The sequence below is a fragment of the Campylobacter concisus genome, from assembly GCF_002913715.1.
GTDB lineage: Bacteria > Campylobacterota > Campylobacteria > Campylobacterales > Campylobacteraceae > Campylobacter_A > Campylobacter_A concisus_AG.
This window is the reverse complement of record NZ_PPCE01000006.1, coordinates 1-57,671: the sequence shown is the minus strand read 5'-3', so window position 1 is coordinate 57,671 and position 57,671 is coordinate 1. Positions and strand designations below refer to the sequence as shown.

51 protein-coding genes (1 of these 51 running past the window's edge) are annotated in these 57,671 nt (G+C 38.0%); 30 read left to right on the top strand and 21 right to left on the bottom strand.

The features are described 5' to 3' along the window. On the top strand, positions 1–393 hold the 3' portion of the coding sequence (locus tag CYO92_RS03285) for a DUF6882 domain-containing protein (protein WP_103588366.1). 297 nt of this gene lie to the left of the window's left edge; only the last 393 of its 690 coding nucleotides appear in the window; the start codon falls outside the window, past its left edge; it ends in the stop codon at positions 391–393. Here CYO92_RS03285 and CYO92_RS03280 read toward each other — a convergent pair. Genes CYO92_RS03280 through CYO92_RS03270 form a run of 3 tightly spaced genes read right to left on the bottom strand, consistent with a single transcriptional unit; the run spans position 390 to position 2,871 of the window. After that, positions 390–1,052, bottom strand: a complete 663-nt coding sequence (locus tag CYO92_RS03280) for a cysteine hydrolase family protein (RefSeq protein ID WP_103588365.1) — start codon at positions 1,050–1,052, stop codon at positions 390–392. The two genes, CYO92_RS03285 and CYO92_RS03280, sit on opposite strands and share 4 nt — an antisense overlap. Beyond that, complete coding sequence (locus CYO92_RS03275) at positions 1,049–2,038, bottom strand: sensor histidine kinase (RefSeq protein ID WP_103588364.1); 990 nt, start codon at positions 2,036–2,038, stop codon at positions 1,049–1,051. The genes CYO92_RS03280 and CYO92_RS03275 overlap by 4 nt, the downstream gene beginning before the upstream one ends. Beyond that, positions 2,035–2,871, bottom strand: a complete 837-nt coding sequence (locus tag CYO92_RS03270) for a DUF234 domain-containing protein (RefSeq protein WP_103588363.1) — start codon at positions 2,869–2,871, stop codon at positions 2,035–2,037. The genes CYO92_RS03275 and CYO92_RS03270 overlap by 4 nt, the downstream gene beginning before the upstream one ends. Positions 2,872–2,981: 110 nt before the next feature. Here CYO92_RS03270 and CYO92_RS03265 point away from each other — a divergent pair, with 110 nt between their 5' ends. The 4 genes from CYO92_RS03265 (at position 2,982) to CYO92_RS03250 (ending at position 7,002) form a co-directional block, all read left to right on the top strand. Then, a complete protein-coding gene (locus tag CYO92_RS03265; protein WP_103588362.1) occupies positions 2,982–4,313 on the top strand; it encodes an aminotransferase class V-fold PLP-dependent enzyme in 1,332 nt (443 codons plus the stop codon). Beyond that, entirely contained in the window at positions 4,310–5,056 is a 747-nt protein-coding gene (locus CYO92_RS03260) for a hydroxymethylpyrimidine/phosphomethylpyrimidine kinase (protein WP_103588361.1), read from the top strand. The genes CYO92_RS03265 and CYO92_RS03260 overlap by 4 nt, the downstream gene beginning before the upstream one ends. Beyond that, positions 5,049–5,654 carry a thiamine phosphate synthase gene (gene thiE / locus CYO92_RS03255; protein WP_103588360.1) on the top strand — a complete coding sequence of 202 codons (606 nt, stop codon included), beginning with the start codon at positions 5,049–5,051 and terminating at the stop codon, positions 5,652–5,654. The genes CYO92_RS03260 and thiE overlap by 8 nt, the downstream gene beginning before the upstream one ends. Positions 5,655–5,724: 70 nt before the next feature. Next, positions 5,725–7,002 carry an aminotransferase class V-fold PLP-dependent enzyme gene (locus CYO92_RS03250; RefSeq protein WP_103588359.1) on the top strand — a complete coding sequence of 426 codons (1,278 nt, stop codon included), beginning with the start codon at positions 5,725–5,727 and terminating at the stop codon, positions 7,000–7,002. 37 nt (positions 7,003–7,039) lie between these two features. Here the strand turns inward: CYO92_RS03250 and CYO92_RS03245 are convergent, their stop codons facing one another. Further along, positions 7,040–8,146 (bottom strand): FtsW/RodA/SpoVE family cell cycle protein, encoded by a 1,107-nt coding sequence (locus CYO92_RS03245; protein WP_103582246.1) that lies wholly within the window; start codon positions 8,144–8,146, stop codon positions 7,040–7,042. A 52-nt stretch (positions 8,147–8,198) separates the two neighbouring features. Here CYO92_RS03245 and CYO92_RS03240 point away from each other — a divergent pair, with 52 nt between their 5' ends. The 14 genes from CYO92_RS03240 (at position 8,199) to mnmC (ending at position 22,982) form a co-directional block, all read left to right on the top strand. Continuing rightward, positions 8,199–9,170 (top strand): RluA family pseudouridine synthase, encoded by a 972-nt coding sequence (locus CYO92_RS03240; protein WP_103588358.1) that lies wholly within the window; start codon positions 8,199–8,201, stop codon positions 9,168–9,170. Further along, positions 9,103–9,777 (top strand): fibronectin type III domain-containing protein, encoded by a 675-nt coding sequence (locus CYO92_RS03235; RefSeq protein WP_180997833.1) that lies wholly within the window; start codon positions 9,103–9,105, stop codon positions 9,775–9,777. Before CYO92_RS03240 ends, CYO92_RS03235 begins: the two co-directional genes overlap by 68 nt. Continuing rightward, on the top strand, positions 9,752–10,309 hold the full coding sequence (locus CYO92_RS03230; RefSeq protein ID WP_223315368.1) for a fibronectin type III domain-containing protein: 558 nt from the start codon (positions 9,752–9,754) through the stop codon (positions 10,307–10,309). Before CYO92_RS03235 ends, CYO92_RS03230 begins: the two co-directional genes overlap by 26 nt. Beyond that, entirely contained in the window at positions 10,309–11,496 is a 1,188-nt protein-coding gene (gene trmB, locus CYO92_RS03225; RefSeq protein ID WP_103588357.1) for a tRNA (guanosine(46)-N7)-methyltransferase TrmB, read from the top strand. Before CYO92_RS03230 ends, trmB begins: the two co-directional genes overlap by 1 nt. Then, positions 11,480–12,151 (top strand): cell division ATP-binding protein FtsE, encoded by a 672-nt coding sequence (locus tag CYO92_RS03220; RefSeq protein ID WP_084109431.1) that lies wholly within the window; start codon positions 11,480–11,482, stop codon positions 12,149–12,151. Before trmB ends, CYO92_RS03220 begins: the two co-directional genes overlap by 17 nt. Next, positions 12,138–12,953 (top strand): FtsX-like permease family protein, encoded by an 816-nt coding sequence (locus tag CYO92_RS03215; RefSeq protein WP_103588356.1) that lies wholly within the window; start codon positions 12,138–12,140, stop codon positions 12,951–12,953. The genes CYO92_RS03220 and CYO92_RS03215 overlap by 14 nt, the downstream gene beginning before the upstream one ends. Then, a complete protein-coding gene (locus tag CYO92_RS03210) occupies positions 12,950–14,170 on the top strand; it encodes a murein hydrolase activator EnvC family protein (protein WP_103588355.1) in 1,221 nt (406 codons plus the stop codon). Before CYO92_RS03215 ends, CYO92_RS03210 begins: the two co-directional genes overlap by 4 nt. 73 nt (positions 14,171–14,243) lie before the next feature. Next, positions 14,244–14,960 carry a UMP kinase gene (gene pyrH, locus CYO92_RS03205; RefSeq protein ID WP_054196984.1) on the top strand — a complete coding sequence of 239 codons (717 nt, stop codon included), beginning with the start codon at positions 14,244–14,246 and terminating at the stop codon, positions 14,958–14,960. Between the two features lie 18 nt (positions 14,961–14,978). Continuing rightward, a complete protein-coding gene (locus CYO92_RS03200; RefSeq protein ID WP_021091717.1) occupies positions 14,979–15,194 on the top strand; it encodes a DNA-directed RNA polymerase subunit omega in 216 nt (71 codons plus the stop codon). Continuing rightward, positions 15,181–17,370: a RelA/SpoT family protein gene (locus CYO92_RS03195; protein WP_103588354.1), complete on the top strand. Its 2,190-nt coding sequence runs from the start codon at positions 15,181–15,183 to the stop codon at positions 17,368–17,370. The genes CYO92_RS03200 and CYO92_RS03195 overlap by 14 nt, the downstream gene beginning before the upstream one ends. A 10-nt stretch (positions 17,371–17,380) precedes the next feature. Continuing rightward, on the top strand, positions 17,381–18,586 hold the full coding sequence (tyrS, locus tag CYO92_RS03190) for a tyrosine--tRNA ligase (RefSeq protein ID WP_103588353.1): 1,206 nt from the start codon (positions 17,381–17,383) through the stop codon (positions 18,584–18,586). After that, positions 18,587–19,678 carry a nitronate monooxygenase gene (locus tag CYO92_RS03185; protein WP_021091713.1) on the top strand — a complete coding sequence of 364 codons (1,092 nt, stop codon included), beginning with the start codon at positions 18,587–18,589 and terminating at the stop codon, positions 19,676–19,678. Beyond that, positions 19,675–21,117, top strand: a complete 1,443-nt coding sequence (locus CYO92_RS03180) for an N-acetylmuramoyl-L-alanine amidase family protein (RefSeq protein ID WP_103588352.1) — start codon at positions 19,675–19,677, stop codon at positions 21,115–21,117. The genes CYO92_RS03185 and CYO92_RS03180 overlap by 4 nt, the downstream gene beginning before the upstream one ends. Further along, the gene (mnmC, locus tag CYO92_RS03175) at positions 21,114–22,982 is read left to right on the top strand and encodes a bifunctional tRNA (5-methylaminomethyl-2-thiouridine)(34)-methyltransferase MnmD/FAD-dependent 5-carboxymethylaminomethyl-2-thiouridine(34) oxidoreductase MnmC (protein ID WP_103588351.1); all 1,869 of its coding nucleotides are present in this window, start codon (positions 21,114–21,116) and stop codon (positions 22,980–22,982) included. The genes CYO92_RS03180 and mnmC overlap by 4 nt, the downstream gene beginning before the upstream one ends. Before the next feature lie 58 nt (positions 22,983–23,040). Here mnmC and putP read toward each other — a convergent pair whose 3' ends face one another. Then, positions 23,041–24,528, bottom strand: coding sequence for a sodium/proline symporter PutP (gene putP, locus CYO92_RS03170; protein WP_103588350.1), 1,488 nt, complete (start codon positions 24,526–24,528; stop codon positions 23,041–23,043). Between the two features lie 150 nt (positions 24,529–24,678). Between putP and CYO92_RS03165 the strand changes: the two genes are divergently transcribed. From CYO92_RS03165 to CYO92_RS03135, 6 genes are all read left to right on the top strand, one after another. Further along, positions 24,679–25,389 carry an amino acid ABC transporter permease gene (locus CYO92_RS03165; RefSeq protein ID WP_021091602.1) on the top strand — a complete coding sequence of 237 codons (711 nt, stop codon included), beginning with the start codon at positions 24,679–24,681 and terminating at the stop codon, positions 25,387–25,389. After that, positions 25,382–26,110, top strand: coding sequence for an amino acid ABC transporter ATP-binding protein (locus CYO92_RS03160; RefSeq protein WP_103588349.1), 729 nt, complete (start codon positions 25,382–25,384; stop codon positions 26,108–26,110). The genes CYO92_RS03165 and CYO92_RS03160 overlap by 8 nt, the downstream gene beginning before the upstream one ends. 11 nt (positions 26,111–26,121) lie before the next feature. Beyond that, positions 26,122–26,895: a transporter substrate-binding domain-containing protein gene (locus CYO92_RS03155; RefSeq protein WP_087579059.1), complete on the top strand. Its 774-nt coding sequence runs from the start codon at positions 26,122–26,124 to the stop codon at positions 26,893–26,895. Positions 26,896–27,275: 380 nt separating this feature from the next. Continuing rightward, positions 27,276–29,228 carry a methyl-accepting chemotaxis protein gene (locus CYO92_RS03145; RefSeq protein WP_103588347.1) on the top strand — a complete coding sequence of 651 codons (1,953 nt, stop codon included), beginning with the start codon at positions 27,276–27,278 and terminating at the stop codon, positions 29,226–29,228. A gap of 194 nt (positions 29,229–29,422) precedes the next feature. Beyond that, the gene (locus CYO92_RS03140) at positions 29,423–30,139 is read left to right on the top strand and encodes a transporter substrate-binding domain-containing protein (RefSeq protein WP_103588346.1); all 717 of its coding nucleotides are present in this window, start codon (positions 29,423–29,425) and stop codon (positions 30,137–30,139) included. A gap of 74 nt (positions 30,140–30,213) precedes the next feature. Beyond that, positions 30,214–32,952, top strand: a complete 2,739-nt coding sequence (locus tag CYO92_RS03135; protein WP_103588345.1) for a M16 family metallopeptidase — start codon at positions 30,214–30,216, stop codon at positions 32,950–32,952. A gap of 96 nt (positions 32,953–33,048) precedes the next feature. On the opposite strand, the gene CYO92_RS03130 is transcribed toward CYO92_RS03135, so the two are convergent. Genes CYO92_RS03130 through CYO92_RS03120 form a run of 3 tightly spaced genes read right to left on the bottom strand, consistent with a single transcriptional unit; the run spans position 33,049 to position 34,535 of the window. Then, positions 33,049–33,936 carry a hypothetical protein gene (locus tag CYO92_RS03130; protein WP_103588344.1) on the bottom strand — a complete coding sequence of 296 codons (888 nt, stop codon included), beginning with the start codon at positions 33,934–33,936 and terminating at the stop codon, positions 33,049–33,051. 51 nt (positions 33,937–33,987) lie between these two features. Then, on the bottom strand, positions 33,988–34,209 hold the full coding sequence (locus CYO92_RS03125) for a hypothetical protein (protein WP_021091847.1): 222 nt from the start codon (positions 34,207–34,209) through the stop codon (positions 33,988–33,990). A gap of 32 nt (positions 34,210–34,241) precedes the next feature. Beyond that, complete coding sequence (locus CYO92_RS03120) at positions 34,242–34,535, bottom strand: putative quinol monooxygenase (protein ID WP_103588343.1); 294 nt, start codon at positions 34,533–34,535, stop codon at positions 34,242–34,244. 160 nt (positions 34,536–34,695) lie between these two features. On the opposite strand from CYO92_RS03120, the gene CYO92_RS03115 reads away from it, so the two are divergent. After that, positions 34,696–37,149, top strand: a complete 2,454-nt coding sequence (locus tag CYO92_RS03115; protein WP_103588342.1) for a molybdopterin-dependent oxidoreductase — start codon at positions 34,696–34,698, stop codon at positions 37,147–37,149. A gap of 48 nt (positions 37,150–37,197) precedes the next feature. On the opposite strand, the gene CYO92_RS03110 is transcribed toward CYO92_RS03115, so the two are convergent. From CYO92_RS03110 to CYO92_RS03045, 13 genes are all read right to left on the bottom strand, one after another. Next, positions 37,198–39,030, bottom strand: a complete 1,833-nt coding sequence (locus CYO92_RS03110; RefSeq protein WP_103588341.1) for a dynamin family protein — start codon at positions 39,028–39,030, stop codon at positions 37,198–37,200. Further along, positions 39,023–41,110 (bottom strand): dynamin family protein, encoded by a 2,088-nt coding sequence (locus CYO92_RS03105; protein WP_103588340.1) that lies wholly within the window; start codon positions 41,108–41,110, stop codon positions 39,023–39,025. The genes CYO92_RS03110 and CYO92_RS03105 overlap by 8 nt, the downstream gene beginning before the upstream one ends. Positions 41,111–41,205: 95 nt before the next feature. Continuing rightward, positions 41,206–42,213 carry a tRNA (adenosine(37)-N6)-threonylcarbamoyltransferase complex transferase subunit TsaD gene (gene tsaD / locus CYO92_RS03100; RefSeq protein ID WP_103588339.1) on the bottom strand — a complete coding sequence of 336 codons (1,008 nt, stop codon included), beginning with the start codon at positions 42,211–42,213 and terminating at the stop codon, positions 41,206–41,208. Next, positions 42,210–43,502 (bottom strand): M99 family carboxypeptidase catalytic domain-containing protein, encoded by a 1,293-nt coding sequence (locus tag CYO92_RS03095; RefSeq protein ID WP_103588338.1) that lies wholly within the window; start codon positions 43,500–43,502, stop codon positions 42,210–42,212. The genes tsaD and CYO92_RS03095 overlap by 4 nt, the downstream gene beginning before the upstream one ends. Next, the gene (locus tag CYO92_RS03090) at positions 43,502–44,737 is read right to left on the bottom strand and encodes a uracil-xanthine permease family protein (RefSeq protein WP_021091743.1); all 1,236 of its coding nucleotides are present in this window, start codon (positions 44,735–44,737) and stop codon (positions 43,502–43,504) included. The genes CYO92_RS03095 and CYO92_RS03090 overlap by 1 nt, the downstream gene beginning before the upstream one ends. After that, positions 44,724–45,833 (bottom strand): 1-deoxy-D-xylulose-5-phosphate reductoisomerase, encoded by a 1,110-nt coding sequence (gene dxr / locus CYO92_RS03085; protein ID WP_103588337.1) that lies wholly within the window; start codon positions 45,831–45,833, stop codon positions 44,724–44,726. The genes CYO92_RS03090 and dxr overlap by 14 nt, the downstream gene beginning before the upstream one ends. Then, the gene (locus CYO92_RS03080) at positions 45,815–46,546 is read right to left on the bottom strand and encodes a phosphatidate cytidylyltransferase (RefSeq protein WP_103588336.1); all 732 of its coding nucleotides are present in this window, start codon (positions 46,544–46,546) and stop codon (positions 45,815–45,817) included. The genes dxr and CYO92_RS03080 overlap by 19 nt, the downstream gene beginning before the upstream one ends. A gap of 209 nt (positions 46,547–46,755) precedes the next feature. After that, on the bottom strand, positions 46,756–47,655 hold the full coding sequence (locus CYO92_RS03075; RefSeq protein ID WP_103588335.1) for a restriction endonuclease: 900 nt from the start codon (positions 47,653–47,655) through the stop codon (positions 46,756–46,758). A 362-nt stretch (positions 47,656–48,017) separates the two neighbouring features. Then, positions 48,018–48,737 (bottom strand): fumarate reductase iron-sulfur subunit, encoded by a 720-nt coding sequence (locus CYO92_RS03065; protein WP_021091811.1) that lies wholly within the window; start codon positions 48,735–48,737, stop codon positions 48,018–48,020. Continuing rightward, positions 48,730–50,748 (bottom strand): fumarate reductase flavoprotein subunit, encoded by a 2,019-nt coding sequence (locus CYO92_RS03060; RefSeq protein WP_072595155.1) that lies wholly within the window; start codon positions 50,746–50,748, stop codon positions 48,730–48,732. Before CYO92_RS03060 ends, CYO92_RS03065 begins: the two co-directional genes overlap by 8 nt. Positions 50,749–50,762: 14 nt before the next feature. Next, complete coding sequence (locus tag CYO92_RS03055; protein ID WP_021091688.1) at positions 50,763–51,461, bottom strand: fumarate reductase cytochrome b subunit; 699 nt, start codon at positions 51,459–51,461, stop codon at positions 50,763–50,765. A gap of 119 nt (positions 51,462–51,580) precedes the next feature. After that, positions 51,581–52,396 (bottom strand): prolipoprotein diacylglyceryl transferase, encoded by an 816-nt coding sequence (gene lgt, locus CYO92_RS03050; protein ID WP_103588333.1) that lies wholly within the window; start codon positions 52,394–52,396, stop codon positions 51,581–51,583. 36 nt (positions 52,397–52,432) lie between these two features. After that, positions 52,433–53,068, bottom strand: coding sequence for an IMPACT family protein (locus CYO92_RS03045; RefSeq protein WP_103588332.1), 636 nt, complete (start codon positions 53,066–53,068; stop codon positions 52,433–52,435). 126 nt (positions 53,069–53,194) lie between these two features. Here CYO92_RS03045 and galU point away from each other — a divergent pair, with 126 nt between their 5' ends. The 4 genes from galU (at position 53,195) to abc-f (ending at position 57,434) form a co-directional block, all read left to right on the top strand. Beyond that, positions 53,195–54,016 (top strand): UTP--glucose-1-phosphate uridylyltransferase GalU, encoded by an 822-nt coding sequence (gene galU / locus CYO92_RS03040; protein WP_009294249.1) that lies wholly within the window; start codon positions 53,195–53,197, stop codon positions 54,014–54,016. Further along, positions 54,013–55,233 (top strand): glucose-6-phosphate isomerase, encoded by a 1,221-nt coding sequence (locus CYO92_RS03035; RefSeq protein ID WP_103588331.1) that lies wholly within the window; start codon positions 54,013–54,015, stop codon positions 55,231–55,233. The genes galU and CYO92_RS03035 overlap by 4 nt, the downstream gene beginning before the upstream one ends. 3 nt (positions 55,234–55,236) lie before the next feature. Beyond that, positions 55,237–55,782: a DUF1287 domain-containing protein gene (locus CYO92_RS03030; RefSeq protein WP_103588330.1), complete on the top strand. Its 546-nt coding sequence runs from the start codon at positions 55,237–55,239 to the stop codon at positions 55,780–55,782. 62 nt (positions 55,783–55,844) lie between these two features. Next, positions 55,845–57,434: a ribosomal protection-like ABC-F family protein gene (gene abc-f, locus CYO92_RS03025; protein WP_103588329.1), complete on the top strand. Its 1,590-nt coding sequence runs from the start codon at positions 55,845–55,847 to the stop codon at positions 57,432–57,434. Positions 57,435–57,671 lie beyond the last annotated feature (237 nt).

The following is a 57,671-nucleotide window of genomic DNA, read 5'->3' as shown; positions in this document are numbered from 1 at the left end:
GAGTTTGGCGAGAAATTTGGACTTAGTGCATTTAGCACGCCACGATTTGATCTAGATGAAAATTTTAATGGTCACACGATTAGTATGATACTTTGTACCGCTTTTGATGAGCAAAATTATTATAGGATAGAGTACGAGGGCGGAGCGGCGTATGTGGCTTTTAGATCAGATGTGGTCTTTGAGGAGCCAGTGCTAGCAAATGAGCTTTTGAGCATAGTAAATGAGTGTATAAGTAGCTACGAGCTAGATCACAAAATCTTTATAAAAGGACTTTTGCTAAGCTGTGATATAAAATTTAGCGAAAGTCCTAATGAAATCGTATCGGATAAATACGAGCTTAGCTTTAAATTTGACGAGCTAAATAGGCTCATAAATATTTCAAGTAAGCTTTAAAATTTAATACTCTTTACCACATCAGCGCCAAGTGCTAGCTTCATATGAAGAGAAAACATCTCGTGGTAAAAGTCGCCATTGTGTCCTGGTATATCGTACGTTTGCGTAAGATCAAACGGCACGATAACTCTTGATTTTTTATTGTATTCATTGGCTCGTAGTTTAAGATAGCTAACACACTGATAAACGCACATATCAGTACAATCCCCGGTGACTATAAAGGTGTCTAGCTCCGGATGCTCTTCTAAAAATTTCTCAAATTCTTTATTAAATGCGATGCTTAAAGAGTTTTTATAAAATGTCTTGAACTCTTTAAAAAAGCTTAGATTTTCTATCTCTTTTACGGTTTTTATCTCATTTGTATCAAGTATGGCATGTGGCAGAAAATTCTCAAATTCTTTTGAATCACTGGTGTGCCTATCTTCTATAAGGATAAAATTTCTAAAGCCAAAATCTTTCCACGCTCTATCAAAAAGTGTTGCGATCCCTTTTGATAAGGCTGCTACTCTTTGACTAGCGAGCGCACCACTTCCAGCAAAAGCCTCTATCATATCGATACAGATAAATGCAACGTTTTTTGCTCCATCGTTTGAAATTTCTCTTAAATCAAGCGTTTGAAGAGATTTTTTAAAAGCCTCAAGTTCGTTTTGTATGTTCATTCTTTCTCCTTTATTGGTAAATTTATGCAAAATGTTTTTGGATTTAGTGTGATCTCGATACTGCCTTTGTGAGCCTCTATGATCTGCAAGCAAAGGTGTAGTCCAAGGCCGTTTCCTTTTAGCTTGCTACTTTTAAATGGCTCAAAGACTATGGCTTTGTCTTTGATAGGCTCGCCACTATCGTAAATGATAAATTTATGCTCACTCGGTGTTTTTTCGTAGCTTAAAATGATCTCTCCTTCATCATCATCGCTCTCTTCGATGGCATCAATGGCGTTAAATAAAATATTTTGAAAGACGATGGCTAGTAGATCAAGGTCGCCCATATATTTGCCATCTGGAAATTCTAGGCTAAATTTAATATCCTTTGAATAGTCGTAAAAATTTATAGCCTCTTCGCACTCTTTTTTAAGCTGCGAAAAGTCAAAAATTTGCGCATTTATATTAAGCCCCTTTGTAAAAAGCAGTGTAGCTTTTATTATGCGTTCGACTCGCCATGTAGCTTTTTGTATTTGATTTACGATAGGCTGTATGCGCTCATCAGCTCTTTTAAGTAGTGTTGATGCTAAAAGCGAGATAGAGCCTACCGGATTTCTGATCTCGTGGGCTAGGTGAGCTGCTACTTGGCCCATAGAGGCAAGACGCTCGGTGCGTTTTTCTACTGTTATGTTTGTTGCAGAGATTATTAGTTTATTATCTTTAGAGCTTGTTTTAAAAAGATAAATTTGCCCATCTACATTTATCTCGCCCTCTTTTTTTGGTATCTCTTTAAAAATTTTACCAAGTCTTACTGCTTCTGAGTTTTGTAAAAAGATCTCATCATTTTCATCTAACACCCAGATAGCATTTGGCAGAATTTCCACAATATCTTTAATGAAATTTTGCAAGTTTGCGTAAGATGATGTTAAATTTTTATATTCGTTTTCTATTAGATAAGTCTGCTCTATCAGGCTTTTTAAACCAGCTTGGATATCGTGTTCGTTCATTTTAAAAGTTCCTCAAAATCGCTAATTTCATAAAGCCTTAGCCTTTCATCCTTTAGATTTCTTAGCTCGCTACTAAATCCACTCTTTGAAAAAAGAGCAATAATATCTGGCCTGATATTTAGTTTTTCGCATTTTTTTAATAGTAAATTTAGCACGTTTTTACAAACCTTTCTCTCTTTGTATTTTGCCTCGCCGACTATGATCTTGCCGCCTATATTTAATAGCATATCAAGCTCTATATTTCTGCTCCAAAAGCTACTTAAAAATATGCCATTAATCAGAAATTTTTTTGCCATTAGCTCACCGCATAAAATTTCAAATCCAAGGCTTGCATATTCGTCAAATTCCTTTTTTATAATGGCTAAAATTTCATCATTTTTACCAGCTTTTAGCAAGCTTAAATTTGGCTCTATAAATCTAAACCAAAACCTTGAGAAATGGCTATTAAAATGTATTTTATCCTCAACTTTATAGCCCCTTTCTTCTTTTTTTAGCATTTGGTTTTTTGATCTTTTTGGAAGTACTTCTCTACTTTTTTCTAGTAGTAAAAAATTCTTTTCAAAAAGCTTTGCATAGACTTTGCTAGCTAGGCTTTGAGGTAAAATTTTATTTACATTAAATTTTTTTCTATCACTTCGTGCGAGTTTTATGAGGGCAGATTTTATAGCATCGTTTGTATCTGATTCGAAGTAAAATTTTGGCATCAAGGCTAAGAAGTTGTTTAAAATTTCAGCCTCGATCGCTTCAAAAACATCATAATATGAGTGCTTTAAATCAAACTCATCAAAGACGAGATGAAATTTAATAAGTTCATTTATATCAAGGTGTTTCATTCGCTCAAATGTTGATTTTAAAGCTTTTATATTGGCTCCTTTATTTGGGTATTGTAGTATATTTTAGCTAAAGTAATCTATAATGCTACGCAAAAAACAAGGGTTATGATTTGGTAAATTTAGAGCACATTAGAGAAAATATAATTTTAAAAAATGGTATTTATTATTTTGATTTTACAGCTTCAGGACTAGCTTATAAACCTATCGAAGATGAGATGGCAAAAATACTCCAAACATACGCAAATACGCACTCTATCAGCTCATCAAATGCCTATAAAACCGCTCAAATTTATGAAGACTCAAGACGTGAATTAAAAAGCTTACTAGGACTTGATGAGAGCTTTTATCTTTTTACTTGTGGCAATGGAGCTACCGGTGCGATAAAGAAATTTCAAGAAATTTTAGGAATTTATGCACCACCAGCACTCAAAAAAAGATATGCATTAAAGCCAGATGAAAATTCTCCGCTCGTAGTACTTGGCCCTTATGAGCACCATTCAAATGAGATAAGCTTTAGACAGGCACTTTGTGAGGTTGAGCGTATCAGGCTTGATAAAAATGGAGGGATCGACTTTAATCATTTGGAGCAAATTTTAAGGATAAATGTCGGTCGTGAGATCATCGCAACTTTTAGTGTGGCTTCAAATGTGACTGGGGTTTTGAGCGATTACAGAAAAATTTACACTCTTATAAAATCTTATGGTGGCGTTGTAGCATTTGATGCTGCAAGTTTTAGCGCATATGGAAATATCGATTGTGACTATTTTGATGCTCTTTTTTTATCTCCTCATAAATTGCTTGGTGGAGTAGGAAGTTGTGGGCTTCTTGCTATAAAAAAGATACTCGCAAACTCAGATGAGCCGACATTTGCTGGTGGTGGAACAGTAAGTTATGTTAGCAAAAACTATGCTATATTTGTAAAAGATAGTGAACAGCTAGAAGAGGCTGGCACTCCTCCTATTTTAGGTCTTATAAGGGCAAATTTAGCTTATAGGCTAAGAAATGAGATAGGATTTGAGGCAATATATGAAAATGAGAGCGAGCTTGGAGAGTATTTTGAGAAAAGACTAGCAGAAATTCCTGAGCTTACGTGCTATCATCCAAATAATATAAAGCGTTTGCCGATATTTTCTTTTAATGTGACTGGTGTTTCACCTTATGAATTAGCCAAAGTTTTAAGCAAAGAATATGGCATTCAAACGCGTGCAGGATGTTCTTGTGCTGGGCCATATGGACATGATTTGCTTCATTTAAAAGAAGATGCACTATTTACCCATAAGCCAGGCTGGGTAAGGGCTGGACTCCACTATACGCATACGCTACAAGACGTGGATTATTTAGTAGATGCATTAAAAAATAGCATTAAGAAGTATTCAAGCATTTGGAAGGTCGATGATCCTTTTAGTGTTGATAAAATTTCAGGTTGTATGGGAGATAGATGAAAAATATATTAATCATTGCAGGAAGTGATAGTGTTGGTGGTGCTGGCGTGCAGACTGATATTAAGACATGCGAGGCGTTTTCTTGCTACGCAGCGACGGCTATTACGGCTCTTACGGCACAAAATACAAATGGTGTTAGCAATATCTTTGCTACAAATGTTACAAATCTAAATGAACAGATCAAAATGGTAGACGAAGAGCTGAACATAGATGCCATAAAGGTTGGTATGCTTTTTAATAAAGAGCTTATATCTTGCGTTGGTTCTTGGCTTGAAAAATTTCATAAGCAAGGCATTAAAATAGTAATAGACCCAGTTTGCGTAGCAAAATCAGGCTCAAAGCTTCTCGAGGATGACGCGATAGCAAGCTTAAAAGAGCTTTTTAAATTTGCAGACATTATCACGCCAAATATCGATGAAGCCAAAGTTTTGGAACTTGATAGCAAAAATTTACCTTGCGATATGATCTTAAAGCGAAGCGTGGTTGCAGAAATTTGTGAAGATACTCTTTTTAAAAAAAATGGTGACGTGCTTAAATTTAAAGAGCCACTAATAAAACCAGAAATCATGCATGGGGCTGGATGTAGCTTTGCGAGTGCGCTGGCTTGCTTGCTGGCAAATGGACACACCAAAGAAGAGGCCATAAAACTAGCCAAAAAATACATTTTAAATGCTATTAAAAATGCAATTACGACAAAATTTGGCAAACGTCTACTAAATCATAAAGTTGGCATAAGTGATTGAAATTTATGCGATTAGCGACGATGTGTTGATGCCTGAAAATTTAGCCTTGCAATACACTAAAGAAATTTTAGAGTGTGGGGTGAAATTTTTTCAATTTCGCTCTAAAAAAATACCCAAAGACAAGAGGCTGGCTAGTGAAATTTTCAATCTATGCGAAAAATTTGGAGCAAGATTTATCGTAAATGATGATATTTTATTCGCTGCTCATATAGGGGCAAAGTCCGTGCATTTGGGAAAAGATGATGCGAGTATAAAAGAAGCATTTGAAATTTTAGGAGATGATGCTTACGTGGGAGTTAGCTGCTATGATAGCTTAGAGCTTGCCCTTAGGGCAAAACAAAATGGTGCTAGCTATGTGGCTTTTGGAGCGATGTTTAAAAGCCCAACAAAACCAAATGCGCTACTTTGCAAGGCTCAAACCATATCACAAGCAAAAGAAATGGGAATGAATGTATGTGTCATAGGGGGCATAAATGCTAGCAACATTGCAAGTGTCGCTAGAGTAAAACCAGACATGGTCGCCTTAATATCCGCTATCTATAAAGATGGCACGATAAAGAAAAATATAGAAAATTTACAAAGAAATTTATTGCTTTAAAAGATGCTTACTTTGCAAGTTTTTTTTATGAAAATTTCATTATAATCCCTGCTTTAAAAAAAGGAAAACATTGCTAAATATCGATGAAGTAAGAAAAAATATCATTTTAAAAGAGGGCCTTTACTATTTTGACTACACAGCTTCAGGTCTTGCTTACAAGCCCATCGAAGATGAAATTTTAAAATTTTTAAAAACCTACGCAAACACTCACTCAGATAGTAGTTCAAGCGCTGTGCTAACGCAAAAATACTATGAAAACGCAAGAGCTGAGCTAAAAAGCTTATTAGGCCTTGATGATAGTTTTTATCTTATTGCGACTGGTCAAGGAGCAACGGCTGCGATAAAGAAATTTCAGGAGATAATGGGAATTTATATCTCACCAGCTACAAGAGCTTTGATAGGCGAAGCAAATTTAAGGAATTTAAACTTGCCACTAGCGATCATTGGCCCTTATGAGCATCACTCCGTTGAAGTTAGCTTAAGAGAAGGGCTTTGTGATATAAAACGCATAGAGCTTGATGAAAATAATGAGATAGACTATGCGATGCTTGAGAATACATTAAAGCAAAATGCAAAAAGAAAGATAATAGCTAGCTTTAGTGCCGCCTCAAACGTCACTGGCGTTAAAACTAATTATAAAAAAATTTACTCGCTGATTAAAAAATATGATGGCATTTTAGCACTTGACGTGGCTACTCTTAGTGCTTATGAAAATGTTGATTGCAGATATTTTGACGCACTGTTTCTCTCGCCTCACAAGCTACTTGGCGGAGTTGGGAGTTGTGGGCTTTTGGCTATCAAAAAAGAGCTTTGTAAAAATTTGCCTACATTTGCAGCAGGAGGCACAGTCAAGTACGTAAGCAGGACATCGCATATTTTTACTAATGAAGTTGAAAATTTAGAAGAGGGCGGCACGCCACCGATAATGCAGCTAATGCGTGCAAATTTAGCCTACAAACTAAGAAATGAGATCGGACTTAATAATATAAAAGAGGCTGAATGTGAGCTAGGCGAGATGTTTTGCAAAGAACTAGAAAAGATAGATGAGGCGATAAATTATTGTCCTGAAAATTTAGACAGATTGCCTATTTTTGCATTTAATGTAAAAGGCGTTTCACCTTATGATTTTGCTGCGAGCCTAAGTAGTGATTTTGGTATACAAACGCGTGCAGGCTGTGATTGCGCTGGGCCGTATGGACATGATCTGCTTAATTTAAAAGATAATACCATTTTTGAAGCAAAACCTGGCTGGGTACGTGTTAGCATTCACTATACGCATACAAAAGAGGATATAAAATATCTTATAAATGCTATAAAATCTTGCATCAAAAAGCACAAAGAAGGATAGAGCAAAAACTATATGCTTGATATTTGCGGAGAAAATTTTAGAAGTGAATTTTTATAAAGCTATAAGTTCTATCAAATCTAAAAGTTAGCAAATTTTGCAAAATCCCAAAAAGCACCATAAATGTAACAAAGCTGCTTCCGCCGTAACTAAAAAATGGCAGTGGTACGCCCACAACTGGTGCAAAACCTATCGTCATCGAGACATTTACACCCACATAAACGAAAATAAGTGCAGCAATCCCCGTGGTGGTAACTTGTGTAAAATAGTCGTTTTTTAGGCCGTAATTTAAGCTTAAAAGATGCGTTATAAGTGCTCCATAAAGCCCAAGCAAAAACAATCCACCATAAAAGCCAAAACGCTCGATATTGTAGGCAAAGATAAAGTCACTAGTGGCGATTGGCAAAAATTTAAAGTGCGTCTGCGTTGCTTCGTCCTTTGGCTTGCCTTTGAGTCCGCCGCTACCTATGGCGATGATACTTTGTTTGACGTGATAGCTTGGTTCTTCAGCGATGAAATCGTGAATCCTCTTTTTTTGATAGTCATGTAAATTTTCATACAAAACCGGCGCCAAAAAGCCTATCGCAAGGATGATGGTTATCCAAATTTTTTTATTTACGCCGATTACAAAAAGGATGGTGTAGCCAACTATTAAAAGTATTAGCGCAGTGCCAAGATCAGGCTCTTTCATGATGAGCACAAATGGCAAAAGTATATAAAAACTAAGTCTTAAAAAATCTTTTACTCCGTATCCATTAGCTTCTGGAGGACGCTGTTTAATGAGATAGGCTAGCATTAGCAAAAAGGCTGGCTTCATAAGCTCTGATGGCTGAAGTGTGAAGTGAACGAAGGGAATTTCTAGCCAGCGCCTAGCTCCTAGTTTGCTAACGCCAAAGAGATCAACGCTTAAAAGTAGCACGATGCAGACCCAGTAAAACATCGGAATGATCCAGTCGATACGCCTAATGGGCAGTAAAAATGCTACACAAAATGATGCAAAACCTATGCCAAAATATATAAGCTGTTTGTTTGCTAAAATGTCGTTTGCCTCGGAAACTAGGATGTATGAAATTATGATGATTGGGATTATTAAAAACGGCTGAATAAAATCAAAATGTGTTAAAATACGCCGATCTAGTTTTATCAAGAAGCAAACCTTAATTTTTGGGCTAGATTATATCACAAACAAGGCTTTGATTTTGGTTAAATTTAATGTTTTAAATAGCTCAAGACTCGACGTTGCAGTAGCACACGAGCTTCAAATTTCACGCAATCAAGCTTTAAATTTGATAAAAGACTCCCTTGTAAGAGTAAATTTAAAACCAGTCTCAAAACCAAGCTTTTTACTGAGCGAAAACGATGAAATTTGCGTAAATTTTGCCCCAAAAAAAGAGGTGCAAAACGAATACGAAGTAAATTTTGACATCCCGATCATCTACGAGGACGACGATCTCATAGTGCTAAACAAACCCCCTCAAATCGTCGTTCACCAAGCCCCAAGCGTCAAAGAGGCGACACTTGTTGAGTGGCTAAACAAAAAGGGCTTTATGCTCTCAAATTTAAACGGCGACGTAAGAGCTGGCATCGTCCACCGCCTAGATAAGGGCACGAGTGGCGCTATCGTCGTCGCTAAAAATAACTTCGCTCACGCAAAACTAAGCGAGCAGCTAAGCGATAAGAGCATGGGGCGAATTTATCTAGCGCTCACCGACTTGCCCCTAAAAGAGGATGTCATCATTGATAAGCCAATCGGCAGAAATCCAAACAACCGCCTAAAAAAAGCGATCGTTGCGGACGCTAAATTTGCAAAAAGTGCCTTCGTAAATTTGCTAAGCGAGGGCGGAGTAAATTTGATAGCGGCAAAGCTTTTTACAGGTAGGACGCATCAGATAAGAGTGCATCTTGCCAGCATAAATCGCCACATTTTAGGCGATGATTTATACGGATTTAAGAGCCAAGGCGATAAAATAAGCAGGGTTATGCTTCACGCTTATATGCTTTATTTTATCCATCCAAGAACTGGCAAAAAGGTGGAATTTATCGCAAAAACGTATGATGACTTTAACCAAATAATTTATAAAAAAATTCCCAAGGAGATTTTTGATGAAAAAATTTGCCCTACGCATATTGACACCATTTTTAGCAGCTTTCTTAGCGGGATGCGGCTCTAGCGTACCGACTCAGCAAAGTATGTCACTGCCTACGATTACAAGTTTAAAAACTATTTCAGATATGACAGAAGTTGGCTTCGAGTGGAATCCAGTAACCGATGAGAGCGTCGTTGGCTACTATCTTTACCGCTCAAATCCAAATGATGCAAACTCAAAAATGCAACTAGTTGCGAACATCAAAGACCGCTTTGCAACGCACTATGTGGACCGCAATCTAGCTCCAGAGACAACTTACTCATACCAAATGAGAACTTACTCAAGTAATGCCATCTCTCAACCGGGCACGATCGCAACAGCAACTACAAAGCCACTGCTTGACTCAGTACCGTTTTCGCAAGCTATTACAGGGCTTCCAGGACGTGTAAAAGTGATCTGGAGACCACATCCTGATAGCACCGTGGCAAGCTATATTATTCAAAGAAGTGATGCAAGAGCTAATAAATTTAGCCAAATCGCAGAGGTAAATGGCAGACTAAATGCCGAATATATCGATACTGAGGTAAAACCTGGTAAGTCTTATGAGTATAGAATTTTAGTTAAAACTTCTTCAGGCGTTGTTTCAAAACCAAGCCAAAATATCAGTGCAACGACAAAGGAGTTACCCTAAATCAGTAACGAATCTTCAGGCAACAAAAAATGCGCCAAAGAAGATAATTTTAACTTGGGATTACGCGCCGGCTGAGGATTTTGCTTATTTTAAGGTTTATAGGACAGTAAGTAAAATTTTGCCTTACACATATCTGGCAAAAACGACTAGCAACACCTATGAGGATCTCATAAACACAAATGCAGCGACGAGGTATTACAGAGTCACAGCAGTCGATAAAGACGGCCTTGAGAGCTTAAAACAAGAAGAGCCAATTGTGGGGATAACACTTGGTGTGCCAAAGACTCCAAATATTAGCGCTAGCTACGATGGTAGCGGCGTAAATGTAAACTGGAGTGCAGTTGATAGAGCCAGTTCGTACACTGTTTATAGAAGTGGCGCAAGTGAGAAAATTTTTAGTGGCATAGATGGTACTGGACTTAGAGATGATGGCGTGCAAAAAGGAGCTAGCTATTCTTACAGCGTCGTAGCTATCGATGAGTACGGCATCGCCTCTGATAAGTCATCAAAAGCAGAAGTTAGCATAAAATAATGCCAAATTTCATCGCTTCGTCTTTAAAAGAGCTCTCGTTTCCATTTGGTAATGACAAAGTCAAATTTCTTTGGCAGGCAAATGGACGAAACGAGAGGCTCATCTACACAAAAAATGAAGAAGAGAGCTTTTTTCTAGTCGTAAAACCCGGTAAAAGCGGCATCGTCGTAAAAGGTGAAAAGCTTACAAAGCCAGCCAAAGTTGGTCTTTTACAAGAGGCACTGGAGCTTTTTAAGGAGCAAAATTGCAATGATGTAATCAGTCAAGCATTTGCTGTAAAAAAGACAAATTTAACCAAAAAAGTTAGTGAAATTTTAAGCCTTGAAGAGTTTGTGCCAGCTTTTTGCGAGCTAAAAGATAAATTTAAAGAGATTTTTATCGAGATCGGCTTTGGCTCCGGCAGACACTTGCTTTATCAAGCTAAAAACAACCCAAATGCCCTAGTTATCGGCATAGAGGTCTATAAGCCAAGCATTGAGCAAGTAGCAAAGCTAGCTAGGGCAAATGCCCTAGAAAATGTGCGTCTAATAAATACCGACGCAAGGCTCTTACTCTCGCTAGTTGGATCAAATTTAGTTGATAGAGTATTTTTGCACTTTCCAGTGCCATGGGATAAGGCCGAGCATAGGCGCGTGGTCTCGTCGGCATTTGCGCTTGAATGCGAGAGGATATTAAAAGTAGGCGGCAAATTTGAGCTAAGGACTGATAGCAAGGAGTATTGCGATTTTAGCTTGAGTAAATTTTTAGAGCCTACAAACTCAAAAATAGAAGCTTTCAAAAATAGAAATTTAGAGGTAACTAGCAAGTACGAAGACCGCTGGAGACGCCAAGATAAGGATATTTACGATGTTGTTTATACTTGTGAGGTCAAAAGTAGCGAGAGTGTTTTAGCTGGGGATTTTAGCTTTAAAGAAAAGACAAACGTAAAAAATATCATTAAAAATTTTAAAAATTTTATTATCAAAAAAGAAGATTATTTTTTACATTTTGAAGAAATTTACAACATAAACGAGGGTGAAATTTTGCTAAAAGTTGCTTTTGGAGCATTTAATAAACCTGAGCAATGTTTTATCAAAATAAGCGATGAAAAAAGCGAATATTTTATAAGAAAACCGATCTTAATTCGTGAGAATTTAGCAGCGCACGAGCTTTTGAAGGAGTATTTGGCTGATGCAAGAGATAATTAGTGCAAGGAATTTGAGCCTAGCTTATGAACGCGATGAAATCGTAATTAATAGCGTCAATTTAGATATTTATGCAAATGATTTTGTCTTTATCACAGGCAAGAGTGGAAGTGGAAAAAGCACACTTTTAAAATCATTTTATGGAGAAATTTCACCTCTTGCTGGAGAGCTAAATGTCTGCATGACACAAATGGACGACATCGATGATAAAAGACTTTGTGAGCTTAGGCAGCGAGTTGGCATTATATTTCAAAATTATCGCTTGATAAATGAATGGAATGTGGAAAGAAACGTCATGTTGCCCCTTATCATCAAAGGCATCAATCAAAATGTGAGTAAAAAGCAAGTGGCTAAACTTTTAAAACATGTAAATATGCTTCATAAAGCTGACAAATATCCAATGGAGCTAAGCGGTGGTGAGCAGCAAAGAGTAGCGATGGCAAGGGCTCTAGCGCACAATCCAAATTTGCTCTTATGCGACGAGCCAACTGGAAATTTAGACGAATACTCAAGCGACGTCATCTGGTCGCTTTTAAAATCAGCTAGGGAATTTTTAGGCACAAGCGTCGTTGTGGTGACTCATCACATTCCCTCAACGCTTCGTATCCCGTACCGTCACTTCGTCATAGAAAATGGAGGCGTGCATGAGATCGCTTAAAAATCATCTTGGATTCATCCTGCCGCTAATCGCACTTTTGTTTTCCGTGCAGTTTAGTCTAACTGCCGATAAGATTGTGAGAGATTATGAAAGACTCATGGGAAATGACTACAACATCGTCATAGTTTCAAGTAAAGAGCTTAGCGATACCATTTTAAAGCCAGTGGTTAGCACTCTATCTAGCCTCGAGCCACTAAGCCCACAAAAGATCATCGACCGCCTATCAAATGACATCTCTGCTAAAAATTTATCCATACTGCAAAATGCGCTACCTAAATTTTACTCACTAAAACTTAGTGAATTTCCGACACCGCAGTACATGGATGAGCTAAAGCAAAAACTTTTAAAATTTGATGGCATCACAAAGGTCGAGACATTTTCAAAGACTCACGATAAGGTCTTTAAAATACTAAATTTAGCCAAAAGTATATCGTATGCTTTTATGGCGATACTTTGTGTGGTTGGACTTATGCTTATGCTAAAGCAGGCTAAAATTTGGCTGTTTGAGCATAGGGAGCGCATCGAGATTATGACGCTTTTTGGAGCACCATTTTGGCTAAAATCAGCCATGCTTTACAAATCGGCTATGGTTGATAGCCTAGTTGCTACCGTTGCAGTTGGTGCATTTTTCTTTTTCTTGCCTAGTATTGAAATTTTTAGAGAAAATGCTGTAAGCATCGATGTAGTTTTGCCTAGCCTTGATCCTTCAAGGGATATTTTTATTTTATTTGGCGTGGCTATGTTTTTAAGCATTTTTGCTGTTAGTTTGGTGATGAGCAAGGCTAGAAAAAGCACGATATGAGAAAAGGAATTTTTACATTTTTGCTAGCTTTTAGCTTAGCTTTTGCGTCAAATACCAAAGAGAAGATCAAAGACTCCAAAAACTCGCTAAGATCGAGTCAAGCGATGAGCGAGCAGCTTAGTAAAAAGTTAGATGATTTGGCTGGTGATATCGTAAATGGCGAGAAAAAACTTCGCGGTATAAGTGGCGATATCACAAATTTAAAGGGTCAAATTTCAGTCCTTGAAACAAATGCTTCAAAGGCACTTCTTGAGCTTGATGATCTAACTAAGCAAAACAAAGAGCTAGAGCGCACACAAAAAGAGCTTGAGCAAAATATGATAAGGATCATCGCAGAAGATTTGTCGTTTGATCTTTTGATGTCTGCAACTGAGGACAAGCAAAGCGAGGAGAGCATCATCTCATCTCAAATTTTAACTAAGCTAAATGCTATTGCAAAAGAGGATTTTAAAAGACTTAGCCAGAACTATGAAGATACGATCGAAAAGATAAAAAATAAATCAAACAAAATAAGCGAGATAAACTCAAGCATCAAAAACTATAGACGCAAGCAAAGTGACTTGCAAAATTTAGAAAGTACACAAAAAAATACTATAAACGGACTAAAACGAGATAAAGAAATTTACAGCAAAAAGCTAGCCAAGCTTCAAGCCCAGCAGGATGAGCTAAGAAAGACGCTAGAGCAGCTCGCTATCATGCAAAAACAAGAGGATGAAGCCGCACGTGCTGCTAGAGAAAAACAAGAAAAAGCAACTGTAAGCAAAGGCGGTAAAAAAGGTGAGAAGAGTCAGCCAATGGGTGGAGGCTATCAAACAAGCTCAGTCAAAAAATATTCAGGTGCAAAGACAATCGCTCCTCTTGATAGCTACACCGTAAAGCAAAAATTTGGAAATTACGTCGATCCAATATATAACATCAAAATTTTTAACGAGTCAGTCACGCTTCGCTCAACCACGCCAGATGCCAAGGTCAAAAGCGTACTAAATGGCAAAGTGGTCTTTGCAAAAGCAACTCCGATGCTTGAAAATGTAGTCATCATCGAAAACGAAAATGGCATCCATACGATCTACGCTCACCTAAGTCAGATCGCACCGACTGTAAAAGTCGGCTCAGTCGTGCAAAAAGGCTATGTTATAGGCCGAGTTAGAAACGATCTAACCTTTGAAGTGACGCAAAGAAACTACCATATTGATCCACTTGAGATGATCTCAAAATAGCCGCTTTGCAAGTGCTATTAACTAAATTTAAAGCCTTTTTGGCTAGAATGCGTGAATTTTAAGGAGCAAGACAATGAGTAAAAGAAAACGCGTATTGGTTAAATTTTCAGGCGAAGCTTTAGCGGGAGAAAATGGTTTTGGTATAGATACGGCGGTGCTTAAATTTATAGCAAATGAGATAAAAGAGCTTGTCGAAAATGGTATCGAGGTTGGTATCGTGATAGGTGGTGGTAATATTATACGTGGTGTGAGTGCTGCAAAAGATGGCATCATCAAACGAACGAGCGGCGATCATATGGGCATGCTAGCAACTGTTATAAATTCGATCGCAATGCGTGAAGCTTTAGAACGAAGTGGGCTAGAGGTAAGAGTGCAAAGCGCGATCAAAATGGAAGCGATCTGTGAGACTTTCATCGTGGGACGTGCACAGCGCCATTTGGAAAAAGGCAGAGTCGTTATATTTGCTGCAGGTACTGGCAATCCATTCTTTACAACTGATACAGCAGCCACATTAAGAGCTATTGAAATTGGCTCAGATATGATCATAAAAGCTACAAAGGTTGATGGCGTTTATGATAAAGACCCGAAAAAATTCAAAGATGCAAAACTTTTAAAATCACTAAACTACGAAAAGGCAATGAGCGATGATATCAAGGTTATGGACGATACTGCCATAGCTTTAGCAAAAGATAACTCACTGCCGATCTTAGTTTGTAATATGTTTAAGGCTGGAAATTTATTAAAAATAATAAATGAAGAAGAAGCAGCCCTATACTCAGTAGTAAAATAAATTTTAAAAAGGATAAATATGAGAACAGAACAAATAACAGCAAGAGCGTTAAAACAAGTTGGTGATGATAGATATAAACTTTCACTTATCGTAGCAAAGCGTGCAGAAGCACTAGCAAATGGAGCAGTAGTACTTGTAGAAGCCGATACTTCAAAGATGAAATTTGCTGACATTGCGCTACTTGAAGTAGCTGAGGGCAAAATAGGCTTAGAGGCAATAGTTGAAGGAAAATAGTCTTTTTTTAGAGCAGCTAATAGAACAAATTTTACCTTGTAAAAATGTTTCAGAAGCTATAACGCTGCTCTTTTCTCTTTGTGAACGAAGCGAGAAATTAGATAAAGCTATAGATAGCTGTGTCACATCTCATGCTGGTCAATATCGCAAAAGTGGCGAGCCATACGCAATCCATCCTATCTTAGTAGCATCAATAGTAGCAAATATGGGTGGAGATGAGAGCATGGTCATAGCTGCACTACTTCACGATGTAGTTGAAGATACTGAAGTTACGCTTAGTGAAGTCCAGGCTGAATTTGGCGATGAAGTGGCAAAGCTGGTTGAGGGGCTTACAAAGATAGTTGCTATAAGAGAAAACAAGCTTGCAAGCTCAAGTAGTAACGAAAAACTAGCAAGTTCGGCGCTAACTTTTAGAAAAATGCTTTTAATCTCCATTGAGGATGTTAGAGTTCTTGTGGTTAAGCTTTGTGACAGGCTTCATAATATGCTAACCCTTGATGCATTAAAAGTAGAAAAACAAAAACGAATTGCTGAAGAGACGCTTATGGTCTATGCTCCGATCGCTCATAGGCTTGGAATTTCATCGATTAAAAATATACTTGAAGATCTAAGCTTTAAATATGCGATGCCAGAAGAATACGCCAAGATCGATAGCTTTTTAAATAAAAATAAGCAGCAGCTTAGCCTTAAACTAAATGCTTTTTACGAAAAAGTAAATCAAATTTTACTTGAAAATGGCTTTATTGAGGGTACTTTTGAGATTCAAAAACGTATAAAGCATTACTATTCTATTTATTTAAAAATGCAAAGAAAAGGTATTTCGATTGATGAGGTGCTTGATTTGCTAGCTATTAGAATTCTTGTGCAAAAACCGCTTGATTGCTATCTTGCGCTTGGGAATTTGCATATAAATTTTAATCCTCTTATTTCGAGATTTAAGGATTATATTGCACTTCCAAAGCAAAATGGCTATCAAACGATACATACAACTATTTTTGATAATAAGAGTATTTTTGAGGCACAAGTTCGTACTTACGATATGCACAAAACCGCTGAATACGGTGTTGCAGCTCATTGGAAGTACAAAAATGGTGAGGGCAGTTTACTTAATCCAAAACTTGACTGGCTAAACGACATTGGTATGCAAAACAATGAAGCTGAAAGTAACGTCGAAGAGCTTTATGAATATGCAAAAGATAGTCTTTATATAGAAGATATTGCGGTCTATTCGCCAAAAGGTGAGGTTTTTACACTTCCGCGCGGGGCTACTGCACTTGATTATGCTTATGAGATTCACACAGAGATCGGACTTTACGCAAAAGAAGCTTATATAAATCGCGTCAGGATGCCACTTTTAACAGAGCTAAAAAATGGCGATATTGTAAGGATCGTAACTGGTGAAGAGGCAAAATTTCGCTGTTCGTGGATAAATAGCGTTCGAACTGGTAAAGCAAGGGCTACGATAAGGACATACTGCAAGCAAAAGATAAAAGATATAAATTATAAAATTGCAGTTGATATTTTAAAGTCGGTTTTTGGCGTTTCGAAAGATAGAATTTTAGACTGGATAGAGCATGAAAATTTAGGCAAAAAAGTTTTTCGTGCTGCAACTGAAAGCGAATTTTTGCAAGAGGTCGTAAATATGCTTAAAAAGTATATAAAAAAAGAGCGTCCTTTTATGATCTCTTTGGGCGATAAATATCAGGTTAAAAAGCAAAAATTTGAAAATATCGTAATCTATTCAAATCATAAAATTTCAAATGTCGAGTTTGACTATTGTTGTAACCCAAAAAGAGGCGATAGTATAGTTGGCTTTAAAAATGGGCACAATGTGACAGTGCATCACAAACTTTGTGAGCGTGCTGGAAAGCTTATGGATAAGGGCAATGAGATCATCTTTGTCAAATGGACCAGAAATGCTCCACATAGATATAAAATTTTATTAAATCTTGAGAACCGAAAAGGCGCGTTGGCTGAATTTTTAACATATCTTGCTAGACTGGATGTAAATTTGGCTACAATCTCGCTAAACGAAGCAAATGACCTTAGCGGTGATACATTTGAAATAAGTGTTGAGATAGCCGAAAATATCGATGCAAACGAGCTAAAAGAGAAGATTAAAGATAGATATAAGATTATAGATTTCGTTTCGCAAAGCGATCCATACCATAACTAGGAGAAAGATAATGCAAGATATAGCTGAAATTTTACAAGAGATAAAACGCGGTGTTGCCGAGATTATTGACTTTGAAAGAGTTGAGAATTTAATAAAAAACTATTATGAAAAAGGTGAAAATTTCTATGTAAAGGCTGGTTTTGATCCAACTGCTCCAGACCTTCACTTAGGTCACACAGTCGTTTTAAACAAGATGGCACTTCTTCAAAAGCATGGTGCGATCGTGCAGTTTTTGATAGGCGACTTCACTGCTCAAATAGGCGATCCAACCGGTAAATCAGTAACTAGAAAAAAGCTAGATCAAGAGACAGTTTTAAAAAATGCCAAAACTTATGAAGAGCAAGTTTTTAAAATTTTAGATCCAAAAAAAACCGTGATAATGTTTAACTCAAAATGGTCAAATGAGCTTGGAGCTGCCGGAATGATAGAGCTAACTAGCACATTTTCAGTCGCTAGAATGCTAGAGCGCGATGATTTTGAAAAAAGGATAAAATCTGGCAGTCCAATTTCAATTTGTGAATTTATGTATCCGCTTCTTCAAGGTTATGATAGCGTTGCTATGAAGTGCGATATCGAGATGGGCGGTACGGATCAGAAATTTAACCTTCTAATGGGCAGAACTTTGCAGAGAATTTATAACGTCGGCAAAGAGCAAGCTGTAATCATGATGCCACTTCTTGAGGGGCTTGATGGTGTAAATAAGATGAGCAAAAGTCTTGGAAACTATATCGGCGTAACCGAAAATGCAAATGATATGTTTGCAAAGACGCTTAGTATAAGCGATGAGCTAATGTGGCGTTGGTACGAGCTTTTAAGTACAAAAAGCCTTGGCGAGATAGAAAATTTAATGAACGATGTAAAAAACGGCAAGTATCATCCAAAAAAAGCAAAAGAGGACCTTGCGTATGAGATAACAGCAAGGTATCACGGAGAGGAAGCTGCAAAAACTGCGATGGCTGAGTTTAATAGCGTGCACTCTCAAAATCAGCTCCCAACTGATATCAAAGAATTTAGCTTAAAAGCACCAGTTTGGATCGTGGAAGCTCTATCGCAGTGTGAGCTAAGTGAGTCAAATTCTCAAGCAAGACGCGACATAAAGGCAAATGCGGTTAGCATTAATCAAGAAAAGATTAGCGATGAGCAGTTAAAATTAGAGGCAGGTGAATATATCTTGCAAGTAGGAAAGCGTAAATTTGCAAAAGTAAAGGTTGAATAGATGGAGTTAAAGCCATTAAAAATAGGAAAATATGAGATAAAATATCCGATATTTCAAGGCGGTATGGGACTTGGTATCAGCTGGGATAAACTAGCTGGCAATGTCAGCCTAGAAGGCGGTCTTGGAATAATCAGCTCAGTTGGTACAGGATATTATGAAAATCGTAAATTTATAAATAAAGAGCTAAATGCAAAGCCATTTGGAAGTGAGAATTTCTACTCAACAAGAGGTCTTAGAGCAATTATTGAGAATGCACGAAAAATTTGTGGCGACCTGCCACTTGGTGTAAATATAATGTACGCTGCAAATGACTACGCAAGAGTGGTAAAAGATGCTTGTGAAGCCGGCATAAACATCATCGTATCGGGCGCTGGACTACCTACAAATTTGCCAGAATTTACACAAAATTTTAAAGAGGTTGCACTAGTTCCTATTATCTCAAGCGCAAAAGCACTAAAGATCATCTGCAAACGTTGGCTACAAAGATATGATCGCTTGCCAGATGCTGTTGTGCTTGAAGGACCACTAAGCGGCGGACATCAGGGCTTTACTTACGAGCAGTGCCTTGATCCTGAGTTTTCGCTATTTAATCTAATTCCACAAGTAAAGGCCGAGATAAAAGAGTGGGGCGACTTTCCGCTCATCGCAGCCGGTGGAATTTGGGATAAAAATGATATTGAAAAAGCAATATCGCTAGGCGCAGACGGCGTTCAGATGGGTACACGCTTCATCGGCACTCATGAGTGTGACGCGGATATTGGCTTTAAAGAAGTGATACTAGCAGCCGAGGAAAAAGACATTGAGCTTATAAAAAGCCCAGTTGGCTATCCGGCTCGTGGGATTAGAACAAATTTGATAAATTTGGTAGAAAAAAGGATGGGACCAAAGATCCAGTGTATAAGCAACTGTGTGAGCCCTTGTCAAAGGGGCAAAGGAGCTAAAGAGGTTGGATATTGCATCGCTGATAGGCTGTTTGACTCATTTAGCGGCAAAAAAGAGACTGGGTTATTTTTCACGGGAGCAAATGGATATAAGCTAAAAGAGCTAATAAGCGTAAAAGAGCTAATGCACAAGCTGGTACATGGTGAATGAAACGAGCGATAATTCTCTTTTTTATTGTTTGTAATTTTCTTTTTGCTGCGACAAATTCAGAGATATTTGCAAAATTTGATAAAAATTTTGCCAGCTCAAGCAGAAGTGCAAAGATTAAATTTCACAACGATATAAAAGATATCTATGTCGACGCGATCATAAAAAATGACAAAAATATAAAAAAACAAGCACTCACAAGGCTTATAACCAGCTCAAAATCGCTTGGTTTTGATTCAGGTGGGTATATAAAAGATCTAAATGCACTAAATGGCGTAAAGAGCGCTAGTACGCCTAGTACTACTACTTTGACGCTGCTTAGTGCAACCAAGGTAAATGACACTTTAGTACTTAAGTTTAATACAAAAATCGATACTGCAAAACTAAAAACATCCTTTTTAAAGCAACAAAATACATATAAAAACATTATGGATATCGATGGTAGATTAAATGGTAATCCGCTAACTTATAAAAATTTTATATCTGATTACATTCACATCTCGCAGTATGATAAAAATACTGTTAGAGTTATTTTTTCTGATAAGGTCCAAAAGACTATAAAAGCAAATGCGACAGGCGATCTGCTTGTAATCAGCGCTCAAAATTTTATCTCAAACGAAAATGTAAAAGCACCACTTCATAAAACTAAAAATAAAAATGAAGAAGTGCCACACAAAGAGCCTGAGCCAAATTTAAAGCCGCAGCCTGCACAAAGTGAGCCAGTGACAGCACCTTTGCCACCAGTTGCGACTGGTAAATTTTCACGCAACAAAACGATCGTCATCGATCCGGGTCATGGCGGCACAGACCCTGGCGCGGTAAATGGCAAACTGCAAGAAAAAACAGCCGTTTTAGGTGTAGCCAAAAAGCTTGGCGACATACTAAAAGCGCGTGGCTACAAGGTCTTTTTTACCAGGTCAACCGATGTCTTTATAAATTTAAGAACAAGAACAAAATTTGCAAATGATAAGATGGCTGATCTATTTGTTTCCATTCACGCAAATGCCGCTCCAAATGCCACAAAGGCAAAGAGCATGCACGGCATTGAGACATTTTTCTTATCGCCTGCAAGAAGTGAACGTAGTAAAAACGCGGCCGCGCTTGAAAATAAATCAGACATCGAAGAGATGAATTACTTTTCACAGCAGACATTTTTAAATGTACTAAATCGCGAGAAGATCATCGCCTCAAACAAGCTTGGCATCGATATCCAAAAAGAAATTTTAGCAAGTGCCAGAAAAGTCTATGCTGCAAGTGATGGCAGTGTGAGAGAGGCGCCGTTTTGGGTACTTGTTGGTGCTCTTATGCCAGCAGTTCTTGTTGAGATCGGCTATATCACGCATCCAGTTGAGGGTGAAAAGCTCTTTAATGATGCATATCAAAACGCCCTTGCAAACGGCATAGCAAACGGCATAGATGGATATTTCGCAAAAAATAGATGAAAAATGCAAATTTAAGCTTTAAAGGGCAAATTCCATTTAACGAGGAGTTTGGTGACATCTACTTTAATACCGATAAACCTTGGCTTGAGAGTGAATTTGTCTTTGCAAGTGCACTTGATGAAATTTGGCAGAGCAAAGACAGTTTCATAGTTGCTGAGACTGGCTTTGGTGCTGGGCTAAATTTCTTTACGCTTTGTAAGAAATTTAAAGGTAGTAATAAAAAACTTCACTTTGTTAGCATCGAAAAAAGCCCTATTAAAAAAGAAGATATTTTAAAAATTTATGAAAATTTAGGCATTTTTAAAGCTTATGCTAGAAAGCTGGTTTCGCTCTATCCGCCGCTAATCTCAGGCATACACCGTATAAATTTTGCACCAAATATCACACTTAATCTTTGCTACGGCGAGGCTAAAGAAATTTTACCTGAGCTTGATTTTATTGCCGACATCTGGTTTCTAGACGGCTTTGCTCCAAGTAAAAATGGCTCAATCTGGAGCGAAGAAATTTTTAGGCAGATCGCAAGACTAAGCAAGGTTGGCACGATTGCTAGAACCTACTCGTGTGCAAAAATGGTAAAAGACGGGCTAAAGGGCGCTGGCTTTTTGCTAAGCCTAAAAGAGGGTTACGCTAGAAAACGCCAGATGAGTAGCGCCGTGCTAGAGAAAAAAGATGAAAATTTAAAGGATGCTTGGTTTGCAAGATGCGAGCCACTGGCTAAGCCAAAAAACAAAACAGCGCTTATCATAGGAGCTGGCGTGGCTGGACTTGCAACAGCTAGCGAGCTAGCTAAAAATGGCTTTAAGGTTGTGATCGCTGAGGCAAAGGATGAAGTGGCTACAAATGGCTCAGGCAATCACTGTGGTGCTTTGATGCCGCTAGTTACCAAGCCTGGTGTAAATTTAGGTCGCATGCATTTAAACGCATTTTTGCAAGCAGTGAGATTTTACAAGGCAACTTTGCCAAAAAGCCTTATCAAATTTAATGGCTGCATAGACTACGCATTTGATGATGAGCTCACTAAAAGATATGGCTCGTGGCAAACTCAAAGCGTAGAGGATATTTTTAAATTTGATGAGAACTTGAAGCCATATCCTGGGATATTTATAAAAGAGGCAGCATACGCTAGACCAAGAGAAATTTGTAAATTTTTATCATGTAGTTTTGAAATTTTATTTAATCACGAGTATGAGAGTAGGGCACATCTACAAAACGGCAAGATCAGTGTTAAATTTAAAAATGGTAAAAATTTAGAGACCGATATTTTGGTCTTTTGCACTGGCAGTAAGAGCAGTGAAATTTTTAAGGGTTACGACATGCAAATAAGCAGTGTCCGAGGCCAAGTCACGCACCTAAAACCAGTGCTAAAAAATGCCATGCCGCTAAGCGCAAAAGGCTACATCTGTCCAGCCGTAAAAGGCGTGCAAGTCATCGGCGCAACTTATGCCAGAAATGAAATTTGCGATACGCCTAAAGTTGAGGATAACGCTAAAAATTTAAGCGATGTAAGCGAGTTTTTTGACACCACAAAAGCCGCCATTATCGGCTCACGTGTGGGATATAGGAGCTATAGTGGAGACAGATTTCCGATAATTGGCGCCTTGCATGATGAGGAATTTTACAAGCAAAACTACAAAGGGCTATTTTGGAGCAAAAATAAAGATAACAATCCAAAAGCAAGCTACGAAAAAAATGTCTTTGTAAATTTTGCTCACGGCTCGCGAGGTCTTTGCACAGCTATACTTGGAGCAAATTTGGTAGCTGATCTTGTACTTGATCGACCACTTTGCATAGAAAGATCGCTATTCCACGAGCTTCATCCAGCTAGATTTTTGATAAGAAAACTAAAAAAGGGATTAAAACTTTAAGAGAGAATTAGCAGAAATTCCTAGTACAAGATACTAGGAATTTCTTATAAGATAAGGCTTAAAGCCTTGTTTTCATCTTTTCAAATTCATCTTTTATAACTTGCTCGTGAGGTTCGCTCGTCATTTTATTTATCGCATCGCCCCAGATACTTACGCTAATGATCGCTATACAAGAAGCTATGATGCCAGGTAAAATTTCATAAACATAAACGTTTAGCCCTGAAGTGATCCAAAATATTACGGTCGCACCTCCAGCTATCATACCGGCTAATGCTCCAAGTGCACTCATGCGCTTCCAGTAGAGGCTAAAAAGTAGCACTGGTCCAAAGCTCGCACCAAATCCAGCCCAAGCGTTGCCAACGACGTTTAGGACATTGTCTGTTGAGATAAAGGCAAGTATAGTAGCAACTATGGCCACTACTACGACAGCATAGCGACTGATCGCTGTTTGTGTATTTTGACTAATCTCTTTTTTATAGAATGCAAAGATAAAGTCCTTTGTTACCGAGCTAGACGTAACTAAAAGCTGACTTGAGATAGTACTCATGATCGCTGAAAGCACAGCTGAGATGATAATGCCTATAAAAAATGGTGGGAAAAGTAGCTCGCCAAGCTTTAAAAACACCGTCTCAGGATCACTAAGCCCGCCCCTTTGACTAAAGTAGACAAAGCCAATAAGTCCGCTCATAATCGCACCAAGCAACCCAATGCTCATCCAACCAATGCCTATTCTTCTTGCTTTGGCAAGCTCTTTTGAATCGCGTATCGCCATAAATCTAACAATGATGTGTGGCTGTCCAAAATAGCCAAATCCCCAAGCCATAAGTCCTAAAATTCCCCAAAAAGTTTGATCTCTAAATGGATTTAGGTGATTTGTATCAAGCTTGCTTATCTCTTTTAGTAAATTTGTATCGCTTGGCAAGTCTAAATTTAGATATGCTACGACTGGGATCGAGACTAGGACACAAAACATCAAAAGTCCCTGAAATGCGTCAGTTATACTAACTGCTTTAAATCCACCAAAAAATGTGTAAAAGACTACAATAACAAGCGTAAAGACTGCTCCGTAGGCAAATTTTAAACCAAAAAAGCTCTCGAAAGTCTTGCCACCAGCGATGATGCCACTACTTACATAAAGTGTGAAAAAGATCAAAATGATAAGACCAGAGATGATTCTTAAAATTTTAGTCCTATCTTTAAAGCGATTTTCTAAAAAATCTGGTATCGTGATGCTATCACTCGCAACCTCAGTATAAATTCTAAGCCTCTTTGCTAAAAATAGATAGTTGCAGTAAGCTCCAATGATAAGACCGATTATCATCCACACATTTGCTATGCCAGTTGCGTATAAGGCTCCGGGCACGCCAAGTAGCATCCAACCACTCATATCAGAAGCACCAGCACTAAGTGCAGTAACCACTGGACCCATTCGACGGTTATCTAGCAGATACTCGTTCATACTTGCATTTTTATCGTAGAAATATCGTCCGATAAAGAGCAAAAAGCCAAAATAGATGGCGATGGCTAAATAAGACCCAAAGCTCATAAATTTCCTTTCAAATTAAGATAAATGGCTTATGTTAATATAAATTTTTTTAAATTACAACATTCGGCGCCGATCCTTAAACGCTTTTAAGCAAAATGATATAAATTTTTTCGTATTATTTAAAGCCATATTTTAAAGAGAAGGACGAAGTTGAAGGCTCAAAATTTAGCTAAATTTCTATTTTTTATAATTATCGTTTCACTTGGAGCATATTTTTTCTATCCAAGAGATCTTAGTGAGGCTCAAGAGATCGCTTATATCAAAAGTTACGGAGTGACTTTAGGACTTACGATAGGTGGTATTGCCATAGGCATAACACTTGGATTTACCTTGGCGTTTATTAAATTTTTAAATATCAAAGTCTTAAATTTTATAATTGATGAATATATCGATATCTTACGTGGAACACCTGTAATACTTCAACTTTTAATATTTTCAGTTGTCATTTTTGCAACATGGAGTGATAATTTTTATGTAGCTCTCATCGCACTTGGACTAAATAGCTCTGCTTATGTGGCCGAGATCGTGCGAAGTGGCATAAACAGCGTGGATAAAGGACAAATGGAAGCGGCTCGTGCGATGGGCCTAAACTACTATGTTTCGATGCGCGAGATAGTTTTTCCACAAGCTACAAAAAATATCTTGCCAGCTCTTGCAAATGAGTTTATATCGTTATTTAAAGAGACATCAGTCGTGGGTTATATAAGTGTCGTTGATATTACGATGCAAAGTAAGAGCTTGCAAGCGGTCTTTTATAGTCCAGAGCCAGTCATTTTTACAGGCATTGTCTATTATGTGAGTGTTAAATTTTTTACACTTTTGACAAAACTACTTGAGAGGAGATTAAACCGCCATGATTGAGATTAAAAATTTAAACAAAAGTTATGGCGATTTGCGAGTTTTAAATGATATTAGTGTAGATATAAAAAAAGGTGAAGTTATAGCGATAATTGGTCCAAGCGGTGGCGGTAAAAGTACGTTTTTACGTTGTTTAAACCGCCTTGAGGAGCCAGATAGCGGGCACATAAAGATAAATGGCGAAGATATTTTAGATAAAAAATCAGATATAAATAAAATTCGCCAAAAAGTGAGCATGGTTTTTCAGCACTTTAATCTTTTTGCAAATAAAAACGTCTTGCAAAATTTAACCCTAGCTCCAATAAAAGCTGGGATTTTGGATAAAGAAAGTGCAGAAAAAAGAGCTGATGAGTTGCTAAAAAGTGTTGGACTAAGCGATAAGAAATTCGCCTATCCACACAAGCTTTCAGGCGGACAGAAACAACGTATTGCGATCGCTAGAAGCCTAGCGATGGAGCCAGAAGTGATACTTTTTGACGAGCCGACAAGTGCGCTTGATCCTGAGATGATCGGAGAGGTGCTTGATATTATGAAAGATGTTGCCGCAAGGGGCATAACGATGCTTGTGGTGACCCATGAGATGGGCTTTGCAAGAAATGTGGCAAATAGAATTTTCTTTATGGATAAAGGCAAAATCGCAGTTGATGATACACCGAAAAATGTCTTTACAAATCCACAACATGAGCGTTTAAAAGAGTTTTTAGGCAAAATTTTAAATCATTAAAGGAGTAGAAAATGAGTAAAATTTTAAAATTTTTGATGGCAAGCTCGGTTTTATTTTTACTAGGTTGTAGCGATGACGCTAATAAAAAAAATACAGCAAATAATGCCGAAGAAGTTACTAAAAATGTAGTTTATAAAGTTGGCTCGAGCGCTGATTATCCACCTTTTGAATATCTTGATGAAAACAATAAAATTATTGGCTTTGAGATAGATTTATTAGACGAGATCACCAAAAAAACTGGGATAAAATTTGATGTTGCAAATATGAGCTTTGATGGACTGATATCAGCATTAAAAACCGGTAAAATCGATATTGCTATAAGCGGAATGAGTGCAACTGATGAGAGAAGAAAATCGGTTGATTTCACTAAGCCATATTATTTTTCAGAGAATTTATTTATCCGCAAAAAAGGCTCAGATGTAAATAAAGACAACCTTAAGGATAAGAAAATTTCAGCTCAAGTTGGCACACTTCAAGAAGAAGCAGCCAAAAGCATAACCACTAAGTCGATACCTGCTGAAAATGTAGCAGCTGCCATCATGTCACTAAACGCTGGTAAAATCGACGTTGTACTAACTGATAGTCCGATAGGGGTTGAGTATTTAAAACAAAATCCAGATTTAGAAGAATTTTTAAGAGTTCCTGATGGCACGGAAGGATTTGCAATGGCGTTTGATAAAGGCAAACACACTGAGCTTATCAAGAAGATAGACGCAGCGATCGATGAGCTGCAAAAATCTGGCGAATTTGACAAAATGCTAGATAAATATGGATTAAAGAAATAAATCTAAATACAAAATTTGCAGAGAAGCAGGAATTCTCTGCAAAAACTCACTTTTTTCTAATTTTTAAAATTTAACATCTTTTAAAAGTAAAATTAATAAAATGACTTAATTATTTTCAAGGAGAAAAAATGAAGCTTCTCAGGATGAGAACGGCATTTATTTTAAATGTGCTATTTTCTATTTGCATGTATCACAATTTTGTTAAAAAATTCCTACTATTTAATAAAGCTAAATATAAATTAAAATTTTACATAAATGCGTTAATCAATATTTTTTATAAAAATAACCAAAAGCATTTTTTGGTTGATAAATTTTAAGTATTAAAGTCGTATGGCTTTATTTTTTGAAGCAGATATTTAAAAAAACTAAAAGGAGAGAAAATGAATAATCTAGGTATTAAATCTAAGATTATGGCGATAGTTATCGTCAGTCTTATTGGCCTTGGTATCATGAGTGCATACATGCTAAATGGTATCTTAAAAACTCGCTCAAAAGCAGAGTTTAGTGAGAAAATCGTGGATACAATAATAAGTCAAAATAATTTTATCCATGAGATGCAAAAAGAACGCGGATTTAGTTCAGGTGTGTTAGCAGGAGGGGATAATAAAAATTTATTAGAGCAACGTAAAAAAGTAGATGCTGCGCTTGATAAGCTTGAGGAGAAAAATGAAATAGTTTCAGAGATAAATAGTATCCGCTCAAATGTAGATCAAAAAAGTGGCAATGACCTAATTAGTCGTATAACAAAAATTTTAAGAAAAGAGGTCATTGCTATAAATGGATATAGTGATAAGCTCGAGCCTAGCTTGGTAGATGATCTAAAGCGTATCATTATTGTTGGTGAGATAAAAGAGTCTCTTGGTATTTTGCGTGCTACTTTAAATGGGGTTTTTACTAAAAAGAGCATAAGCAAAGAGGACTACAATAAAGTAGTTGCACTAAATAGCGTTATAAATAAATTTATGCAGGATTTTGACGATTACAACCCAAAAGAATTTAGTGATGAATTTGATGCCATCGCTAGAAAAAAGGCTGATTTTATAGATGCGATGAATATTATTAAAAATGTAGTTGCCACTGAAGATGTATCTTATGATGCAGCGAGTTGGTTTTCAAAGATAAGCATTTCAATAGAAGCATTGAGAGAGCTTGAGCTTAAACTACTTGATAATATGCAAAAAGATGCAATACGTATTAAGGGTGATGCAAATACCGAACTTATTATAAGTTCTATTGTAATTGCGATTTGTATTTTGCTTATGTTGCTAATATCTACATTAATAGGTAAAAACCTGATCTCTGGCATAGATCAGACTAAAAATGGCTTAGTTAGATTTTTTGACTTCTTAAATTATAAATCTAATAAGGCTGAATTTTTAGATCGTAGTGGTAGCGACGAGATCGGACAGATGAGTGCACTGATAAATGAGAATATCAAACAAATCGAGGCAAATTTATCTGAGCAAAATAATTTCATTAAAGAAGCAAATACTTTTGTAAATCAAATTGGCAAAGGTAACTACGTAGCTCAGCTTAACGCAGATACTTCAAATCCTGCACTTAGCCAGCTAAAACAAACTTTCAAAGACTTACAAATCGCACTAAAACATGCTATTGCAGAAAATGGTGATGACGTGTTAAATCTACTAGAAAGCTTTAAAAAACAAGACTTTACTAAAAGGCTTGAAGATGATGGCAAAATGGCGGTTGGTATAAATGCCCTTGGTGAAGAGATAGCCAAGATGTTAAGAGCAAATTTAGATCAAGCTCATGTGCTAGAAGAAAAGGCTGAGTCTTTAAGTCAGTCAATGAAAGAACTAACTCAAGGTGCAAATGTACAAGCAAGCTCACTTCAAGAGTCTGCTGCTGCAGTAGAGCAAATGTCAAGCTCAATGAATGCAATATCTCAAAAAACATCTGATGTTATTAGACAAAGTGATGAGATCAAAAACATCATAACTATTATTAGAGATATAGCTGATCAAACAAATTTACTAGCTCTTAATGCCGCGATCGAGGCAGCACGTGCAGGAGAACATGGTAGAGGCTTTGCGGTTGTTGCAGATGAAGTTAGAAAACTAGCAGAGAGAACTCAAAAATCTCTAACAGAGATCGAAGCAAATACAAACGTACTAGCTCAATCAATCAATGAAATGAGTGAATCTATAAAAGAGCAAAGTGAAGGAATCAATATGATAAACCAATCAGTTGCTCAAATAGACACACTTACAAAAGAAAATGTAGTAATTGTCAATAAAGCAAATGAAGTAACATCTGATGTTGACGACATGGCTAAGGCGATAGTAAACGAAGTTAGAAAAAGTAAATTTTAATCTTTGACTTACTCTTAGAGCTCCTATTATTCTATCCCTTAAGATAATTAAGGGATAGAACTTATTTATAAAAATTTATATGCTACTTTGCTATACGATTATTTATAGCATTTTTCTTTTATTACGGATTTAAACAATTTTTAATAGAGAAATACTGATAATTAAGCCACTAAATCACCTTAAAGGACACTATTATGAAAAAGATCTTTGCTCTTTTACTCACAGCTTTTGTTGCTCTTTGTGCAAACGAGCTAAAATTTGGCACAGCGGCGAACTATCCGCCATTTGAATATATCGATGAAAATAACAAAATAACAGGTTTTGACATTGAGCTGATTGATGAAATTTCAAAGCGTGCAGGCTTTTCATATAAGATCATAAATATGAGTTTTGATGGCCTTATCCCAGCACTTAAAGCTGGCAAAATAAATGGCATAATAAGTGCGATGAGTGCGACTTCAGATAGATTAAAATCGATTGATTTTACAAAGCCATACTATCTAACTGAAAACCTCTACCTAAAGAAAAAAGGCAATGACGCATTAAAAGCTAAAGATGAGCTAGCTGGCAAAAGAGTTGGCGTGCAACAAGGCACCGTCCAAGAGCTAGCAGCAAATGCTATAAATGGCGTAAAAGTAGTGCCTTCAGAAGATACTGTGCCACTTATCATGGGATTAAAAGTTGGCAAATTTGACGCAGTCATCCTTGATAGCTCTATCGGATATGGCTTTATCAAGAAAAATCCAGAACTTGAAGCATTTTTCAAAGAAGTTGATGGTAGCGAGGGCTTTTCAATAGCTTTTGATAAAGGAAAAGAGAGCGCGTTAATAGAGAAAATAAATCAAATTTTAGATGATATGAAAAAAGACGGAAGCTACGAAGCTTTACTTAAAAAATATGATCTAAAATAATCTTCTAGCCTGCAAATTTGCAGGCTTATGCTAAATTCTGCTTTGTCTATCGATTAAAATTAAAAAGGAAAATAATGAGAAAAATTTTGTTGCTTTTTTGTCTAGTAATGGGTCTTTTTGCGCTTCAAAACGATAAAGATATGTTAAATGGAGAGCTAAAAAACGGGCTAAAATACTATATCAAAGAGAATAAATTTCCACAAAAAACAGCTATTTTTTATCTTGTTATAAATTCTGGTTCAACTGATGAAAAAGACGGCGAGCAAGGTCTTGCTCACTTTTTGGAGCACATGGCATTTAATGGCAGCCGCGACTTTAGCAAAAATGAGCTCATTAAACAGCTCGAGAGCCTTGGTGTGAAATTTGGAGCCGATCTAAACGCGCAGACGAGCTACGATCAGACGAGCTATGTCTTAACGATTAATGTAAATGAGAAAAATTTACAAGATACATTTAAGGTCTTTTCGAATTGGATAGATGGCGTTAAAATCGATCCTAAGGAGCTTGATAAAGAGCGTGGCGTCATAATGGAAGAAGAGCGCCAGAGAAATACGCCAGGATATAGGCTTTATTTGGCTCAAACAAAAGATATTTTTGAGGACAGTATCTATCTAAAAAGAGTGCCAATAGGCGATATAAACGTCATCAAAAGCGTAGATGCTAAGCATATGCAAGAATTTTACGAGAGGCTTTATCAGCCAAGATTTATGAGCTTTGTCGCTGTTGGCGACTTTGATAAAAATGAGATAAAAAGCTTAATCGAAAAAAACTTTAGCCAAGCAAAAAATACAAATTCTTACATTCATCCAGAAAAAAATATCAGCTTTAAAAATGGTTTAAATATTTTTAACTATGACTCAAATGAAACTGGAATGGAGCTAGTTAGACTTAGCTATTTTGATAAATTTAGCCCGGTTGTAAATGAAGCTGATGCAAAGAGGAATCTAAAAGATGCACTTATCGCAAGCCTGATAAATATGCTTTATGAGCAAAAAAATGCAAATAATTCATCAAATTTAAGTACTGATTTTATAGCTCAAACACTTCAAGCAAAGCAGAAAATTTATAGTTTTGAAACAAATGTACTTGGAGGCGATTTTAACGCAAGCCTTAAAGATATGCTTGGCGTTATAAAAGGCATTAAAGAGTTTGGCTTTAATAAAGATGATTTTGAAGATGTGAAAAAGGCGTTTGTGGCAAATGTAGATGCAAAATTTAAACGCTCAAAGACTAAAAAGTCAAGCGCTTACGCAGGACAAATTTTAAATATGATAGAAAATGGTGGCTTTGTGTTAAGTGATGAAGATGAAAAAGAGCTTAGTTTAAAGCTATTAAACGAGATTACGCTAGAAGACGTTAATGATAGATTTAGGCAAATTTTGGCCATTTCTGATGAGCGTGTAAGAATTTTTAGCAAAGATGGCTTTAGGCTTAGCAAAGATGAGTTTTTAAAGCTTTTTGCCAAGGCGCCTGCTTATAACACAAGCCTATCTGGTAGCAATAACGACAAGAGTCTAGGCAATGAAAATTTAGAGCCAAAAGAGATAAGCTCAAGAAGCTTTGATGAAAAAAATGGAATTTATACCTACAAAATGTCAAATGGCTCGCAAGTTATCTTTAAGCCACTAGCCACTAAAAAAGATAGCGTTTTGTTTGCAGCCGTCAGCAAAGGAGGCACATCAAATTTGGCTGATCCAAAGCTTGGTAGCTTTGCCGTTGCGCTCACAAATGAAAGCGGTGTTGGTAAATTTAATAACTATGAGCTCTCAAAGGCACTAAATGGAAAGATCGTAAGCTATGAAAAGGGCATAGAAGCGCTCACACAGGGCATTTATGGCTCATCAAGCACAAGCGATCTTAGCTCGCTGCTAGCTGTTATAAATTTAGAATTTAATGCTCCAAGAGCCGATGCAAACGTGCTTGAGAGGATAAAGCAAAGAGCAAAAGATGAGCTAGCTAAAGAGCAAAATTTGCCTGAATATAAATTTAGTACCGAATTTAGCAAGTTTTTTTATGAAAACAATAAACGTGTCGCGCCACTTGAGACGGCTGATATCGATGCGTTAAAGCTAAATGAGCTAAAAGAGATCATCAAAGATAAATTTACAAATGCAGCCTCATATACTTTTGTAATCATCGGCGACACCGACGAAGAGAGGCTTTTACCACTTATTAAAAAGTATATCGCCACCTTGCCAAAGCTTGGCGAAGCTGAAAATTTTAAAGACGATGGCGTGCGAAGTATCAAGGGTCAGCATACATTTAAAAGAGAGTATCAGACCTCAAAAAGAAGCGATGTTGGTATAAACATCATAAATTCTGATGCGAAATATAGTTTTGAAAAAGCGATTAGGTTAAGGGCATTAAGCGAAATTTTAAAAACGGCGCTTCGAGAAAAGATCAGAGAAGATAAGGGCCAAACATATGGCTTTAGCCTAAATGCCAAGCTCTCACGCTATCCTTTTGAGCATTCAGATATGCTAATTAGTTTTACTTGTGATCCCGCAAACACGGACAAGATTATCGCTGAGATAAAGCAGATAATAGCTAGCATCAAGAGTAGTGGCGTGATCTTGCCAAAGCATTTGGAAGATTTTAAGGCACAGAGTGAAATTTCTATAAAAAAAGATTATGAAAAGCCTGAGTTTTGGCAAAAGCTCATCATCTCAAATAAAATTTTTAAAACGCCACTTTATACGGCTGATGAGTACATAAGCGCGGTAAAAGCTATCACAAATGACGAGATCAAAGAGGCAGCTAAGCTATATCTTGATGAGAAAAATATGGTGATAAGCATAAATAATCCAAAGTAGAAATTTATGGAGCTAAGCTGGCTAACTCTTTAAATTAAGCCTATGTAGAAATTTAGCGGCCAAGTCACCCACTAAAATTTCAGCCTAAAGCCAAAACTATGCGAGAATATCCTTTGGCTTTAGCTTGTTTAGCTTTTGTACTAGATCATCAAAGCTCGCTCCATTTTCGACCTCGCGTCTGATAAATTCCTCAAAAAATTCACGTTTTATATCCTTATCTGTGTAAGTTACGCTCTTTTTGGTAACTTGCATAGGCTTAAATTTCTCTTCTTCCATCTCTTCATCGCCATTTTCTCTAACTGGCGTAAGGGCGATATTTTGCAGCACATCAGCGATGCTCTCACCCTTTTCATAGCTTGTTTTTAGAAATTTTAAAAACTCATCTTTGCTGTTTTTATCAGCGTAGCTCACACGGTGCAACATAGGCTGACCTAAGAATTCTATACGTTTTTTATCCGAGCTTTGCTCGTAATGTAAAGCCCCGTCTTTAAAAGAAATTTTCACATTTGCATGCTCGCCAAGTATCCTTTCGGCGGTAAATTCCAGCCATTTATCTTTAAACTCATCGATGCTTAGATCAGAGTCTAGCAAATTTGTAGCCTCACGGCTTAGATAAAGAGCACCAAAAGCATTATTGATTATTTTGTTATTTACGTTCATTTTGTGATTTTTGATGAACTCATCTACGCTAAAGCCGTTTTTCTCGCTAGTGATTATGGAGTTTAGTCGCCAAAGCTTCGTACTATCAATGAAATTTTTAAGGCTAGAGATTTCATCTTTGCTCGCTCCGCTATCAAGGCCATTTATCTTGCCCCAGATAGAAATTTTATCATTTGATGAGTAGCCAGAGAGCGGTAGATGCTTGATATCCGCAGTTTTGGTGGGAATTTCTACTTTGTCTAATTTTGCGTTTGTGGCTTGGTACTTGCTAAAAGCGTCTTGGTAGTTAAAGCTTTGATTAAATCCATTTAGTGCGTTTATCATGTCAAAATCCTTTAACACAATATCGGCAAGCAGATTTAAATTTTAAGTGGATTATTTTTTATTGCGATATTTTTCAAAAATGGCGATCATTTGGTATGAGTTTTGGGCGATTTTAAATTTATTTGGATTTTTGCCAAGTAGCTCTTCTCTTAAAGAGTCAATAAATTCTCTATCTTTTTTGCAAGCCTCAAAGCTCACTCGCCCCCTAAGTACGGCCATAAATATAATATCAGCAGTCGCATTTATCATCTCAAGCATTTTTTCTTCGCTCATTTTTGTGGATTTTGCCCTTTTTAAAGCAAATATTATTCCTTTACGCTTACAAAATTTACTATTTTTACCTCTTGGCTCTCTTTGCAAGCCTCCAGTGCAGCTGCGTTTTTCACCATATGAGCGCTTTTCATATGCTCTTTTTGGCTTGTAAGATCTTCCCAAATTTCCATAAAGCAGTATTCGTTTTTACCACCCACAACCATGCCGCACTCGTAGCTTATGCAGCCTTTATCTTTTCTTGAAGCTAGTACGATCTCTTTTAAAATTTCTTCAAATTTCGCCTCACATCCAGCTTTTAACTTTACATTTACATAAAATCCAATCATCTGCCCATCCTTTAAAAATTTTGGCTAAAATAGCGCAATTTAGACGCAAGTTTGCGTATTACATTACAAGGCCTTTAAACGATGAAATGATACAAAACCCTAAATTTATAATTTCTAAAACCAACCAAAAACAATAAATTTAACCAAAATCGGAGAGAAAATGAAAAGACGAGACTTTTTAAGATTAAGCGCATTAGGCGCGGTTAGCCTTCAAGCAAACGAGCTTGGAAGCGCAGAGCAAGCGTTATTTGACAAGAAAAGCGGACTAAGCGCAAATAAATTTGGCGCATTTTATGTAAGAACTATCGCAGGGCGCGTGGTTGAGACCGTGCCATTTGAGGGCGATGCTTATCCAAACGAGCTAAATAACGCAGTCATTGACTACATCCAAAACGAGAGCAGAGTAAAATATCCATTTGTTAGAAAGAGCTTTTTAGCCAATCCAAACAACCCAAAGCCAGAGCTTCGTGGTAAAGAAGAATTTGTGCGTGTGAGCTGGGACGAGGCTATAAAGCTAAGTGCAAAAATTTTAAAAGAAAATTTTGATAAATACGGCGCTGAAGCGATCTATGGACAGGTTTATCAGTGGGGCAGCCTTGGTAAAGTTGGTCACAGCCAAAAGACCGCAAAGAGGCTACTTAACGTGCTTGGCGGATACGTAAATGAGCTTGGTGGCTACTCATACGGCGCAGCGACTGTCATCATGCCGCACATCACTGGCTTTATTGATCCAACACTAGCGCCAACAAAGTGGGAGGCTATCTTAAAAAATGCCAAAACGATCGTATTTTGGGGCACAAACCCAGTCGTTTCAAATAAGATCGCTATTGGCGTGCCACTTCACAACTCATATAAATACTATGACGAGATCAGAAAAAAGGGCGAAAGTGGCGAGATGAAAATTTATAGCGTCGATGTTTATCACAACGATAGCGCAAAATACTTTGACTCAAAATACCTTGAAGTCGTGCCTTGCACCGATACGGCGATGATGATAGGTATGTGCAACTACCTTTTTGAAAAAGGGCTTTACAGCAAAGAATTTATAGAAAAATACACCGTTGGCTTTGACAAATTTAAAGAGTATATGCTTGGCACAAAAGACGGGGTCAATAAAAACCTAGCTTGGGCAAGCAAAATTTGTGGCGTGAGCGAGCAAGATCTGGCGAAATTTAGCGAGGATCTAGTCAAAAACGACTCAGTCATAGTTAGCGGCTACGCCATCCAAAGGCAAGATCACGGCGAGATGGCGTACTGGGCGCTTGTGACACTAAATGCGATGCTTGGACATATCGGTAAAGAGGGTTGTGGTTTTGTCACAAATGACGGCATGCACAAAAATGCTGATGAGAGCTTCATAGCTCCTAAACTAGCGGCGTTTGAGATAAAGGTGCCTCAAAAATTTATTGATAGCGGACTGGTACCAAAGACAAAGGGCTATGACATGCCAAACTCAAGGCTAATAGACGCACTACTTGAGCCAGGCAAGGAGATAACAAGAAATGGCAAGAGCTATAAACTGCCAAAGATTAGAGTGATGTTTAACGCAAATGGATCGACTTTCACAAGGCATCCTGACGCAAATAGAGCGATAAAAGCTATGCGAAACGTTAATGCTATCATCACTTGCGAGCCGTTTTGGACGAGCACGGCTAAATTTAGCGACATCGTCTTGCCAGCTGCGCTTGAGTACGAGCGAACAGACATCGAGATGGCAAACTCAACGAGCGAGTATCTATTTGCGATGAAGCCACTAGTTAAGCCATTTGGCGAGAGCAAGAGTGACTTCGAGATTGCAAGGCTGATTGCCAAAGAGTGGGGCAGGGAAGAGGCATTTAGCGAGGACAAAAGCGAGCTAGAGTGGGTTAAGACAATATATGAAGATGCCGTTAAAAAGGCTACCGAGCTTGGGTATGAGAGCATGCCTAGCTTTGAGGAATTTTGGGAGAAGGGATACTTTAGATTTGACAAGATCGATGAGAAAAAACGCTACTTTACAAACTACAAGAAATTCCGCGACGATCCAGTGGCAAATCCGCTAAAAACACCATCTGGCAAGATAGAAATTTACTCTGAAACGGTCGCTGGCTTTGGCTATGATGACTGCCCACCGCATGCAGCTTGGCTTGAGCCATTTGAGTGGCTGGGCGCAAAAAATAAAAAGTATCCTATCGCAATCAGCGGTGCGCACTCTAAATTTAGACTTCACTCGCAGCTAAATAACTCTGTACTTCGCAACTTTAATGAGATCACAGAGCGCGAGCCAGTGCTTATAAATCCAAAAACAGCCGAGGCTAGAGGAATAAAGATGGGCGACGTGGTGCGTGTGTTTAATGATAGGGGCGAAATTTTGTGCGGTGCCTTTGTGACTGAGGATGTGCCACAAAATGTCGTAATAGTAAGCGAAGGTGCGTGGTATGACCCTGAAAAACCGGGCGAAAAGAGCCTTTGCTTGCACGGAAATTTAAATGTGCTCACAAAAGACGTGCCATCAAGCAAGATGAGCCAGAGCAACACCGCTCACACAAGCCTTGTGAATGTCGAGAAATTTAAAGGAGTGCCAAAACGTGTAACTGCATTTGACGCACCAAAGATCGGCGTAATGCACGCATAAAATAAAAGCTATCCTTAAATGGATAGTTCTAAGTTTTAAAAATTTTATTTATCTTAATAGCAATGAGTTTTCACAAATCTCTTCAATCTTTGAAATTTGCTCTTTAACTCTTGCTTTTAAGCCATCAAGCATTGCTATTTTTAAAGTATAAATTTCATTAAAATCGCTCTTTATATCAAGCAAAATTTTATTTAAAAACGAGCTATTTGAGCACATTAAAGCTTCAAACTCATAAAGGCTAAACGCATCAAGCATACGCTCATAGACGTCTTTTGCACTTGGGATATAAAGTGGCGTATTCATCTGTAGGTGCGACTCTAGAGTCTTTTCTATCTTTTGTTTTATAAAATAAACCGCGAGTTTGAGTGCGTTTTCATAGTTTGAGGCTAGCTTTATATCAAGCTTTTCAAAAAACAAAGAGACCTTTTGTATAGCCTTAAATTTGGCAGTTTCATACTCTCTTAAAAAATTTTCATATGTCCGTCCGGCATAGGTGTTTATGGATTTTGTTTCATAAGCCAAGACTTGATCATCAAAGCTAGCGTAATTTTCATAGCGAGATTTATATATTAAAAATTTATCCTCTAAATTTTTATAAAGCTCATTAAATGCTGAGGTTATTGCATTTTCTAGCTCTTTTAGATCTTTTTTGTAGCGTTTAAAAAATTTATTAAAAACTACATCTTCGTAGATAAGTTTTGAAAAGACTTCGTCGCTATCAAGACTTATTACCTCAAAATTTTCACGCTTGTAAATTTCTTTATTTAAAAGTGTCTTTGAAGCGTTAAATTTTGTCTTTGAAAATGGCTTAAGTAGCTTAAATACCTCATCGGCAGCAAGTTTTATAACTTCACTCATTTGACTATATCTTAAAGCGATCTTTGGTTTAAACTCCTCTTTTATCGCCTCTAGCCTCTCATCTAATGAGCCACTAAATTCATCTAAAATAAACCGTGCATTATCATAAATTTCTAGATGTTTTTCTTGCTCGTTGGTTAGGAGTTTTACGATCTTTTTTGCCCTTACTTTTATGAAATTTTCTTTAAAGCTCTTGTCTAAAAAGCACTCTTTAATAGCCTTTAGAGCTTCGTTAAAATTTGAAGCTTCAAGTAGGCTTTTGTCATTATTTGTGATGCCAAGGAGTGCTTGCTTTGATGAGATAGTGATGATATCTTCAAAAAGCTCGCCATAAGTTTGCCTAGCGTGCTTTAGCAAACTTTTAAGCTCCTCCTCGCTTAGCTTGTCTTTTTGGTTGATTAGGCAGATCGCTTTTAGATCATTTGCTTTTAAAATTTCTTTGATACTTTCAAGCTCGCTTGCCTTTGCGGCGTTGTTCGCAAGGCTTAGCCATATTGCGCCGCTAACCTTTTTTAGCGTATTTTTTGTCTCTTTTGTGTCAGCATCTCTTAGCGAGTTTAGGCCAGGAGTGTCGATGAAATTTATCTCTTTTAAAATTTCACTTGGCGCATAAAGCGTCATACCAGAAATCTGCTCGCCTAACTTATTTAGCTCGGCTAGATCGCTACTTGCTAGCAGGCTTTCGCTGCCGTTTATAAATTTCACGCTTAGAAGTGGCATCTTTGCAAATTTTAGCCTCACAGCCTTTGCGGTGACTGGAGTTAGTCCTGATGGCAAGATATCTTGACCAAGAAGTGCGTTTAAAAACGTTGATTTTCCACTTGAAAATTGACCGATAACAGCTATTAGTGGTGGTTCATTTAGAGTGTCTATTAGTAAATTTAAGCTCTCTTTTATCTGCTCGCTTATATGCAAACTAGGATCGTTTAGATCATTTACGAGTCTAGCTAGCTCGCCCTTAAAATCATTTGTAAAGACCTTAAAATATCTCGCTTTGTAGGCATTTATAAACTCATTAAACATTTTTAATATCCTCTAAAAGTGAGTAAATTTCATCTTGCAAGGAGGTCTTTTGTTTAAGCTTTGAAATTGAGCTTTGATTTTGTAAATTTAGCTCATTAAGTTTTTCATTGAGCACTAAAAGCCTTTTATTTAAAGCCTCTTTTTGGCTCATCTCATAAGCCTTTACTCGCTCTTTTAGCAGCTTTTTTTCGTGTTCTGCTAGCATCTCACAAAACTGCGATATGCTTTTATTGTTAAGTAAATTTTGTCTTAAACTTAAAAGTGCCTCATTTGGCTCGCTTTTGCTTAAAATTTTAGCTTCAAGCTCATCTAAAAGCTCGCTAAAATCAAGCTCTACGCCCATTTGCTTTAAAAAGTCATTTATACTAAAAATTTTATTTTCACTCACCTTAAAGCCATCAAAGCTTAAAGCAATATTTTGCTCGCATGACTTTGTCTGCACCAAAGTTTCATTTCTGGCCTCTCTCATAAGTGCCGCAACTCCGTCACAAAGTGTAGTTTTTGCTATTTGTGTAAGACGTTTTAGATTTAAATTTTCTCTTTTACTTTTACAGTAAGCGATTTCACTCTTAATCTTTTCATTTAGATTTTGTAGTAGTGCTTCAAGCCCCATTTTATAGATATCTTTTGCATTTTTATCATCGAGTTTTTTTAGCTCGGTTTCTAAAAGCCTTTCAAGTTTTGTGAAATTTTCATTAAGAGAATTTTTGATATTTGCTTGCTCGTTTTGCAAAGCTTCTAGCTCTAAACCAAATGCTTTAAGCTCTAAAATTTCAGTCTTTGTGGCTTCGAGTTTTGTTTTTAAAATATTTTGCAATTCTTTTTGATATGAGTTTAAAATTAGAGCTGATTTTTTAGAGTCTTTGCCAAAAAGCACATCGTAAAGATACTCTTTAAACTCCTGCACGCCACTATTTAAAGCGCCATCAAGATAAGCTTTCGCGCTAAGGGCAAAATAATCTATCTTAATATCATTTATCTGCTCGCCAATCGCCTTTTTTACGTAGTTAAGCGTTTCATTAATATCCTTTGCGTTTAACTCATCAGCGTGAGTTAGCACGATAGCAACTCTTACGATATGCGAGTTTTCAAGGCATTTTTTCAAAAATATTGCGTCTTTTTGCGTTGCACTTTGTGAGACATTCATGAGATGTGCTAAAAGGTCGCACTCTTTCATAAAATTTGTAGTTATTTGCTCTCTTAACACGATCGCATCATCTATGCCAGGAGTGTCTATAATGCAGACATTATCTCTTAAAAGCTCCAAGTCATCATAAAGCTCAACGCTTTTTACGAGATTTGCCGTTTTTGAGCTTGAAGATGTATAGTTTTTTATCTCATCTAGGCTGATCTCTACGCTACTAGCTGGTAGATTTTTGCTTGAAAGTCCAAGCTTTTCTAGCTCATCTGGACTATAAAAATTTACCTTTGCATGGCTAGTTGTTGCGTGCTTTAAGATGGTTAAATTTATGGTCTCAGGCACATTTGAAGTGCCAAGGATGGATTTGTTTAAAAGTGCATTTAAAAGCGTTGATTTGCCAGAGTTTATGATACCGCTTACTGCGATATTAAAAAGCGTTTCATTTGATCTTTTCTTGGCATTTTTCAAAGCTAGTAAAAATTCTTTATCTTCATCAAGCATGCTTGCTTTTTCATCTATCTCGTTTAGAAAATCTAGGCTCTTGTGAAAGTGATCTTTTGGCTTTACATTAGAAATTTCAGCTTTATTTTGATTTGAGTTTTTGCTTATAAATTTTATTAAAAAATCAAATTTTTCATGGCTAATTATCTTTTCATCACGTAGCTTTTGTAAGTAGGTTATAAGTTCATCACTTGAAATTTTTGCCTCATTTAACGCTTTTAGCGTGGCTAGCTGGGCACTTTGTATGCTAAAGATATCAAGTCCAATGCCTAGCTTTTTTAAGATATTTCTAAACTCGGCAAGAGCCATAAGCTCATCTAAATTTTTCTCATCACAAGATAAAAGAAGCGCCAGTAGATCTGGGTAAAAAGGCACGCTCGCATCGGTATTGGCGTAAATTTTATTTAAATGCCAAGCGTGATTTAAAAACTCGTCCATTAAAGATTCTTTTTTTGAAATTTTTTAGATTTTATTACGTTTTTACTTACGAAGCTATCAAGATTTAGGCGCAAAATTTTATGTTTTTAAAAAGTTTAATTTAACTCAAGCTTTTTAAAGCTGACTCTTGGATTTATATTTAGCTCGCTATGGCTTACAAACTCGCCTTTTAGGTACTTCTCACGTCCCGCTCTTGCTATCATCAAGGCGTTATCAGAGCAAAACTCAAGTGGAGCTAGCAAAAGCTTGCACTCATTTTTTTGGCAAAGCGTTTCAAGTCTTTTTCGTAAATTTAGATTTGCACTTGCGCCGCCAACTACACCAAAACGCTTAAAATTTCTTAAACAAAAGACCTTTTCAAGCTTGTTTAAAATGTGCTCACAGGCAGTATTTTCAAATGCGTAGCAGATGTCAGCGATATCTTTTGGAGTGATACTATCTAGCTTAGAAATTTCAACTCTGACTTGGTTTTTAAGCCCTGAAAAACTATACTCAAGGCGCTTGTCGTGAAGAAGTGGAATGGTAAAATGAAACCTCTCTTTGTCTTTACAAAGTAGGGCATTTTGCTGAACTACGGCACCGCCTGGATAGCCAAGATCAAGCATTTTAGCAACCTTGTCAAAGCTCTCACCAAAGCTATCATCGCTAGTGCTTGCTAGCTCAGTGATTTCACCATTTTTCTCAATCTCTAAGAGCATCGTATGCCCACCACTTACTAGCAGGACGCCAAGTGGAAAGGTAGCTTCGCGATCTAAAAATAGTGAGTAGATGTGGCCAACTAAATGATTTACGGCAATTAGCGGGATACTTAGAGCCACGCTTAATGCTTTTGCCATGCTGACGCCGCCTATTAGGCTCACGCTAAGACCTGGCTCATTTGTCACAGCGATCGCTTTTATATCTTTAAAATTTGGCAAGATATCCTCTAAAAGTGCTGGCAGTGCCTTTGTATGAAGCCTAGCTGCAAGCTCAGGAACCACGCCACCAAAGATAGCGTGCTCCTCTTCTTGAGAAATTTTTTTATAATAAATCTTCTCTAAAGTGCATTCATCTATGAGTGCGACCGAGCTATCATCGCAGCTACTTTCGATGCCAATTATCATCTAAACTCCGCTAAGATCATGCCAGCAAATTTCTCTTTGCCATCTTCGTTTTTATAAAACTCGACTCGGTAAATTTTGCCATCTTTATCGATGCTGTAGCTTTTATTTAGGCTATTTTTAGCCACTTCTTGCTCGCTCTCATCTATACTTTTTGTGCCATATCCTATGACATTTACGCGCACGTTTTTGAGTGCTTTTACTTTAAAGCTCTTTTTCACGCTAAATTTATCGCCACTTTTTAATGTAAGCTCGCTACCGTCGCTTATTAGTGAAATTTCATCAAGTGGCTTCGCAAACTCGAAATATTGTGGCTTTAGCCTAGTAACAAAGCGGTTGCCGTACTGCACTTTGAAGCTACCATTTTCTTTTATAACAGCTATTAGCGGATTTGGTGAGCTGTAATTTAACTCGCTTTTTTTAAGTGGGACAAAATTTATTAAAGGCTTTAGATTTTTAAGACTTATCGCGTATGAATTTTCAAGTTCAAGTCTGATCTCTTTCTCGATTGCTTTTTTTACGCTTTTAACATCAAGATTAAACGGCCTAGTAAAGCTGATGCCAGCCTTTTTCATATATTCTTCAATGGCGATTAGATGGTAATAAGTCCTTTGCTCGGCGTTTAAATTTTTACTAGCTTCGTTTGCAAAGGCTGACTTATTTTGCGTAATAGCATAGTAAGTTAGGCTTTTTAGCATCTCTTTATCACCCATCGCAGTGTGCGTGTTTTTGATGTGATACTGGTGTTTTTGATCTATTAGATGCTTATTTAGCACATCTTTTACGCTTGAGGCGATACTTTCAAGCTCTGGATATTTTGAGCCAGGAAGCGTGCTTTGATCTATTATGCAAGTATTGCCCCATTTGTCTGGATTTTCGTCTTTGTTTATAAATTTATCTCTGTAATAGCCACTTCCATCGTGTAAATTTAAGATGAGCGTGACGTTTTTATCAGTGATGACATCTTTTATCTTCATTACTGAGTTATAGTCTGGATCATTTTTATCTACATGGGCAAATTTTCTATTCATATCGCCTTTTGTGCCACGACTTCGCTCGATTATGCTTGGGAAATTTAAATTTGGCACGACCCAAAGCGAGCCTTTTGTGATGTTATAGTCAGTTGCCACGATAGAGGCTGCCAAAAATCCACCCGGCTCATCGCCTTGAATACCGCCGATTAACAACATCGTGTTTTCGCTTGGCTCACCTTTTTTGATAAGCGCATAGTCTAAAGTATTGGCTAAACTAGCAGTGGTAAAGGTTAGTAAAAAAAGTAAAAATTTACGCATTAATATCCTTCATAATGCTTTGTCTTTGGTAAAAGCAAATTTAAAACTATACCAGTAACCGCACCAAGCCCTATACCTGAAAATTTAACCGCTCCAAGGTCAAGCACCATGCCGCCGATGGCAAAGATGAAGATGAGGGCTACGATTATCATGTTTCTAGGGTCTGCAAGGTCAACTTTATTTTTTATAAGCGTCTCCATGCCAACGCTTGCGATGATGCCAAAAAGTAGCAGCATGATACCGCCGATGACTGGGGCTGGGATAGTTGAGAGCACAGCTCCTAGCTTGCCAATGAAGGCTAGCACGATGGCAGTGATCGCCGCAAAGGTCATGATTGCTGGATTATAAGCTTTTGTAAGGCTAACTGCGCCTGTGACCTCTGAGTATGTAGTGTTTGGCGGGCCACCAAAAAAGGCAGCAAGCGAAGTAGCAAGTCCATCTCCAAGGAGCGTATTTTTAAGGCCTGGATTTTTTAGAAAATCCTCTTTTGTGACATTTGAGATAGCAAGCATATCGCCTATGTGCTCGATCGCTGGAGCTATGGCGATAGGTATCATATAAATGATTGCTTCAAACTCAAATTTTGGTGTAGTGAAATTTGGCATTCTAAACCAAGGTGCATTAAAGATAGGGGTAAAATCAACCATGCCAAAGCAGTAAGCTACGATGTATCCGACGATAATACCAAGTAAAATAGGTATAAGCCTAAACATGCCACGTCCAAGCATCATCACTAAAATGGTAGCCACTAGCGAAATGCCAGCGACGATCATTGCTTCATTTTGAGTATAAATTTCAGTGGCTGATGTTGCCATTTTGACGGCATTTGGAGCAAGGATAAGGCCTATTGTCATGATGACAGGTCCAACGACAACTGGAGGCAAAATTTTATGCAAAATTTTCTCTCCGCCAAATCGGACCACGAGGCTTAAAACAACGTAGAAAAATCCAGCAAATATAACGCCCCCCATCGTCACGGCTATGCCCCATTTTTCGATACCGTACTGAAGTGGCGCGATAAAAGCAAAGGAGCTTGCTAAAAAAATAGGCGGAACATTTTTTCTAGTAATTAGCTGAAAAAGTAGCGTGCCAAGACCAGCCGTAAAGAGAGCTACATTTGCATCTAGTCCCGTAAGTATCGGCACTAATACCAGTGCACCAAAGGCGACAAATAAAAACTGAACGCCGATTAAGCTTTGTTTGGGATCAAATTTATAACCCTCATACCTTTGCATTTAACATCCTTTTTGCGTAATTTCTAACTTCTTTATCAGCTTCAAAAATTTCATCAATACTTGAAATTTTAATATTTCTAAAATTTTTAACAGAGCTTAAAACGAGCCTTGAGATATCCAAAAACGAACATTTTTTCTCTAAAAAGCTAAATACTCCAACCTCATTTGCAGCATTTATCACTACACCTAGATCAGGGTTTGCCAGGACTTTATCTTTTAGCGAAAAAATGGGATATTTTTTAAGGCTAATTTTATGAAATTTTATATTTTTTAGATCAAGTAAATTTGCGTGCGAAACGATATTTTTACTGACATTTTCAAACATAGCATGAGCGATAGCTAACTTCATATCAGGTCGCGAGAGGTGCATCGTGCTTGAGCCGTCTATAAATTCAACTACGGCGTGTATCGCAGAGGTTGGCTCTATCACAGCCTCGATCTCCTTGATGCTATAAAGCCAATAAGCCTCCATCACCTCAAAAAGCTTATTTGCCATCGTCGCACTATCAATCGTTATCTTTGCGCCCATATCCCAGTTTGGATGCTTTAGCGCATCACTTGGCGTGGCGTCTTTTAGAAATTTGATCGGCTTTTTATAAAATGCACCGCCACTTGCTGTGACGATGAGTCTTTTTGGCGCAGTTTTGTTTTCTAGTAGAAATTTAAGCCCAAAATGCTCGCTGTCTATTGGTAAAATTTCTCTAGTTTTTAGAAATTTGCCGCCAACAACAAGGCTCTCTTTGTTTGCAAGCGCAAGCCTTTTGCCAAGAGTTTGCGTCTTTAAACTAGGAGCAAGGCCAGCAAAGCCAACAAGGGCGTTTATTACCTTTTTTGAGCTTGAAATTTCTAGCATTTGCAGCAGTCCAGCCTCACCAAAAAAGATATTTTTAGCTTCTATGTTTTTTACATTTTTAGCTAGCTTTTCATCGCCTACGCAGACAAATTTTGGTTTAAATTTTAAAATTTGCTCATTTAGTAAATCTACATTTTTAGCGCAGCTTAACGCCTCAACCTCTACGCCAAATTTTTCGCAAAGGTTAAGGGCGTTTTTGCCGATTGAGCCAGTTGAGCCAAGTATTACCACGAGAGCGACCAAAGTAGGGCGACTACGCCAAATAAATAACCATCTATCCTATCAAGCATGCCACCGTGTCCTGGGAAGAGCGAACCACTATCTTTGACGCCGCAAAGTCTTTTTAGGTAACTCTCAAACAAATCTCCCCAAACTGCAAAGACGCAGACTAAAAAGCTTGAAAATAAAATTTGGAAAAATCCTTCAGTTACAAAATTTCCAACAATGCAGCCAATCACAGTGCCTATCGCCACACCGCCTGCTGCACCTTCGATTGTTTTGTTTGGTGAGCTTGGGCTAAATGGATGTTTGCCAAACATTTTGCCAACAAAAAATGCACCACTATCGCTTGCAACTACGCTTAAAATAAGCCATACAAGATAGCCTACGCCATACTCTGAGTAAAGCATCCACATCATAAAGATCGGCGTGGTCGGATATACGAAAGGTGCGACTAGCTTTAAATTTTCACTTTTTATGTGAGCTAGGATCGAAGCAACCAGCATGATAGCAAGGATCGCTATGAAAATTGGATTTGTAAAATATGTAAGCACGTAAAAAGCAAGTGCGGCAAAAACTAGCTGTTTGTGATCGATATTATAAAGCTTGAGCGACTCATTAAAAGCAAAATAAAGCACAGCCCCAAGCAAGATAAAATTTAAAATATAATTATCAATAAAAAAAACTATTAAAATAGCAACAAACATCAAAACGCCAGTGATTATGCGAGATTGCATATCCTCTCCTTAAAATCGTTATTTCGCTGTAATTATAACACTTAAAATTTAGACGGCGTTTATAAGAGTAAAATTTGATCTAAAAAGCATTTTAAGCTGGTAAATTTGGACTATTTTGGCGTTAGTAAAGATTTAAATTTGCTTTTTAACATATAAATAAAGCAAGACCGAAATGATCCCAAGCAGTAGTACTTTATGGCTTAAAATTTTTAAAAATTATTTTCCTCAAAAAAGTCGGTGTCGATTTTGCAAATTTCATATATTTGGCTTGTCTGAACTCCGACTTTATATTTTATCATTAGCTCTGCAAGCTTGTCGCCATCTACCAAGACTACGCTAAAGTTTTGACTATCTTTGGCAAACGTTTGGGCATCTTTTGTAAATTTCGCTGTAGTGATAAAGACGCCTTTTTTAGTATTTTTATTTGAGATAGCACCGATAAACTGCTGAATTTCTGGCCTACGGATATTACTACCGTCTTTGTATCTTTTTGCTTGGATGTAAATTTTAGAAAGCCCAAGTTCATCTTCATCTATGATGCCATCTATCCCGCCATCTGGGCCTTTGTTTGTGAGATTTCCAGCTCCATAATTCATCTTTTCAAGTAGCTTTGTTACAAGGTATTCAAAAAATCTTGGCTCTTTTTCTAAAATGCTAGATAAAATTTCACTTTTTAGCTCTTCTTTTATTTTGCAAAGCGCTTCATCTATATTGTCATCTGGGGTGTTTTCCGTGGCTTCTTTTTCCTCTTGCCTTATCTCTTGTTTGTAAATTTCATCGTACCAAGAGAGAAATTTGCTCTTTTTGTCCTTGCTACTTACTAGCTCTTTGCCAAAATTTGTTATGGCAAATAGGCTTCTACCAACTTTTTGAAGCGGCACTTTTTCTGACCTTGATTTTACTTGAGCTGTTGTAGCCAGATAGGATAAAGCCCAATCGGTACGATTTATATAAGTTGGAGTTCCTCTTTTTATTTTTTGCAAAAGATCTTCGTCTTTTAACTTAAAATGCTCAATTATAAATTTAGAAATTTCAGCTCTATTTGCTTCTTTCTTTTGCGCAACAAATTCTAAAATAGGCAGCATCATATCTTTATAACTTGGTAACATTTTATATCCTTAAATGAAGCAAAATTTTGAAATTATATAAATTTTTTGGCTTAAAAGCTATAATCAAAACATGAGATGTCTTGGCCTAACAAATTTTCTTTTAGAAAATATTAGCTTATTCGTAAATACCTTTGCTACGATATTTGCACTATTTTTTTGTTTTGTTTCTTGTGTTGGAATTGTCTTTATATTTATTGAATTTCCACTTGGTTATATAATGGGCGCACTTTTATCAATCCCATTTTTGATATTTTTATTTTTCTTATTTGTATCTATTGATATCTTTTTATGCCTTTTGGCATCTATTTGCAGTCTTTTTTAACAAATTTAGAAGTAAATTTGGGGCTTTTACAGCCCCTTTGCTACTTTATAGCAGCCATTTTTCTACGCATATAAGCTATGCGGCTTTGAAGTGGTAAGTGTTTAGGGCAGTTGTCTTCACAGCCTAGCAAAGTCATACAGCCAAATACGCCGTCATCGTCGCCGATAAGCTCGTAAAAGTCCTCATCGGTTCGTTTATCAAGCGCGTCGATTTTAAACCTAGCTACGCGGTTAAGTCCGACCGCACCGATGAAATCAGGCCTCATGATAGCCGTACCGCATGCAGCTACGCAGATACCGCACTCGATGCAGCGATCAAGCTCAAATACTTCCTGCGCTACTTCGGGCTCAACCTTTTCCTCAAGCTTAGAGATATCGGTCTCGTGGTCTGTATGTATCCAGCTCTCCACACGCCTACTCATCGCATTCATCCAGTTGCCCGTATCTACGCTTAAGTCTTTTAGTAACTTAAATACTGGCAAAGGCATAAGCTCAATTACTCCGCTTTCAAAATCTTTAGTAAGAGTTCTACAAGCTAATCTTGGCTTGCCATTTACAAGCATGCCACAACTTCCACAAATTCCAGCACGACAAACAAAGTCAAAGCTAAGATCTGGGTCAAATTTCTCGCGAATCATATTTAACGCGATAAATAATGTCATGCCATCAGTCTCTTCTAGCTCGTAGGTCGCAAAATGTGGTTTTGAAATTTTGCTTAATGGATTATATTTAAATGCTTTTATGGTTATTTTTCTACTCATATCCTATTCCTGCTCTTTCGTTTGGTGCTTTATATTTTGGTTGAAGATCATAGTGCATTAAAGCCTCTTGAATTTCTTGTCTGCTCTTACCTTCAGCTTGCATTTTCTCACGAATTTCATCAACCTCTTTTTGGCGGATGGCACTATCTGGATGCTCAATAATATTACCTTTCGCACCATAGCCTCTAAATGCTGGTGGCATCTCCATTTTCATAATATCAAGTGGCTCATACACGATAGTCGGTAGTGTATCGCCCTCTTTCCAGCTAGTTAGAGTTCTGTTTAGCCAGTTTAGGTCGTCGCGTTTCGGATAGTCCTCACGGCAGTGCGCTCCGCGGCTCTCGGTGCGATCAAGCGCGCCTTTTGCGATACAAAGGGCTAGTTTTAGCATCTTTGGTACACGGTAGGCTTCCTCAAGCTCAGGGTTGCCAAATAGCGCCTTATTGGTGACTTTAACATCTAAAGATTGCTTATAAAGCTCTTCAAGCTCTTTTACCGCTACGGCTAGACCTTCGCCAGTTCTAAAGATCGCTACGTGCTCCCACATGATGTCTTTCATCTTGTTTTTGATCTCAAATACGTTAAATTTGCCCTCTTTTTCGACTAGGCTTTTTAGATAGTCTTCCTCTTTTTTAACGAATTTTTCGATATCTGCGGTATTTATATCTATCTCGTGGCTGCCGCAGTAGTCGGCAAAATAGTCCCCAACGATCATGCCAGCTACGACGGTTTCTGAAACGGAGTTGCCGCCTAGACGGTTAAATCCGTGCATATCCCAGCAAGCAGCCTCGCCGGCGCTAAATAGGCCAGCTAGCGTCGGGCTCTCGCCAGTTGGCTTAGTTTTTATGCCGCCCATAGAGTAGTGCTGCATAGGTAGGATCGGCGCCCAGCCTTTACCGCGTTGGCGACCGTTTTCGTCGGTATACACTTCGGTGTCGGCAGGATCGATACCGTTAAAAATTTCGCAAATTTCTTGAACATCGCGTAAGTTTTTCTCGATATGCTCGCGTCCTAGGATCGAGATATCTAGCCAAACGTGATATCCGTATGGGCTAGGTACGCCCTTGCCTGCGCGGATATGTTCCATGATGCGGCGGCTTACGACGTCGCGGCTAGCTAGTTCTTTTTTCTCAGGCTCGTAGTCAGGCATAAAGCGATATCCGTCCACGTCGCGTAAAATTCCGCCGTCGCCGCGGCAACCTTCCGTTAGCAAGATACCGCTTGGAACGATCGGAGTCGGGTGAAACTGAACAGCTTCCATGTTGCCAAGCTGAGCTACGCCAGTCTCAAGTGCGATGGCCGCGCCGATACCCTCGCAAACTACGGCGTTTGTAGTGTGTTTATAAACCCTGCCGTAGCCGCCTGTAGCTATTAGAGTGCCTTTTGCGACGTATGCCGTGATCTCGCCGTTAACTAGATCGCGAACGATCGCGCCGTAACAGCGGTTGTTTGCGTGGATTAGCGCGATAGCTTCTTTTCTGTCATGAATTTCGACGTTGTGCTTTAGAGCTTCGTTTGCTACGGCAAAAAGCATAGTGTGACCGGTGGCGTCGGCCGTAAAGCATGTTCTCCATTTTTTAGTTCCGCCAAAGTCGCGAGAGTGGATGAGTCCGTGGACCTCTTCTTTTTCTACGATAGTTGTTTTTTGAGCGTTGATGATAGCGCTTCTCTCGCCTTTTGTTATACGAGTCCAAGGCACGCCCCAAGCCGCTAGTTCGCGAATCGCCTTAGGCGCGGTTTGACAAAACATACGCGCGACTTGCTGATCGCAGCCCCAGTCGCTACCTTTTACCGTATCGGCAAAGTGTACGTCCTCGTTGTCGCCTTCGCTCATTTTTGAATTTCCCAAAGAGGCTTGCATACCGCCTTGCGCAGCCGCAGAGTGCGAGCGCTTTACAGGTATGAGACTTAAAACGACGGTGCTTAAGCCCTTTTCTCCAGCAGCCACAGCAGCTCTAAGACCAGCTAGACCACCACCAATTACCAATGCATCATAATATTTTACATTCATCTTCTAGCTCCTTTTTAATGGCTGATCCACACGAAATCGGCGATTAGCGCAATTATAGCAAGTATGCCATAAACGGCAAATACAATTGTTTTTGCCTTATTTCTTTTGGCAAACATTTCGTGCTTATTTGCACCATCAATGCTTATCCATTTGACATACAAGCGGTACATACCGATACTAGCGTGAACGACCATGAAAACAAGTAGTGCGAAGTAGAAAATTTCTAATTGATGAAATGCAGCCGCTGATTTGTCGGCAGTAATATGTCCACCAAAGACTATATCTACTAAGTGTGCGCTGGCTGCAAAAAATAGCGCAAAACCGGTTAAAAACTGAAACCACCAAAGCGTAGTATCAAGATGCTTCATGCGGTCTTTGTGGCCTCTAAACATTAGATATTGTCTGTAGTTTGCTGGAAATTTTCTCATAGCTAAAAATGCATGAGCGATAAAAATGGCAAATATTACCGCAGCTATGACGTTAGTGATCCACCATGTAGCCTCGCCGAATAAAAATTTAGCCTCCGCAAACCCTACGACAGCGTTAAATGCGTCTTTGCCAAGTAGTATGGTAGAAGTAAAAACCATATGGCACAATATAAAACAGGCCAAAATAAACCCTGTAATACTTTGCCATCTATCCCAAGCGGCTGGAGTGCGACTTTTTTTGTCGTCCGACCGTTTTCCCAAAAAACCTTCTATAAGCCCGGTCATGAGCCCTCCTAAGAAATTTGAAATAAATTATCATTTCTTAATACTAATTTAAATATTAGTATTAATTGATAAAGCTAATGCTAGCAGATTTTTACTTTAATATTTTTTAAACACTTATATTAGAGCTTTGAAAATTTTTTATAAAGCATGGCATAAATAAAAATTCCAAAACCACACATGATAAGTGATAAAATTTGACCCATTGAAAGATCAAAAATAATAAATCCAAGTCCTGAATCAGGCTCTCTAAAAAACTCGCAAATAAATCTTGCAAAAGTGTATAAAATAGCATAAAGCGCGATCAGTTCGCCATTAAATTTCTTAAATTTCCTATATAAAAATAAAATAATAAAAATAACTAAACCTTCTAAGAATGCCTCATAAAGCTGACTAGGATGTCTTGGTTGCCCAAAAACATTTATCGCCCAAGGCATATCCGTAACTCGCCCAAAAAGCTCTTGATTTAAGAAATTCCCGATCCTGCCAAATGTATAGCCAAAAGGTATGCAAACGGCACAAAGATCAAGTAGCTGCCATAAATTTTGTTTATACCTTTTGCAAAATAGATATGTCGCAAGCAAAAAGCCAACTACTGCTCCGTGGTAACTCATGCCACGAATTCCTATAAATTCGCCGTTATGAAATGGATTAAAAATTTGCCAAGGTTGTGTCAAGTAGTAGCTTACTTCGCCTGAATAGACTAAAACCCAGCCAAGCCTAGCGCCTAAAATAACGCCTATTTCAACCCAGAAAAAGTAATTATCCAAAAGCTGATTTGAGATTGGGATTTTATCTTTTTTAACGAGATACTTTGCCATGGCAAGTGCCAAAACAAGAGCTAAGATATACATAAGCCCATACCAGTGCACGCTAAAGCCAAAGACGCTAAAGGCGACTGGGTTAAAGTGGTTATAAATGTCGTTCCAAATTTCCATTTTTTACTTTCTTTTTAAATTTGTGCGATTTTACAATTAATAAATAAACAGCGCTTTGCTGGCAAGTGGTAAGGCTAGAAATTTAAATTCGCTTGCTTCAAATTCTTTGCAAAATTTAAATAGCTCGGTAAACTTAGCCTCGTTTAAATTTATGCTCCAAATCGCTCCAGAGTCATTAAATTCTCTTTCAAACTCGCTTAAATTTTTAGTGGCAAAATAGTGCTCAAAGCGGCTCATCAGTGAAAATGGCGTAAAAAATTTAGTCTCATCTTTTATCTCAAATTTCATCACGCCACCATCTTTTATGGCTTCATTTATCACCTCATTTACAGCCCCAGAGTAGGCTCTAACAAGCCCTCCAGTGCCAAGCTTTATCCCGCCAAAGTAGCGAACTATCAAGACGCCAACATTTATAAGATCAGCACCCCTTAGCGCGTTTAGGCTTGGCTGACCGCTAGTGCCCTTTGGCTCGCCATCGTCGCTTTGATTTTCGACAATTTGCCCGTATTTGTTTAGCTCTCTTGTCGCCCAAACTACGTGAACAGCCTTAAAATGCTCCTCTTTTAGGCGTTTATGCAAGCTTTTAAATTCGCTTATCGGGCACAAAAATGCTAAAAAATTTGACTTTTTTATATCAAGCTGGGCTTTAAAAATCCTATCAATTGTCTGCAAATTTGCTCTTTTACTTAAATTTTAAAAATCTTATCAATTTGCTAATTAAAGCCTTGTAAATTCAGAGAAATTTATATTATTAAGGAAAAGATAGTAGAATTTTGCAATTTTTCATGAAGGACTAAAATGATACAAACTTGCCTATTTCCAGCGGCTGGATACGGAACGAGGTTTTTACCAGCTACAAAATCGCTCCCAAAAGAGATGTTGCCAATACTTACAAAACCGCTCATTCACTACGGCGTTGATGAGGCGCTTGAGGCTGGCATGGATAATATGGCATTTGTCACAGGACGCGGAAAAAGGGCGCTTGAGGACTATTTTGACATTAGCTACGAGCTAGAAAAAGAGATCGCAGGCAGTTCAAAAGAGTCACTACTAAGCGAAGTTAGAAATTTAATGAGCTCATGCACATTTTCATTTACTAGGCAAAATGCTATGAAAGGGCTTGGACACGCCATTTATACGGGTAAAACGCTAGTTCGAGATGAAGCTTTTGGGGTTATTTTGGCAGATGATCTATGTATAAATGAAAATGGCGAGGGCGTGCTTTCGCAAATGGTTAAAATTTATGAAAAGTATCGCTGCAGCGTCGTTGCGGTGATGGAGGTGCCAAAAGAGCAGACTAAGTCTTATGGCGTCGTAAGCGGTAGGTTTATAGAAGATGATCTCATAATGGTCGATGATATGGTTGAAAAGCCTGATCCTGCCGAGGCTCCGACAAATTTAGCGATAATTGGCCGCTACATCCTAACGCCAGATATTTTTAACATCTTAGAGCGAACAAAACCAGGTAAAAACGGCGAAATTCAGATCACGGACGCGCTAAAAACGCAGGCAAAAGATGGCATGGTACTAGCTTATAAATTTAAGGGCAAGAGGTTTGACTGCGGCAGTATCGACGGCTTTGTCGAGGCTACAAATTTCTTTTACGAGCGCAGTAAATGATAGAAACTTCATTTAAATTTAACTTTGCAAGCAGCGAGGTTATTGGCTCCTACGCCAAACGCATAAACGACGAGTACGAAAGCGGCGAGATAGGCTACTACCACCTGCCAGCTCTTGGGCAAAATTTGCTTGGCGAGATAGAAGAGTATGAAAAGGGGCTAGCTCATATCAAAAATGTAGTACTTGTTGGCATTGGTGGCAGCAGTCTTGGCGTAAAGGCGCTAAAATCAATGCTTGATGGCACAAAGGGGATAAAAAGAGAGCTTTTGTTTTTAGATAACGTCGATCCTTGCAGCTACAAAAGCACGCTTGATGGGGTGAAATTTGACGAGACACTTTTTATAATAAGCTCAAAATCAGGCAATACGATCGAGACGATCACTATTTTTAAGTGCTTGCTTGATGACTTTAAGCCTCAAAATTTAGGCAAAAATTTCCTCATCATAACTGATCCAGGCACAAATTTAGAAAATTTTGCCAAAGAAAATGACATTAAATTTTTTAACATCCCAAAAAATGTTGGCGGAAGATTTAGCGTGCTAAGTGCGATCGGTCTTGTGCCTCTTGGTATCTGTGGCTACGATATAAAGGCACTTTTGGAGGGCGCACTTGCTTGCAAGAAGCAATACATCGAGCAAAAAGATAGCTCTATCATCGCTAAGGCCTACCACTACGCCACTAGCAGAAATGCCAGTATAAATGTCATTTTTAGCTACTGCGATAGATTTTTTGAATTTAATGACTGGTACGTGCAGCTTTGGGCAGAGAGCCTTGGTAAAAAAAGAGGCTATAAAAGGGTCGGCCTTACGCCAGTTGGACTTGTTGGTAGCCGCGATCAACACAGCTTTTTGCAGCTTATCATGGACGGCGTAAAAGATAAGAGCGTGACATTTATAAAGATAAAAGATCACGCAAGCGACAAGGCTATCCCAAATTTAAGCCTAAAAGGGCTTGAAGAGTGCGATTTTGTAGCGGGTCTAAGCCTAAATGAGCTTATAAATTTGCAATGCGACGCGACAGCTATGGCGCTAGTGCAAGAGGGCATAAGTGTCGATACTATCACGCTTGAGAGGCTTGATGAGTTTCATACTGGCTGGCTCATTTTTTATTACGAGCTACTAACCTCGGCCACTGGTATCATGCTAGGCATCAACACCTACGATCAGCCAGGCGTTGAGATAGGAAAACGTATCCTAAAAACTATGCTTTTAAAGTAGAAAATGAAGAAATTTCTACTTTTGGCTCTTTTTGCCACGCAAATTTTTGCCTTTTCGGCGAGCAAATTTGTAAATGACGCTAGGTCGCAGATCGGCGTGACGCTAAGTTACGATCCAAGCTACGAAAGGCTCGCCTACCCAATGGGCGACGTGGATATCAAAAAGGGCGTTTGCACCGACGTTGTGGTAAGGGCGCTACGGCATCAGGATATGGATCTGCAAAGACTCATTTTTGAAGATATGAGTATAAATTTCGTAAGTTATCCTAAAAGGTGGGGACTTAAAAAGGCTGATAAAAACATTGATCACAGGCGTGTTTTAAACATCGCTACCTATCTAAAAAGAAAAGGTTTTGAGGTGAGCGATGATAAATTTTTGCCGGGGGATATCGTCACATGGATGCTGCCAAGAAATTTACCTCACATTGGCGTGATCTCAGATAAATTTGAAGGCCAAATACCGCTTGTCATCCACAATATCGGCTCTGGCGTGCAAGAAGAAAACATACTTTATAGCTACAAGATCACAGGTCATTTTAGGCTAAAGTAGCAAAAATGGCTTTTTAATCAAATTTTAGGCAAAATCGCAAAAAATAAATTCAAGGAAAAATAATGTTAGAAGTTAGGGGACTTACTCAAAGATTTGCAAGCAGTTTGCTATTTGAGGATGTAAATTTAAAGCTAAATCGCCACAACAGATATGGACTAATCGGTGCAAATGGCGCTGGCAAATCGACATTTTTAAAAATTTTAAGCGGAGCTATCGAGCCAACTAGCGGCGAGATCATCATAGAAAATGGACTAAAAGTTGGCGTGCTTGGGCAAGATCAGTTTGCGTTTGAAAATTTCACTCTAAAAGATGCGGTGCTTTATGGCAACAAACGCCTATACGACGCTGTCAAAGAGAAAGAGAAACTCTATATGAGCGAGGAATTTACAGATGAGATAAATGAGCGCTTAAGTGAGCTTGAGATGATAAGTGCTGAAGAGGATCCAAGCTACGAGTACGAGACTAGGATAGAAAAAATTTTAAGCTCACTTGGACTAAATGAATTTGATAAGCTCATGAGCGAGGTCGAAAACTCAGATAAAGTTAAGGTTTTGCTAGCTCAAGTGCTCTTTCCAAAGCCAGACATCTTGTTTTTAGACGAGCCGACAAACAACCTTGATATAGACGCGATCGCGTGGCTAGAAAATGAGCTAAACCGTCACGAGGGCACACTTGTGGTTATCAGCCACGATAGGCACTTTTTAAATAGAGTTTGCACAAACATTTTGGATGTGGATTTTAAGAAAATTCGCGAGTTTTCAGGCAACTATGACGACTGGTATATGGCTGCAAATTTAATCGCAAAGCAGCATGAGATGGAGCGTGATAAGAAGCTAAAAGAGAAAGAGGAGCTGGAGAAATTTATCGCGAGATTTTCGGCAAATGCGAGCAAGGCAAAGCAAGCGACCTCTCGTGCAAAACAGCTTGAAAAGCTTGACATAGCAGAGATCGCAGTATCAAGCAGACGCGATCCAAGCATATTATTTCGTGCAAACCGCGAGATAGGCAATGAGCTAATTGAGCTTAAAAACGTAAGTAAGAAATTTGATGATAAAGTGATATTTGAGAACTTTAACTTTAAACTCGAAAAGGGCGACAAGCTAGCTATCATCGGCCACAACGGCGTTGGCAAAAGCACACTTTGTAAGATCATAATGGGCGAGATAAAGCCTGACGCGGGCGAGGTGCATATAGGTGCGACCATCGAGCTAGGATATTTTGCACAAGATACTGTAAACAAGATAGATGGCGAGCTAAAGCTTTATGAGTACTTACAAGATGCCAAAAACAAGGACATAGACGAGATCAGAAAGTGCCTTGGCAGGATGCTCTTTAGCGGTGCTGAGCAAGAAAAGGCAGTGGGCGCACTAAGCGGTGGTGAAAAACACCGAGTAAGACTAGCTCAACTTATGCTTCATAGACCAAATTTACTTGTCATGGATGAGCCGAATAACCACCTTGATCTCGAGGCTATCATTGCACTTGGCGAGGCATTTTATAACTTTAATGGCTCAGTTATCTGCGTGAGCCACGACAGGGAGCTAATAGACGCCTTTGCAAATAGAATTTTACACCTAAAAGGCAATGGCGAAGTGGTTGATTTTAAAGGTACATACGAAGAGTATAGAGCAAATTTAGGGCTTGAGAGCTAAAATTTGTTATTTCTTGCTCCTAATTGTAGGGGCAAGATTAAAATTTATATTTACTACAAAATTCTTACAAATATTAATCTAACCATATAAATTAAAAATAGCTTATAAAAATTATTAAAATCCAATAAAAAGACTTTATAAATAAGAAAGAAAATTAATAAGAAATTTCTAAAGTATTAGTAAGATTTGTAAAATAAAATTTATTAAATAATATTTTTATAATGCTTAGTTTAAGGG

Coding starts and splice junctions, on each gene's coding strand:
- CYO92_RS03275 (WP_103588364.1), bottom strand. CDS start 2,038: ATGAACGAACACGATATCCAAGCTGGTTTAAAAAGCCTGATAGAGCAG.
- CYO92_RS03060 (WP_072595155.1), bottom strand. CDS start 50,748: ATGAATGTAAAATATTATGATGCATTGGTAATTGGTGGTGGTCTAGCT.
- CYO92_RS03200 (WP_021091717.1), top strand. CDS start 14,979: ATGAGAACAGAACAAATAACAGCAAGAGCGTTAAAACAAGTTGGTGAT.
- CYO92_RS03115 (WP_103588342.1), top strand. CDS start 34,696: ATGAAAAGACGAGACTTTTTAAGATTAAGCGCATTAGGCGCGGTTAGC.
- CYO92_RS03080 (WP_103588336.1), bottom strand. CDS start 46,546: ATGCAATCTCGCATAATCACTGGCGTTTTGATGTTTGTTGCTATTTTA.
- CYO92_RS03095 (WP_103588338.1), bottom strand. CDS start 43,502: ATGCGTAAATTTTTACTTTTTTTACTAACCTTTACCACTGCTAGTTTA.
- lgt (WP_103588333.1), bottom strand. CDS start 52,396: ATGGAAATTTGGAACGACATTTATAACCACTTTAACCCAGTCGCCTTT.
- CYO92_RS03110 (WP_103588341.1), bottom strand. CDS start 39,030: ATGTTTAATGAGTTTATAAATGCCTACAAAGCGAGATATTTTAAGGTC.
- CYO92_RS03130 (WP_103588344.1), bottom strand. CDS start 33,936: ATGATAAACGCACTAAATGGATTTAATCAAAGCTTTAACTACCAAGAC.
- CYO92_RS03235 (WP_180997833.1), top strand. CDS start 9,103: ATGAAAAAATTTGCCCTACGCATATTGACACCATTTTTAGCAGCTTTC.
- CYO92_RS03075 (WP_103588335.1), bottom strand. CDS start 47,655: ATGTTACCAAGTTATAAAGATATGATGCTGCCTATTTTAGAATTTGTT.
- CYO92_RS03090 (WP_021091743.1), bottom strand. CDS start 44,737: ATGCAAAGGTATGAGGGTTATAAATTTGATCCCAAACAAAGCTTAATC.
- pyrH (WP_054196984.1), top strand. CDS start 14,244: ATGAGTAAAAGAAAACGCGTATTGGTTAAATTTTCAGGCGAAGCTTTA.
- mnmC (WP_103588351.1), top strand. CDS start 21,114: ATGAAAAATGCAAATTTAAGCTTTAAAGGGCAAATTCCATTTAACGAG.
- CYO92_RS03180 (WP_103588352.1), top strand. CDS start 19,675: ATGAAACGAGCGATAATTCTCTTTTTTATTGTTTGTAATTTTCTTTTT.
- galU (WP_009294249.1), top strand. CDS start 53,195: ATGATACAAACTTGCCTATTTCCAGCGGCTGGATACGGAACGAGGTTT.
- CYO92_RS03035 (WP_103588331.1), top strand. CDS start 54,013: ATGATAGAAACTTCATTTAAATTTAACTTTGCAAGCAGCGAGGTTATT.
- CYO92_RS03160 (WP_103588349.1), top strand. CDS start 25,382: ATGATTGAGATTAAAAATTTAAACAAAAGTTATGGCGATTTGCGAGTT.
- CYO92_RS03270 (WP_103588363.1), bottom strand. CDS start 2,871: ATGAAACACCTTGATATAAATGAACTTATTAAATTTCATCTCGTCTTT.
- CYO92_RS03030 (WP_103588330.1), top strand. CDS start 55,237: ATGAAGAAATTTCTACTTTTGGCTCTTTTTGCCACGCAAATTTTTGCC.
- CYO92_RS03145 (WP_103588347.1), top strand. CDS start 27,276: ATGAATAATCTAGGTATTAAATCTAAGATTATGGCGATAGTTATCGTC.
- CYO92_RS03120 (WP_103588343.1), bottom strand. CDS start 34,535: ATGATTGGATTTTATGTAAATGTAAAGTTAAAAGCTGGATGTGAGGCG.
- CYO92_RS03105 (WP_103588340.1), bottom strand. CDS start 41,110: ATGGACGAGTTTTTAAATCACGCTTGGCATTTAAATAAAATTTACGCC.
- CYO92_RS03185 (WP_021091713.1), top strand. CDS start 18,587: ATGGAGTTAAAGCCATTAAAAATAGGAAAATATGAGATAAAATATCCG.
- CYO92_RS03280 (WP_103588365.1), bottom strand. CDS start 1,052: ATGAACATACAAAACGAACTTGAGGCTTTTAAAAAATCTCTTCAAACG.
- tsaD (WP_103588339.1), bottom strand. CDS start 42,213: ATGATAATTGGCATCGAAAGTAGCTGCGATGATAGCTCGGTCGCACTC.
- CYO92_RS03215 (WP_103588356.1), top strand. CDS start 12,138: ATGAGATCGCTTAAAAATCATCTTGGATTCATCCTGCCGCTAATCGCA.
- CYO92_RS03055 (WP_021091688.1), bottom strand. CDS start 51,461: ATGACCGGGCTTATAGAAGGTTTTTTGGGAAAACGGTCGGACGACAAA.
- trmB (WP_103588357.1), top strand. CDS start 10,309: ATGCCAAATTTCATCGCTTCGTCTTTAAAAGAGCTCTCGTTTCCATTT.
- tyrS (WP_103588353.1), top strand. CDS start 17,381: ATGCAAGATATAGCTGAAATTTTACAAGAGATAAAACGCGGTGTTGCC.
- CYO92_RS03135 (WP_103588345.1), top strand. CDS start 30,214: ATGAGAAAAATTTTGTTGCTTTTTTGTCTAGTAATGGGTCTTTTTGCG.
- CYO92_RS03125 (WP_021091847.1), bottom strand. CDS start 34,209: ATGAGCGAAGAAAAAATGCTTGAGATGATAAATGCGACTGCTGATATT.
- CYO92_RS03155 (WP_087579059.1), top strand. CDS start 26,122: ATGAGTAAAATTTTAAAATTTTTGATGGCAAGCTCGGTTTTATTTTTA.
- CYO92_RS03065 (WP_021091811.1), bottom strand. CDS start 48,737: ATGAGTAGAAAAATAACCATAAAAGCATTTAAATATAATCCATTAAGC.
- CYO92_RS03210 (WP_103588355.1), top strand. CDS start 12,950: ATGAGAAAAGGAATTTTTACATTTTTGCTAGCTTTTAGCTTAGCTTTT.
- putP (WP_103588350.1), bottom strand. CDS start 24,528: ATGAGCTTTGGGTCTTATTTAGCCATCGCCATCTATTTTGGCTTTTTG.
- CYO92_RS03260 (WP_103588361.1), top strand. CDS start 4,310: ATGAAAAATATATTAATCATTGCAGGAAGTGATAGTGTTGGTGGTGCT.
- CYO92_RS03140 (WP_103588346.1), top strand. CDS start 29,423: ATGAAAAAGATCTTTGCTCTTTTACTCACAGCTTTTGTTGCTCTTTGT.
- CYO92_RS03220 (WP_084109431.1), top strand. CDS start 11,480: ATGCAAGAGATAATTAGTGCAAGGAATTTGAGCCTAGCTTATGAACGC.
- abc-f (WP_103588329.1), top strand. CDS start 55,845: ATGTTAGAAGTTAGGGGACTTACTCAAAGATTTGCAAGCAGTTTGCTA.